At 59.8% G+C, this 57,153-nt stretch carries 51 protein-coding genes, 1 tRNA gene and 1 riboswitch (1 of these 53 only partly in view); of the genes, 41 read left to right on the top strand and 11 right to left on the bottom strand.

Annotation, left to right across the window (positions count from 1 at the left end; genetic code table 11):
• The 3 genes from JMJ54_RS16380 to JMJ54_RS16370 all read left to right on the top strand — a co-directional run.
• On the top strand, positions 1-1,865 hold the 3' portion of the coding sequence (locus JMJ54_RS16380; protein WP_203539635.1) for a hypothetical protein. It extends 376 nt beyond the left edge of the window; only the last 1,865 of its 2,241 coding nucleotides appear in the window; its start codon lies off the left edge, out of view; its stop codon occupies positions 1,863-1,865.
• 97 nt (positions 1,866-1,962) lie between these two features.
• Positions 1,963-2,976 (top strand): nucleoid-associated protein, encoded by a 1,014-nt coding sequence (locus JMJ54_RS16375; RefSeq protein ID WP_203539634.1) that lies wholly within the window; start codon positions 1,963-1,965, stop codon positions 2,974-2,976.
• The gene (locus tag JMJ54_RS16370; RefSeq protein ID WP_203539633.1) at positions 2,969-3,559 is read left to right on the top strand and encodes a nucleotidyltransferase family protein; all 591 of its coding nucleotides are present in this window, start codon (positions 2,969-2,971) and stop codon (positions 3,557-3,559) included. Before JMJ54_RS16375 ends, JMJ54_RS16370 begins: the two co-directional genes overlap by 8 nt.
• Here the strand turns inward: JMJ54_RS16370 and JMJ54_RS16365 are convergent.
• Positions 3,556-5,535, bottom strand: a complete 1,980-nt coding sequence (locus JMJ54_RS16365) for a peptidase U32 family protein (protein WP_203539632.1) — start codon at positions 5,533-5,535, stop codon at positions 3,556-3,558. The genes JMJ54_RS16370 and JMJ54_RS16365 overlap by 4 nt on opposite strands.
• A gap of 153 nt (positions 5,536-5,688) precedes the next feature.
• Between JMJ54_RS16365 and rfbB the strand changes: the two genes are divergently transcribed.
• From rfbB to rfbC, 4 genes are read left to right on the top strand one after another with little or no spacing between them, the layout of a single operon-like run.
• Positions 5,689-6,753, top strand: a complete 1,065-nt coding sequence (gene rfbB / locus JMJ54_RS16360; protein ID WP_203539631.1) for a dTDP-glucose 4,6-dehydratase — start codon at positions 5,689-5,691, stop codon at positions 6,751-6,753.
• On the top strand, positions 6,753-7,637 hold the full coding sequence (gene rfbD / locus JMJ54_RS16355) for a dTDP-4-dehydrorhamnose reductase (protein ID WP_239000149.1): 885 nt from the start codon (positions 6,753-6,755) through the stop codon (positions 7,635-7,637). Before rfbB ends, rfbD begins: the two co-directional genes overlap by 1 nt.
• Positions 7,634-8,515, top strand: a complete 882-nt coding sequence (gene rfbA / locus JMJ54_RS16350) for a glucose-1-phosphate thymidylyltransferase RfbA (RefSeq protein ID WP_203539629.1) — start codon at positions 7,634-7,636, stop codon at positions 8,513-8,515. Before rfbD ends, rfbA begins: the two co-directional genes overlap by 4 nt.
• Positions 8,515-9,063 carry a dTDP-4-dehydrorhamnose 3,5-epimerase gene (gene rfbC, locus JMJ54_RS16345; RefSeq protein WP_203539628.1) on the top strand — a complete coding sequence of 183 codons (549 nt, stop codon included), beginning with the start codon at positions 8,515-8,517 and terminating at the stop codon, positions 9,061-9,063. The genes rfbA and rfbC overlap by 1 nt, the downstream gene beginning before the upstream one ends.
• On the opposite strand, the gene fdhD is transcribed toward rfbC, so the two are convergent.
• From fdhD to thiC, 3 genes are all read right to left on the bottom strand, one after another.
• On the bottom strand, positions 9,060-9,863 hold the full coding sequence (gene fdhD / locus JMJ54_RS16340; protein ID WP_203539627.1) for a formate dehydrogenase accessory sulfurtransferase FdhD: 804 nt from the start codon (positions 9,861-9,863) through the stop codon (positions 9,060-9,062). The genes rfbC and fdhD overlap by 4 nt on opposite strands.
• The gene (locus JMJ54_RS16335) at positions 9,860-12,097 is read right to left on the bottom strand and encodes an FdhF/YdeP family oxidoreductase (protein ID WP_203539626.1); all 2,238 of its coding nucleotides are present in this window, start codon (positions 12,095-12,097) and stop codon (positions 9,860-9,862) included. The genes fdhD and JMJ54_RS16335 overlap by 4 nt, the downstream gene beginning before the upstream one ends.
• Before the next feature lie 144 nt (positions 12,098-12,241).
• Positions 12,242-14,155, bottom strand: coding sequence for a phosphomethylpyrimidine synthase ThiC (thiC, locus tag JMJ54_RS16330; protein ID WP_203539625.1), 1,914 nt, complete (start codon positions 14,153-14,155; stop codon positions 12,242-12,244).
• Between the two features lie 59 nt (positions 14,156-14,214).
• A riboswitch (TPP riboswitch) is annotated at positions 14,215-14,316 on the bottom strand.
• 90 nt (positions 14,317-14,406) lie between these two features.
• Here thiC and JMJ54_RS16325 point away from each other — a divergent pair.
• From JMJ54_RS16325 to JMJ54_RS16210, 24 genes are all read left to right on the top strand, one after another.
• A complete protein-coding gene (locus JMJ54_RS16325; RefSeq protein ID WP_203539624.1) occupies positions 14,407-15,063 on the top strand; it encodes a protein-L-isoaspartate O-methyltransferase family protein in 657 nt (218 codons plus the stop codon).
• A 166-nt stretch (positions 15,064-15,229) separates the two neighbouring features.
• Positions 15,230-16,180, top strand: a complete 951-nt coding sequence (locus tag JMJ54_RS16320) for a GumC domain-containing protein (RefSeq protein ID WP_203539623.1) — start codon at positions 15,230-15,232, stop codon at positions 16,178-16,180.
• A gap of 180 nt (positions 16,181-16,360) precedes the next feature.
• Positions 16,361-17,341 (top strand): NAD-dependent 4,6-dehydratase LegB, encoded by a 981-nt coding sequence (locus JMJ54_RS16315; RefSeq protein ID WP_203539622.1) that lies wholly within the window; start codon positions 16,361-16,363, stop codon positions 17,339-17,341.
• Positions 17,341-18,501 carry a LegC family aminotransferase gene (locus tag JMJ54_RS16310; protein WP_203539621.1) on the top strand — a complete coding sequence of 387 codons (1,161 nt, stop codon included), beginning with the start codon at positions 17,341-17,343 and terminating at the stop codon, positions 18,499-18,501. Before JMJ54_RS16315 ends, JMJ54_RS16310 begins: the two co-directional genes overlap by 1 nt.
• The gene (locus JMJ54_RS16305; RefSeq protein ID WP_203539620.1) at positions 18,498-19,118 is read left to right on the top strand and encodes an acetyltransferase; all 621 of its coding nucleotides are present in this window, start codon (positions 18,498-18,500) and stop codon (positions 19,116-19,118) included. The genes JMJ54_RS16310 and JMJ54_RS16305 overlap by 4 nt, the downstream gene beginning before the upstream one ends.
• Positions 19,115-20,131, top strand: coding sequence for an N-acetylneuraminate synthase (gene neuB / locus JMJ54_RS16300; protein ID WP_275411137.1), 1,017 nt, complete (start codon positions 19,115-19,117; stop codon positions 20,129-20,131). Before JMJ54_RS16305 ends, neuB begins: the two co-directional genes overlap by 4 nt.
• On the top strand, positions 20,125-21,291 hold the full coding sequence (gene neuC / locus JMJ54_RS16295) for a UDP-N-acetylglucosamine 2-epimerase (RefSeq protein ID WP_203539619.1): 1,167 nt from the start codon (positions 20,125-20,127) through the stop codon (positions 21,289-21,291). The genes neuB and neuC overlap by 7 nt, the downstream gene beginning before the upstream one ends.
• 13 nt (positions 21,292-21,304) lie before the next feature.
• Entirely contained in the window at positions 21,305-22,354 is a 1,050-nt protein-coding gene (locus tag JMJ54_RS16290; RefSeq protein ID WP_203539618.1) for a nucleotidyltransferase family protein, read from the top strand.
• On the top strand, positions 22,351-23,355 hold the full coding sequence (locus tag JMJ54_RS19575; protein ID WP_203539617.1) for a Gfo/Idh/MocA family protein: 1,005 nt from the start codon (positions 22,351-22,353) through the stop codon (positions 23,353-23,355). Before JMJ54_RS16290 ends, JMJ54_RS19575 begins: the two co-directional genes overlap by 4 nt.
• Complete coding sequence (locus JMJ54_RS16280; protein WP_203539616.1) at positions 23,352-24,041, top strand: acylneuraminate cytidylyltransferase family protein; 690 nt, start codon at positions 23,352-23,354, stop codon at positions 24,039-24,041. Before JMJ54_RS19575 ends, JMJ54_RS16280 begins: the two co-directional genes overlap by 4 nt.
• A complete protein-coding gene (locus JMJ54_RS16275; RefSeq protein ID WP_203539615.1) occupies positions 24,038-24,820 on the top strand; it encodes an oxidoreductase in 783 nt (260 codons plus the stop codon). The genes JMJ54_RS16280 and JMJ54_RS16275 overlap by 4 nt, the downstream gene beginning before the upstream one ends.
• A gap of 7 nt (positions 24,821-24,827) precedes the next feature.
• On the top strand, positions 24,828-26,117 hold the full coding sequence (locus JMJ54_RS16270; RefSeq protein ID WP_203539614.1) for a polysaccharide biosynthesis protein: 1,290 nt from the start codon (positions 24,828-24,830) through the stop codon (positions 26,115-26,117).
• 2 nt (positions 26,118-26,119) lie between these two features.
• A complete protein-coding gene (locus JMJ54_RS16265; RefSeq protein WP_203539613.1) occupies positions 26,120-27,358 on the top strand; it encodes a glycosyltransferase family 4 protein in 1,239 nt (412 codons plus the stop codon).
• Positions 27,348-28,766 (top strand): O-antigen polysaccharide polymerase Wzy, encoded by a 1,419-nt coding sequence (wzy, locus tag JMJ54_RS16260; protein ID WP_203539612.1) that lies wholly within the window; start codon positions 27,348-27,350, stop codon positions 28,764-28,766. Before JMJ54_RS16265 ends, wzy begins: the two co-directional genes overlap by 11 nt.
• Positions 28,767-28,791: 25 nt before the next feature.
• A complete protein-coding gene (locus JMJ54_RS16255; protein WP_203539611.1) occupies positions 28,792-30,057 on the top strand; it encodes a hypothetical protein in 1,266 nt (421 codons plus the stop codon).
• A gap of 44 nt (positions 30,058-30,101) precedes the next feature.
• Positions 30,102-31,259: an N-acetyl sugar amidotransferase gene (locus JMJ54_RS16250; protein ID WP_275411136.1), complete on the top strand. Its 1,158-nt coding sequence runs from the start codon at positions 30,102-30,104 to the stop codon at positions 31,257-31,259.
• Positions 31,256-31,873, top strand: coding sequence for an imidazole glycerol phosphate synthase subunit HisH (gene hisH, locus JMJ54_RS16245; protein WP_203539609.1), 618 nt, complete (start codon positions 31,256-31,258; stop codon positions 31,871-31,873). Before JMJ54_RS16250 ends, hisH begins: the two co-directional genes overlap by 4 nt.
• A 3-nt stretch (positions 31,874-31,876) precedes the next feature.
• Positions 31,877-32,671 (top strand): AglZ/HisF2 family acetamidino modification protein, encoded by a 795-nt coding sequence (locus JMJ54_RS16240; protein ID WP_203539608.1) that lies wholly within the window; start codon positions 31,877-31,879, stop codon positions 32,669-32,671.
• A gap of 16 nt (positions 32,672-32,687) precedes the next feature.
• Complete coding sequence (locus JMJ54_RS16235; RefSeq protein ID WP_203539607.1) at positions 32,688-33,716, top strand: polysaccharide biosynthesis protein; 1,029 nt, start codon at positions 32,688-32,690, stop codon at positions 33,714-33,716.
• Positions 33,717-33,719: 3 nt separating this feature from the next.
• On the top strand, positions 33,720-34,826 hold the full coding sequence (wbjC, locus tag JMJ54_RS16230; RefSeq protein WP_203539606.1) for a UDP-2-acetamido-2,6-beta-L-arabino-hexul-4-ose reductase: 1,107 nt from the start codon (positions 33,720-33,722) through the stop codon (positions 34,824-34,826).
• A gap of 2 nt (positions 34,827-34,828) precedes the next feature.
• Entirely contained in the window at positions 34,829-35,959 is a 1,131-nt protein-coding gene (wecB, locus tag JMJ54_RS16225; RefSeq protein ID WP_203539605.1) for a non-hydrolyzing UDP-N-acetylglucosamine 2-epimerase, read from the top strand.
• A gap of 11 nt (positions 35,960-35,970) precedes the next feature.
• Entirely contained in the window at positions 35,971-37,161 is a 1,191-nt protein-coding gene (locus JMJ54_RS16220) for a glycosyltransferase family 4 protein (RefSeq protein ID WP_203539604.1), read from the top strand.
• Entirely contained in the window at positions 37,158-37,664 is a 507-nt protein-coding gene (locus JMJ54_RS16215) for a WbuC family cupin fold metalloprotein (protein ID WP_203539603.1), read from the top strand. Before JMJ54_RS16220 ends, JMJ54_RS16215 begins: the two co-directional genes overlap by 4 nt.
• 139 nt (positions 37,665-37,803) lie before the next feature.
• Entirely contained in the window at positions 37,804-38,910 is a 1,107-nt protein-coding gene (locus JMJ54_RS16210) for an MraY family glycosyltransferase (RefSeq protein ID WP_203539602.1), read from the top strand.
• Positions 38,911-38,946: 36 nt separating this feature from the next.
• On the opposite strand, the gene rng is transcribed toward JMJ54_RS16210, so the two are convergent.
• The 4 genes from rng to leuS form a co-directional block, all read right to left on the bottom strand.
• Entirely contained in the window at positions 38,947-40,398 is a 1,452-nt protein-coding gene (gene rng, locus JMJ54_RS16205; RefSeq protein ID WP_203539601.1) for a ribonuclease G, read from the bottom strand.
• A 62-nt stretch (positions 40,399-40,460) separates the two neighbouring features.
• Positions 40,461-41,465 (bottom strand): DNA polymerase III subunit delta, encoded by a 1,005-nt coding sequence (holA, locus tag JMJ54_RS16200; RefSeq protein WP_203539600.1) that lies wholly within the window; start codon positions 41,463-41,465, stop codon positions 40,461-40,463.
• Positions 41,465-42,016 (bottom strand): LPS-assembly lipoprotein LptE, encoded by a 552-nt coding sequence (locus JMJ54_RS16195; RefSeq protein ID WP_203539599.1) that lies wholly within the window; start codon positions 42,014-42,016, stop codon positions 41,465-41,467. Before JMJ54_RS16195 ends, holA begins: the two co-directional genes overlap by 1 nt.
• Positions 42,017-42,059: 43 nt before the next feature.
• Positions 42,060-44,687, bottom strand: coding sequence for a leucine--tRNA ligase (leuS, locus tag JMJ54_RS16190; protein WP_203539598.1), 2,628 nt, complete (start codon positions 44,685-44,687; stop codon positions 42,060-42,062).
• 169 nt (positions 44,688-44,856) lie between these two features.
• On the opposite strand from leuS, the gene dinB reads away from it, so the two are divergent.
• Positions 44,857-45,915 carry a DNA polymerase IV gene (gene dinB, locus JMJ54_RS16185; RefSeq protein WP_203539597.1) on the top strand — a complete coding sequence of 353 codons (1,059 nt, stop codon included), beginning with the start codon at positions 44,857-44,859 and terminating at the stop codon, positions 45,913-45,915.
• Between the two features lie 16 nt (positions 45,916-45,931).
• Here the strand turns inward: dinB and JMJ54_RS16180 are convergent, their stop codons facing one another.
• The 3 genes from JMJ54_RS16180 to JMJ54_RS16170 all read right to left on the bottom strand — a co-directional run bounded on the left by JMJ54_RS16180 (position 45,932) and on the right by JMJ54_RS16170 (position 47,535).
• Positions 45,932-46,258 carry a DUF3135 domain-containing protein gene (locus tag JMJ54_RS16180; protein ID WP_203539596.1) on the bottom strand — a complete coding sequence of 109 codons (327 nt, stop codon included), beginning with the start codon at positions 46,256-46,258 and terminating at the stop codon, positions 45,932-45,934.
• Between the two features lie 205 nt (positions 46,259-46,463).
• A tRNA-Pro gene (locus JMJ54_RS16175) sits at positions 46,464-46,540 on the bottom strand.
• A 65-nt stretch (positions 46,541-46,605) separates the two neighbouring features.
• Entirely contained in the window at positions 46,606-47,535 is a 930-nt protein-coding gene (locus JMJ54_RS16170) for a polyprenyl synthetase family protein (RefSeq protein ID WP_203539748.1), read from the bottom strand.
• A 236-nt stretch (positions 47,536-47,771) separates the two neighbouring features.
• On the opposite strand from JMJ54_RS16170, the gene rplU reads away from it, so the two are divergent.
• The 9 genes from rplU (at position 47,772) to JMJ54_RS16125 (ending at position 56,932) form a co-directional block, all read left to right on the top strand.
• Positions 47,772-48,083: a 50S ribosomal protein L21 gene (gene rplU / locus JMJ54_RS16165; RefSeq protein ID WP_189461821.1), complete on the top strand. Its 312-nt coding sequence runs from the start codon at positions 47,772-47,774 to the stop codon at positions 48,081-48,083.
• A gap of 17 nt (positions 48,084-48,100) precedes the next feature.
• Positions 48,101-48,373: a 50S ribosomal protein L27 gene (gene rpmA, locus JMJ54_RS16160; RefSeq protein WP_070529294.1), complete on the top strand. Its 273-nt coding sequence runs from the start codon at positions 48,101-48,103 to the stop codon at positions 48,371-48,373.
• Between the two features lie 70 nt (positions 48,374-48,443).
• A complete protein-coding gene (obgE, locus tag JMJ54_RS16155; protein ID WP_203539595.1) occupies positions 48,444-49,583 on the top strand; it encodes a GTPase ObgE in 1,140 nt (379 codons plus the stop codon).
• Positions 49,584-49,593: 10 nt separating this feature from the next.
• Positions 49,594-50,454, top strand: a complete 861-nt coding sequence (locus JMJ54_RS16150) for a beta-1,6-N-acetylglucosaminyltransferase (RefSeq protein ID WP_203539594.1) — start codon at positions 49,594-49,596, stop codon at positions 50,452-50,454.
• A 5-nt stretch (positions 50,455-50,459) separates the two neighbouring features.
• Positions 50,460-51,725 (top strand): hypothetical protein, encoded by a 1,266-nt coding sequence (locus tag JMJ54_RS16145; RefSeq protein WP_203539593.1) that lies wholly within the window; start codon positions 50,460-50,462, stop codon positions 51,723-51,725.
• A 2-nt stretch (positions 51,726-51,727) separates the two neighbouring features.
• A complete protein-coding gene (locus JMJ54_RS16140) occupies positions 51,728-52,414 on the top strand; it encodes a hypothetical protein (protein WP_203539592.1) in 687 nt (228 codons plus the stop codon).
• Positions 52,411-52,956, top strand: coding sequence for a GNAT family N-acetyltransferase (locus JMJ54_RS16135; protein WP_203539591.1), 546 nt, complete (start codon positions 52,411-52,413; stop codon positions 52,954-52,956). Before JMJ54_RS16140 ends, JMJ54_RS16135 begins: the two co-directional genes overlap by 4 nt.
• Complete coding sequence (locus JMJ54_RS16130; RefSeq protein ID WP_203539590.1) at positions 52,956-55,778, top strand: ATP-binding protein; 2,823 nt, start codon at positions 52,956-52,958, stop codon at positions 55,776-55,778. Before JMJ54_RS16135 ends, JMJ54_RS16130 begins: the two co-directional genes overlap by 1 nt.
• Before the next feature lie 2 nt (positions 55,779-55,780).
• The gene (locus tag JMJ54_RS16125) at positions 55,781-56,932 is read left to right on the top strand and encodes a THUMP domain-containing class I SAM-dependent RNA methyltransferase (protein ID WP_203539589.1); all 1,152 of its coding nucleotides are present in this window, start codon (positions 55,781-55,783) and stop codon (positions 56,930-56,932) included.
• Positions 56,933-57,153: the final 221 nt, after the last annotated feature.

Here is a 57,153-nt window from a genome sequence, read left to right as displayed (position 1 = left end):
ACGGAACAAGAGCCAAATCGACTTCGACAGTGAAGGTTGTGTATTCGGTTACCGCAGGAAGCGCTGGTGGCTCGCAAACCTGTGGGCAGCTGCCGAAAGATGCACTCGTCTTCAACGGAGACGTGAGCTACACAGGCGGCAACATGGATATTGTTACTTCGGAAAGTCTGCTCGACAGCGTGGCGGTGAGTGGTTTTCTTTCCATTAGTCACGGTACGAAAGCCAATGCTTCCGTATGTGCCAAGGGCGATATCTCCATTTCGGGCGGCGGAATTGGTGATGGCGCGCAAATCTATTCGGAAGGAAAAATTACCACTCAAAGCATGACCGCACCTGTGAATGTCGATATTTGGGGTAAGGAAGTTGATTTGCAGCAGGGGGGCGGCAAGTACAAGTCGATCCGTGCTGGGGCGTTCAAAGCCAATGTGGTCACTGTGGGAGGGGCGGTGGGAACGACCATCGTCGGTGGCATGAAACAGGTGGATGGAAAAATCATACCGCCTAGCGCCGGCGTGATTGTCATAAAAATGGCAGATGCGTCGAAGTCCGAATTTGCGGTGGACCTGGCGAAAAACGTGAGCGTCAGCAATGGCGTGATTACCGTAACCAGCGCAACCAGATTGGCAGGTACAGGGGAGCTGCCGGCCAGTTTTACGCTCGTTTTCGACTCGGTATACGGCGGACGTATTGATGTTGTCGTGCCCAGTACGGCAGATTTGCTGTGGGGTAACGATATTTATATGAAAACTAATAACATTGGTATGTTTGCTACCTTGAAGGCATTTGGCAATGTGGAAATGTACGGCTCCAAAATCGATCTTTTGCAGGGAGGCGGTAACGTATCGGTTCTTGGTAATCAATCGGATTTGACGGTTAAAAACAGCAGCTCGATTGTTGGTGAAAGTTATCTGGTGACGAAGCAGGGCAAGAACTTTGTCAGCACACCAACTGCGTTTGCAAATCTGCGCACCAATGTGAGCAATGCTTCGCCGGGGTTACCGGGTGTTCCCTATTGCGATACCCGAGTCGAGCCGATCAATGTTGCCGGATTGAAGAGTCAAGCGAACTACGTTTTCTATTTTGATGCCAGTTCGGGCGATCCGATGCTGCTCATTCAAAATGTAAAGAAATCCTCTGGCAATGAACTGATCCCGACGGGACCGTACAATCTCAAAACCACGGATATGAGAACTATTGGGGGTAGCGCATTTCTACAATGTGAGTGGCAAAATGCGCATTGTGCCAGAAATGCAGGGACTAACAAAAATACCGGTTGGGATTTTACCGGGATCAACGCAATGCCCGTTGGTATTCTATGGTTTGACGGGCCTGTGATGATCAATGGTGTCGTCAATAGCCGTACGCTGTTCAACGGGATCTGGGCTGTCGGTCAGGTGACATTGACGAGCAGTGGCCACGGTCCCCTATATGCTCCTAATTTTTCAACGTCATCCGCCATTTGCGATGGAGCACTTTATCCGGATAATTTGTGCGATAAAAGTACGATACCGTCCAAGTTCAAGAAATGGACTGATTCAGGCGGCAAGGAGCGCACTGGTATGCCGAGTGGCAATATGGCGATTCTTACCGATGACGGTTTGAAGTCCAGTGGTTGGGAGGTTCATGGCAACATCGTCCTTGGCAAGGCGGTGAACTTCGACGGCGCATTGACGACGGTGTATGGCTCGATGACTGTTGGTGCAAATCAGTCCAGTACGACAACCATTGGTAATGGCGGTGTAAAAATCATCAGGACTGGGGTGAGTGAGGATCAGGACTATGCACCGGGTACCGGTTGCACTTCTACATCGGGTAGCGGTAGCGGTGGTACGAAGGCGAGCGTGATGTGGAGCAGGTACCTGTAACTCGCATCGCACCTAACCTGGCCAGCCCTTGTCGGCTGGCCATTTTTTTGATGCTTGTCCGTGGGAGAATGGCGGTTTGGCCTGATCCGATACCCGCATGTCTACCGCTGACCACGTCCTCCGCAACTTCGTCGTCCACCACCTGATCAAGGCTCCGCAAGGGCCGGCGTCGATGCAGCTGCGCGATGCCGAAATCCCGGTTTCGCCTGCCGCGCTGCAACTGGTCGACCAGCTGGTCGACCGCTACAGCGAGCGCAGCGGCAAGGGCTTTGGCCGTTTCGAGGATGACGAGGACAGCTTTCCGATGCCGCGCCTGCTGCGCCAGCACGTGGTCGACGGCGCGATCGACTTCCTCATGCTCTCCAGACTGATGATGCAGCAGCTGCTGGCCAGCATCGAAGCCGAGCCGCTCGCCGCCGGCGGCTATGTGCTGATCGCCCGCGTCGAGCACGCCGACAACGACTACCTGTTCGTCGCGCTCGCCAGCGAAGCGCTGGGTACCGCGATCGGCGACGGACTCTCGATCGTCGACAGCCCCTATCTCGATCTGGCCAACCTGCGCGTCGCCGGCCGCATCGATCTGTCGGCATGGCAGCGTGGCGTAGAGCGCTGCATCAGCTTCCTCAAGGGCCGCGGCGATGTCGCCAACTACTTCAAGCGCTTTCTCGGCTGCAACGACGTCGTCATCGCGCTTAAGGAAACCCAGAAACTGGTCCAGGGGCTGGCGGAGTTTGCCGAGCGCCAGGCGATGCCGACCGAAACCCGCGATGCGCTGTTCGAGCGCGCGCACGGTTATCTGGACGAGCGGGGCGACGCCGGCGAGCCGGTCAGCCTCGACACCCTGGTCGAACAGGCGTGGCCCGACGCGCCAGGCCTGTTGCGCGAGGCGTTGAACGATGACGAGAGCAGGATTGCCAGGGACTTCGTCCCCGACCGCCGCGCGATTCGGCCGCTGACGCACTTCAAGGCCGCCGCCGATCACTGGAAGATCGAATTCGACCGCAACAGCTTGCGCAGCGGGCAGGTGATCTACGACCGCGACAACGGCACGCTGATCCTGACCGAGATTCCCGAAGGGTTGCGACGGGCGCTGCTCGGCGATCGTGAATGAGTCGGCGTTCGCGGCGCAGCTGGTCGCCTGGTTGCGCGCCGATGCGCAACGCATTGCGGCGCTGCAGGCCGCAGCCAGCCTGAACCTGCCGGACTGGTGTCTGGCCGCCGGCTTCGAGCGCAATCTGGTCTGGGACCGGCTGCACGATCATCCGGTGGCGACACCGCTGGCCGATATCGACCTGATCTACTGGAATCCGGACTGCCTCGATCCCGGCACCGACGCGGCGCTGGAGCAACGGCTTCAGCGGATGCTGCCGCTGCCGTGGTCGGTGAAGAACCAGGCGCGCATGCACGTCCGCAACGGCGATGCGCCTTACCGAAGCTGTGCGGATGCGATGTCGTACTGGGTCGAGCGCGAGACCGCCGTCGGCGTACGGCTGCAGCCGGATGGCGAACTGCGGTTGCTGGCACCGTTCGGGCTGGCGCCATTGCAGCAGCTGCACATCACCTTGAACGCCAAGCGCCCGAAGCCGGAGGTGTTTGCGGCGCGGATCGCGACCAAACGCTGGCTGGCCATCTGGCCGCGCCTGCGCGTCGTCGGCCTGGATGACGTTGCGCAGGCAATCGTGCCGAAGGCTTAAGCCGGTCGGGCCTTGTGGAAGGTGATCGGCGACACCGGCACGCTCGTCGGCGGGGCCGACTTGAAGATGTGCGGCTTCATCTTGCCGATCACGTGCATCTCGCACGGTTTGCAGTCGAACTTCAGCGTGTAGGTCTCGCTGCCGGACTTCAGCGTCATCGGTTCGGCGCGGATCTGGCCCTTCACGCCGATCACGCCCTTGGCCTGCTTCGGACACAGGTTGTACGAAAAGCGCAGGCAGTGCTTGGTGATCATCACGCTGACTTCGCCCGGTTCCTCGTGCGCCTCGTACGCGGCGGCGATCAGCTGCACGCCGTGCTTGGTGTAGAAGGTCCGCGCCGCGTCGTTGTAGACGTTGGCCAGATAACTGAGCGACGTTTCTGGATAGGCGACCGGCGGTTCGACCGGCGCCTTGCGCTCGGGGCGGGCCCACGCAGCGATGCGGGCGGCTTCGAGCTGTTCGATCGCGTCACGGCGCAGCGCGTTGATCACCGAGTTCGGTACGAACCATGGCTGCGCCAGCCGCAGCGATACGTCGTGTGCGCTGAACATCGTATTGCCGAGCTTGGCGAGGCTGTCCTTCAGGCCCGCTTCGGCCCGGGCGGCATCCTTGGCCGGTTCGAGCGCCAGCGAGGTACAGGCGGTGGCGCTGATGCCGTCCTCGTCGGTCACCGTCAGCGCGAGGCCGTCGGCGGTGTCGGCCAGATCGAGCCATGCACCGATACGGCGGTCGGACGACTTCTGCGCCAGCGCCTTTTCCCAGCCGTGGTCGCGGTTGCGGTGGATGCGGCTGCCGGCTTTCAGTCCCTTGAGGGTGGCCATCGCTTCGTTCGGGAACACGCGCCAGATCGTGCCGCCGTCTTCACCGGCACCGATCTTTTCGACGGTATTTGCCTGCACGCCGAACACCTCGCGCTTCTGCATGTAGTTGAGGCCGTCGCCGTTGGACAGCGGCGCATTGGCTTCGATCTCGAAAGACTTTGGCCCGATCTTGGTCACCGTGCCGAGTTCGACGCCGACGTACTTCGGCGAATCGAAGGCTCCGATATCGCCTTCCTCGCGGCCGTTGACGAAGTAGTCGGTATGGCCACGGTGGAAGTTCTTGTCGACGTCGGGCGCGAAGTACAGCTCGGTGCTGCCGCTGGACGCCCTGATAAGCTCGGGCCGGCGCTCGAGGATCTCGTCGAGCAGCACGCGGTAGTGGCCGGTGATGTTCTTCACATAGCCCATGTCCTTGTAGCGGCCCTCGATCTTGAAGCTGCGCACACCGGCGTCGATCAAGGCTTCGAGGTTGGCGCTCTGGTCGTTGTCCTTCATCGACAGCAGGTGCTTGTCGAACGCGACGACTCGGCCCTGCTGGTCGGACAGCGTGTACGGCAGCCGGCAGGCCTGCGAGCAGTCGCCACGGTTGGCGCTGCGGCCGGTATCGGCGTGGCTGATGTTGCACTGGCCCGAATAGGCGACGCACAGCGCGCCGTGGATGAAGAACTCGATCGTTGTATCCAGCGGCAGCTTGTCGCGGACCCTGGCGATCTGCTGCAGCGTCAGCTCGCGCGCCAGTACCACCTGCGAGAAACCGGCGTCGGCCAGAAAGCGCGCCTTCTCCGGCGTGCGGATGTCGCACTGCGTGCTGGCGTGGATCTGGATCGGCGGCAGGTCGAGTTCGAGTAGGCCCATGTCCTGAACGATAAGCGCATCGACGCCGGCATCGTACAGCTGGTGCACCAGCTTGCGCGCCGGTTCCAGCTCGGCGTCGTGCAGGATGGTGTTGAGCGTGACGAAGATCCGGCTGTGATAGCGGTGTGCGAACTTCACCAGCCCGGCAATTTCGCTGACGTCGTTGCAGGCATTGTGCCGCGCGCCGAAGCCCGGCCCGCCGATATACACCGCATCTGCCCCGTGCAGGATCGCCTCGCGACCGATTTCGGCAGTCTTGGCGGGGGCAAGGAGTTCGAGGTGGTTCAGCGGCAGGCTCATGATCGGCAGTTCGGTAAAGCGGGAAAGGGCGGAAGTATAGCGGAATCAATGCCTTAGCGCTCCGGTGTTGCGATGCCCGGCCGTTGGCGGACATGGGCGAGACGGGCGCTGGCCCGTATACTTCGGGGATTAACGGATGAATGAGTTTCAAAGGTGATTCTGGTTACGGGCGGCGCCGGCTTTATCGGCGCGAATTTCGTGCTCGACTGGCTGGCGCAAAGCGATGAAGGCATCGTCAATGTCGACAAGCTCGGCTATGCCGCCAACCGGCAGAGCCTGGCTGCGCTCGACGGTGATTCGCGCCATGTCTTCGTGCATGGCGATATCGCCGATCGCGCACTGGTCACCGCGCTGCTGCACGAACACCGGCCAAGGGCGATGATCCATTTCGCTGCGGAATCACACGTCGACCGCTCGATCCACGACCCGTCTCCGTTCATGGAAAGCAATATTGCCGGAACGTTCGCATTGCTTGAGAGCGTACGTGACTACTGGCAGAACCTGTCGGTAGAGCAGCAAGCCGCGTTTCGCTGGATGCAGGTTTCGACCGACGAAGTCTATGGTGCACTCGAACCGGACGCCGCAGCATTTACCGAGATGCATCCCTGTCTGCCCAACAGTCCCTATGCGGCCAGCAAGGCGGCGGCCGATCATCTGGTGCGGGCCTGGCATCACACCTATGGCCTGCCGGTGCTGACGACGCGCTGCTCGAACAACTTCGGGCCTCGCCAGTTTCCGGAAAAATTCATTCCCTTGCTGATCCTGAATGCGTTGTCGGGCCGCTCGTTGCCGGTTTACGGCGACGGCTTGCAGGTGCGCGACTGGCTGTACGTCGGCGACCATTGCGGGGCGATTCGCGCGGTGCTTGCCTCCGGCGAGGTGGGCGCGACCTACAACATCGGCGCAGGGCAGGAGAAAACCAATCTCGAGGTTGTCGACACCGTGTGCAGCTTGCTGGACGAGCTGCAGCCACGGGCCGACGGACGCAGCTATCGCGCGCAGATCGAACACGTCGCCGACCGGCCCGGCCATGATCGCCGCTACGCAATCGATGCAACGTTGCTGCGCACTGAGCTGGGCTGGGCACCTGCCGTGCCGTTCGAGGGCGGCTTGCGCAACACGGTGTCGTGGTATCTGACAAACGCTACATGGCTGCAGAGCGCGACGCGCGACGGCTATGCGGCGTGGATGGCGCAGCAGTATGCTGGGGTGCGTTGATGCGGTTGCTGCTGCTCGGTGCAGCTGGCCAGCTCGGCCTGAGCCTGCGAATCCCTCTCGCTGCTTTGGGTGAAGTCATACCTGTCGACCGGCGTACTTGTGATCTGACCGACCTCGCTGCGTTGCGCACCTTCCTCGACCGGATTCGCCCCGACGTGATCGTCAATGCTGCCGCGTACACCGCGGTCGATCGGGCCGAAACCGATGCCGGTACGGCTTTTGCGGTCAACGCGACTGCACCGGCGGCAATGGCGGCGTGGGCCGCGAGTCACGACGCCTTGTTGCTGCACTATTCGACCGACTATGTGTTCGACGGACAAAGCGAAATACCTTATGTCGAAACGGATATGCCATCGCCGTTGTCGGTCTACGGCCGCAGCAAGCTCGATGGTGATCTGGCGATTGGCGCCAGTGGCTGCCGGCACCTGATCCTGCGCACCGGCTGGGTGTATTCGGCATTGGGCGACAACTTCCTCACGACCATTCTGCGGCTGGGGCGCGAGCGCGCAGTATTGCGTGTCGTGGACGACCAGTTCGGCGCGCCGACACATGCCGGCCTGATCGCCGACACGAGTGCGGACCTGCTGCGGCGCCATGCTTCGTCGCCGTCGTCCGTTGTGTCAGGCACCTACCACCTGAGTGCCGGTGGCGTGACCAGCTGGTTCGGGTTTGCGCAGATGTTGCTTGAGCATGCTGCAAGCCTGCAGCCCGGTGTCGGCTGGGCGCAGGTGCGTCCGATTACTTCCGCCGATTATCCTCAGGCAGCCACCAGGCCGCCACGCGCACGACTTGATCCCGGCAAGCTGTGCCGTGTGCTGGGGACGAGCTTGCCGGCGTGGCAAGCGGCGGTCGGGTCCGGCGTCGCCGAGGTTTTGCAACGATGAGGCGCAAGGGCATCATTCTTGCCGGCGGTGCGGGCACAAGGTTGTATCCGGCGACGCTGGCGGTGTCCAAGCAGCTGCTGCCGATCTACGACAAGCCGATGATCTACTACCCGCTGAGCACGCTGATGCTTGCCGGTATCCGCGACATTCTGGTGATCTCGACCCCACAGGACACGCCGCGTTTTGCACAACTGCTCGGCGACGGACGGCGTTGGGGGCTTAGTCTGGATTACGCGATTCAGGAAAGACCCGAAGGGCTGGCCCAGGCCTTGCTGATTGCCGAGCCCTTTTTGGCGGGGCACCCCTGCGCACTGGCGCTGGGCGACAACCTGTTCTACGGCCATGACCTTGCGCAGGTGCTGCTGCAAGCGTCCCAGCAAGTGCGTGGCGCGACGGTCTTCGCGTACCGGGTCAACGATCCGCAACGCTATGGCGTGGTCGAGTTCGATGCGCTCGGGAATGCCTTGCACATCGAGGAAAAACCCGCGAAACCGAGGTCTTCATACGCCGTGAGTGGCCTGTATTTCTACGACGCGCAGGCCGTGGCCATCGCCGGCAGCCTGAAGCCATCGCAACGGGGCGAGCTGGAAATCACCGACCTCAACAATGCCTATCTCGAGCGCGGCGAGCTGGCGGTGACGGTGCTCGGCCGCGGCTTTGCATGGCTCGATACCGGGACACCGGCCGCAATGCTCGAGGCCAGCCAGTTCATCCAGACGATCGAATCTAGGCAGGGGCTCAAGGTGTGCTGCCCGGAGGAAGTCGCTTTCCGGCAGGGCTGGATCGACGCGGCGCAGCTGAAGGTACTGGCGGCGGCATTGGGACCGAACGACTACGGCCGCTATCTGCATGCGGTACTCGATGAAATGGAGCCGTGATGGGCCTGCCTGAATTGCCGATCGCCGGCCTGCAGTGGATCGAACCGACGGTTTATCGTGATGAGCGCGGCTGTTTTTTCGAAAGTTTCAACGAGCGGGTCTTCGCGGAGCTGGTCGGAATGCCGGTACGCTTCGTCCAGGACAACCAGTCCTTGTCCCGCCGGGGTGTCCTGCGTGGCCTGCACTTTCAGCAGATGCGTCCGCAGGGCAAGTTGGTGCGGGTACTGCGCGGCGAGGTGTTCGATGTGGTTGTCGACCTGCGCGCGGGCTCTCCGAGCTACGGACAGCATGTTAGTGTGACGATGAGCGCTGCCGAGCCCCGGCAGTTGTGGATTCCACCGGGCTTCGCACACGGCTTCCTCGTCCTGAGCGACGAAGCCGAGCTGCTCTACAAGACAACGGATTACTGGGATCCCGCGGACGAGCGCGCCATACGCTGGAATGACCCGGATCTGGCGATTGCCTGGCCGACCGGTACCGAACCGTTGCTGTCGGCCAAGGACCGCTCCGCGCCGTCGTTTGCACAGGCGCGCCCCGTCACCGTTTAGCCAGCCACAGTGTTCGGGCCGTCGAGTCGCCAGGTGTGGCTGTAAACCGTCAGGCGTTCGTCACGGGTGAAGCCGATCAGCGCGATGCCGGCGGATTCGGCCATCTCGATCGCCAGCCGCGTCGGCCCGGAGATGGCGGCGATGACCGGAATGCCGGCGGCGGCGGCCTTGTGGACGATTTCGTACGACGCGCGCGAGGTGACCAGCAACGCGCCGTCGTCGCTGCGCCGCTGCATGCGCAGCGCGCCGACGAGCTTGTCGACGGCATTGTGGCGGCCGATGTCCTCGCGCACCAGCAAGGGGCCGGCGCCGAGCCAGCCGGCGGCGTGGGCCGAACCGGTTGCCCGGTTCAGCGGCTGCTCGGCCGCCATCGCGGTTAGTCCAGCGAGCAGCGTACCGGCGTCCGTCGTGTAGTTGCTGTCGATCCGGGCAACCGGCCTCAACGCGCTTTGCAGGTGCTCGGCGCCGCACAGGCCGCAGCCGCTGCGGCCGGCCAGTTGGCGGCGCTGCGCCTTCAGCCTCTGCCACGGATGTTGCGCCAGCGTGATCCGTGCCTCGATGCCGCCGTCGACCCCGGCGAGTTCGACGTCGACGATGTCGGCGTAGCGGTCGGCGATGCCCTCGGTCAGTGTGAAGCCGATCGCCAGCTCTTCCAGATCGCCCGGGCTGGCCATCATCACCGCGTGCGAGACGCCGTTGTAGACCATGGCGACCGGTACTTCGTCGGCAACGGTTTCGTCGCTGGCGCCGAACCGGCCATCGGCCCAGCGGACGGCGGTGTGGCTTGCTGTACCGTTCATCGCGGTACCAGATACACCGGAATCGCCTTGCTCGCCGGCGTGCGGGCGCCATCGGCGTGGTGTTCGAGCGGGACCAGCGGATTGGTTTCGGGGAAGTAGGCAGCGAGGCTGCCTGGCGGGATGTCGTAGGCTTGCACGCGAAAATCCTCGATGCGACGTTCGCCGTCGAACCAGACCGACACGATGTCGACGCGTGATCCGTCGGCGAGTCCACGCGCGGCCAGATCATCCGGGTGGGCGAACAGCACCCGGCGCTCGTCATGGATGCCGCGATAGCGGTCGTTGCGGGCGTAGATCGTCGTGTTGTACTGGTCGTGGCTGCGCATGGTCATCAGTGTCAGCAGCGGCGCCGGGGTGAGCGCCTGCAGCTGTGCCAGCAGGTCGGTGCCGGCTGCGTGAGCGACGAAGCGCGCCTTGCCGCTCACCGTGCGCCATTCGCGTCGGCGCGCGCTGTTGCCGAAGTAGAAACCGCCGGGCTGGCGCACGCGGGTGTTGAAGTCGTCGAAGCCGGTAACGACTCGGGCGATCAGCTCGCGGATTTGGTCGTAATCGCCGGCGAGCGCGGCGAAATCGACCGGGCTGTGTTTGAGCGTGGCCAGTGCGATGCCGGCAACGATCTGCGGTTCGGACCGCAGTTGTGGTGATGCGGGCTCCTTCACGCCGCGCGTCAGGTGCACCATGCTCATCGAATCCTCGACCGAAATCTGCTGGGCGACACCGTGCTGGATGTCGATTTCGGTGCGGCCCAGACAGGGCAGGATCAGCGCGTCGCGACCGGTGATCAGGTGCGAGCGGTTCAGCGTGGTGCTGATGTGCACGGTCAGTGCCTGCGTGCGCAAGGCCGCGTGCGTGCGTTCGGTATCCGGTGTCGCGGCGGCGAAGTTGCCGCCGAGCGCGATGAACACCTTCGCGCGACCAGCTTCCATTGCGGCGATGCTCTCGACCACGCTGTTGCCGTGCTTCGTTGGCGGGGCGAAGCCGCAGGCGTCGCCGAGTCGCTGCAAAAAGGTCGCGGTCGGGCGCTCGTTGATGCCCATGGTCCGGTCGCCCTGCACGTTCGAGTGGCCGCGCACCGGGCAGGCGCCGGCGCCGGGCTTGCCGACGTTGCCGCGTACCAGCAGCGCGTTGCACAGCGTCTGGATCGTCGCGACCGCGTGCTTGTGCTGGGTGATGCCCATGCCCCAGGTAAACATCGTCGCCTTGCTGGCGGTGTAGAGCGCGCCGATCTCGTCGAGCTCGGCGCGGCTCAGCCCGCTGGCGTCGACCAGTTCGTCCCAGCCGGTCGCGGCGATGTCGGCTTCGACGGCGGCAAAGCCGTCGGTATGTGCGGCGATGAAGTCGTGGTCTTCGGCACCGTGTTCGAGCGTGTACTTGATCAGTGCCCTGGCGATCGCCATGTCGCCGCCGATGCGCGGCTGGTAGTAATGGCTCGCCAGATCGCTGGCGCGGTTGGTCAGCATCTCGGCCGGGCTTTGCGGGTCCTGGAAGCGCAGCAACCCGCGCTCGCGCAGCGGGTTGAACACGACGATCTTGCAGCCGCGATGCGCCGCCTCGCGCAGTTCGCCCAGCATGCGCGGGTGATTGGTCCCCGGGTTCTGGCCGAAGATGAAGATCGCCTCGGCCTTGGAGAAATCCTCGAGCGTCACCGTGCCTTTGCCGGTGCCGAGGCTCTCGAGCAGCGCCTGACCGCTCGGCTCGTGACACATGTTCGAGCAGTCGGGCAGGTTGTTGGTGCCGTAGAGCCGCACGAACAGCTGATAGAGGAAAGCCGTCTCGTTGCCGGTGCGGCCCGAGGTATAGAAGTGGGCCTCGTCCGGGGCGATGGCGTTCAGGTGCGAGGCGATCAGCGCAAAGGCATCGTCCCAGGCGATCGGGACGTAGCGGTCGCTGCTGCTGTCGTAGCGCATCGGCTCGGTCAGCCGGCCCTGCTGCTCGAGCGTGTAGTCGTCCCAAGTTTCGAGCTCGCTCACGGTATGCGCGGCAAAGAACCCGGGCGTCACGCGTTTGCCGGTGATTTCGTGGGTGATCGCCTTGGCGCCGTTCTCGCAGAACTGCACCGCCGCGCTCGGTTTGTCCGGCCATGCGCAGCCGGGGCAGTCGAAGCCCTGCGGCTGGTTGGCGCGGATCAAGGCCTTGAGCGTCGTGCCGGCATTGCCCGGCTCGATCCGCTGCAAGGTCGCCTTGAGTGCCCCCCAGCCGCCGGCGGGGGGAGGATTGTCTTTTGAAGTAGTCACGACCGTGGCCCAATGACGCGTTGATTGAGTTTCGCGGCGCGGCTATCGCTTGGCAAGTCGTGATCGATGCCGGGGCGTGACCGACCTCTGCCGGACGAACAAAACGGGCCCGCAGGCCCGTTTCGTATGGTCGATCACGATCGCCTACGCCTTGTGGTAAACCTCGGCGCCGGTCTTCACGAACTCGATCGATTTCACTTCCATGCCCTTGGCCAGCGCTTCGGCTTCGGCGATGCCCTGTTTTTCGGCGAAGTCGCGCACGTCCTGGGTGATCTTCATCGAGCAGAAGTGCGGGCCGCACATCGAGCAGAAGTGCGCAACCTTGGCGCCCTGCTGCGGCAGCGTTTCGTCGTGGAATTCGCGCGCGCGGTCCGGGTCGAGGCCGAGGTTGAACTGGTCTTCCCAGCGGAATTCGAACCGGGCCTTGCTGAGCGCGTTGTCGCGGATCTGCGCGCCCGGGTGGCCCTTGGCGAGGTCGGCGGCGTGCGCGGCGAGCTTGTAGGTGATGATGCCTTCCTTGACGTCATCCTTGTTCGGCAGGCCGAGGTGCTCTTTCGGCGTGACGTAGCAGAGCATCGCGGTACCGTACCAGCCGATCTGCGCGGCGCCGATCGCGCTGGTGATATGGTCGTAGCCGGGGGCGATGTCGGTGGTCAGCGGGCCGAGGGTGTAGAACGGCGCTTCGTCGCACCATTCCAGCTGCAGGTCCATGTTTTCCTTGATCAGCTGCATCGGCACGTGGCCCGGGCCTTCGATCATTACCTGCACGTCGTGCTTCCAGGCGATCTGGGTCAGTTCGCCCAGTGTTTTCAGTTCGCCGAGCTGCGCGTCGTCATTAGCGTCCCAGACCGAGCCGGGACGCAGGCCGTCGCCAAGGCTGAACGACACGTCGTAGGCCTTCATGATTTCGCAGATGTCCTCGAAATGCGTATAGAGGAAGTTCTCCTTGTGGTGCGCCAGACACCACTTGGCCATGATCGAGCCGCCGCGCGAAACGATGCCGGTCATCCGGTTGGCAGTCATCGGCACGTAGCGCAGCAGCACGCCGGCGTGGATGGTGAAGTAGTCGACGCCCTGTTCGGCCTGTTCGATCAGCGTGTCACGGAACAGCTCCCACGTCAGGTCTTCGGCCTTGCCGTTGACCTTCTCCAGCGCTTGGTAGATCGGTACCGTGCCGATCGGCACCGGCGAATTGCGCAGGATCCACTCGCGCGTCTCGTGGATGTTCTTGCCGGTCGACAGATCCATGATGGTGTCCGCGCCCCAGCGGATGCCCCAGGTCATCTTGTCGACTTCCTCGTTGATCGACGAGGTGACGGCGCTGTTGCCGATGTTGCCGTTGATCTTCACCAGGAAGTTGCGGCCGATGATCATCGGCTCGACTTCCGGGTGGTTGATGTTGGCCGGGATGATCGCCCGGCCGCGGGCGATCTCGTCGCGGATGAACTCGGGGGTGATCGTCGCCGGAATGCTGGCACCGAAGCTCTGGCCCGGATGCTGGCGCAGCATCATCGCCGCCATCTTCTCGCCCTTGGCGCCTTGCGCCTTCAGGCTGGCGATATATTCCTCGCGCTTGAGGTTCTCGCGGATCGCCACGTACTCCATTTCCGGCGTGACGATGCCGCGGCGTGCGTAGTGCATCTGGCTGACGTTGGCGCCGGCGAGCGCCTTGCGCGGCTTGCGGGTCAGCTCGAAACGCAGCGGGTCAAGGCTGTGATCGGCTTCACGCTGGCGGCCATATTCACTGGTCAGACCGTCCAGCAGCTCGGTATCGTCGCGCTCTGCAATCCAAGCCGCACGCAACGGTGCCAGGCCTTTACGTACATCGATCGTCGCATCCGGGTCGGTATACGGCCCCGAACAGTCATAAACGTAGATCGGCGGGTTCTGCTCGCCGCCGAAACTGGTCGGCGTATCGGTCTGGGTGATCTCGCGCATCGGTACGCGGATGTCGGGGCGCGAGCCTTCGACGTAGACCTTGCGCGAATTCGGCAAAGGCTGGATCGCCGCGCTGTCGACGTGGGCATCGCTGGCGAGGAATTCGACGGATTTGTTCATGGGTTGCCTCCTGCAAAGACGTAGAGGCGCAGGAGAACGGACAGACGGACGGCACGATTGCGCCGACCGATTCGCTTCCCTACGCCGGTGTGAACCGGATCAGGTGCTGAGGGACTCTCTCATTCGCCCATGTTGGATGGGCGAAACCCCTAGCGAACTACGGCTGTGACCGTACCGAGATTGTGGGATAATTACAAGTTATTCAGAAAACTTGGACGCCCGTACCGGGCCCGACTTGAGGTGAAGCAAACATGGATTGGGAACGCGCCCGCTACTTTCTCGTAGAACAACAGATCCGCCCGTGGCACGTGCTCGACCAGAAGGTGCTCGACCGCGTACTGGCGGTCAAGCGCGAAGATTTCGTCCCGCAGGACAAGCGCGCGCTGGCTTTCGTCGACACCGAACTGCCACTGCCCTGTGGTGGCCAGATGCTTGCCCCGAAGATTGAAGCGCGCTTCGCCCAGGAAGCCCTGCTGAAGCCGACCGACAAGGTGCTGGTGATCGGTGCCGCAAGCGGCGCCTATCTGATTGGCCTTATCGCCGGGCTGTGCGAGCAGGTGTACGGTATCGACGATACGGCGGAGAAGGTCGCGTTTGCGCAGGCGGGTGTGCAGCGTGCAGGAATCAAGAACGTCCGAGTCGAACAAGTTGACGAGCTACTCAGCTACATCGGGCAGGCCCCATTTGATGGGGTGATCATTACTGCTTCGCTTGACGACGTCCCTGTCAAAATTAGGGATGTGCTGAGTCCAGGAGGGCGATTGGTCGCCGTAATCGGCAAGCCGCCGGTCATGAACGCAGAGCGCATTTCCCGTGGCGAACAGGGGGCTTACCATGAAGTCGCGCTTTTCGAATACAGTTTGCCGCGTCTAATGCAGAAAAAAGAAAAGGCGACATTTGACTTTTGATTTTTGGCAAAAATTTTGAAAAATACCTTCCGTCGCATGGCAGGTCTTTTATTCTAACTACCTTGCATTGACGGTAAAATTTTTGCCGTCCCGCTTTGATGTACAAGGCCTTATGAACGAGCCCGCAGAACATATCCAGCCTAGCGTCGCGACGCAGGAAGTTTCCTTGCACGACCTGCTGGCAATCCTAATCCGCCACAAGCGCAAGCTGATCGCCGCTCCGATTGTGGCTGGGGTCGTTGCGCTCGGGGCGGTGATGCAGATGCCAAATGAGTATGCTGCGACGTTGCGAATCGCTCCGTCGAAAAACGCGCCGACGTATAATTGGTTGTTGACCAATGACCAGATTGTCGACAAGGTCGCTATTGATCTGGAATTGGCAAATCACTACCAAACCCGTGGTCGCCAGGCAACGCAGCGTGCGATCAATAAGAATGTGAAGGTCACGCTGAATGCCAAGGACGGCTTTCTGAATGTGACGGCCACCGATGCTAGTCCGGAGTTCGCCGCTAAACTTGCCAATGCATTCGGCAAGACGCTTTCGGGGAGTCTCTATGAGATGAGACTTCTGGATATTTCGAAGACTCGCTATGACCTTGAGCTACGTCGTGATGTGGCGATCAAGAACCGGTTGCGCGCACAAGAATTGCTGGCGTCCTCGCAAATTAAATTAGTGACCAATAATATTTCGCCTTCTGAACAATTTGGTATCGTCAGTCTTGCAGGTATCCAAGCCGAAGCTACATTGCAGGGTGGTATTTCTGATTTAGCACAGAGTCAAGTTGTGAAAATGCAGGATCAACTTGCAAGTTTGCAGCGCCTCGTTGTTGATGGAATGAAGCAGAGACCAGGCGACGTGGGGGTCTGGATCGCTGCAGTTGCCGCGTTGCAGGAGCAAGCTTATTGGGGTGCGATGGCCGATCGACTCGATCGTCGGATAGAACTGGCTCGAGCGCAGGAGCGTGACGAGCTGAAGATTACTTGGGCCGTCGCACCGGATGAGAAGTCGGGACCTAGACGTGGATTTATTGTGCTAATGAGCATATTGAGTGCTGGAACTATGGCGGTTGTATTCGTGCTTGCATTGCAATTGCTTATTAAGCCCAAAAATGCCTGATTTGAATGCCTCTGTTGTGCGTGCTTTATTGTTTCTGATGTTGGCTTGCGTGATATTGTGATGGCTGTAAAGGCTATCTGAGCTAGGTGATGTTTTAAATGAAATTCTTGCTTTTGTGATGAATGCATTTTGTTTGTGCTTTTTTAGAAAAGCAAGTTTGACATGGTCGATGGAAATCATATGAAAAATGCGCTGGTAACTGGCGCCGATGGCTTTATCGGTTCCCACCTCGTTGAAATGTTGGTTGCTCGTGGGTACAAAGTCACGGCGCTGGCACAATACAATTCGTTCAATTATTGGGGCTGGCTGGAGGATGTGGCCTGCCGTGATGTGATTAATGTGGTGAGCGGTGATGTGCGCGATCCGCACTTCTGCAAGACCATCACCAAAGGCCAGGACGTGGTGTTTCACTTGGCGGCGCTGATCGCGATCCCGTATTCCTACGTGGCGCCCGACAGCTATGTCGACGTGAACGTGCGCGGCACGCTGAACATCTGCCAGGCCGCCAAGGAAAATGGCGTGGCGCGGGTGATCCACACCTCGACGTCCGAGGTTTACGGGACGGCGCGGTATGTACCAATCGACGAGAAGCACCCGTTGCAGCCGCAGTCGCCGTACTCGGCGAGCAAGATCGGTGCGGATGCGATGGCGATGAGCTTCTACAACGCCTTCGGCCTGCCGCTGACCGTTGCCCGTCCGTTCAATACCTACGGCCCACGCCAGAGCGCGCGCGCGGTGATCCCAACCATCATCAGTCAGATCGCCGCCGGCAAGAAACAGATCAAGCTTGGCGATGTTAGCCCGACTCGCGATTTCAACTATGTCACTGACACCTGCCGTGGTTTTGTCGCGTTGGCTGAGTGCGACGCGGCTGTCGGTCAGACAGTGAACATCGGTTCCAACTTCGAAATCTCGGTCGGTGATACGCTTAACCTGATCAAGAGCATCATGGGTTCGGATGTCGAGTTTATCGTTGACGAAGCGCGCATCCGGCCGGAGAAATCCGAAGTGTTCCGTCTGTGGTGCGACAACGGCCTGATCCACTCGCTGACTGGGTTTGAGCCGCAGTACAGCATCGAGGCGGGCCTGAAGGAAACGGTGAGCTGGTTCCTCGAGCCTGCCAACCTCGCCAAATACAAACCTGATATCTACAACGTCTGATGAGCGCGCCTGTTTCCCCCCGGCTCGAAGCGCTGGTCGACTTTGCCCGCGAGCTCTACGGTTCGGCCGACTTCATCCCGCTGCATGCGCCCCGTTTCGCTGGTAATGAAAAGCAGTATCTGCTCGACTGCATCGACTCTACCTTTGTCTCGTCGGTCGGTGCGTATGTCGATTGCTTCGAGGCGATGATGCGCGAAATCACCGGAGCGCAGTATGCGGTGGCGACGATGAATGGCACCGCCGCGCTGCATATGGCGCTGATTCTGGCGGGCGTGACCGATGGCGACGAGGTGATCACTCAGCCGCTGACCTTTGTCGCGACCTGCAACGCCATCAGCTACCAGCGCGCGCATCCGGTGTTTGTCGATGTCGACCGGCTCACCCTGGGCTTGTCGCCTGCCGCGCTCTCGGATTTCCTCTCCGAGCACGCCGAGCGGCGCGACGCCGGCTGCTACAACCGTACTTCCGGCCGGCGCATCGCGGCCTGCGTGCCGATGCATACTTTCGGTCTGCCGTGTGATGTTGACGCACTGAATACGATCTGTGCCGAGTGGGGCATCGCCCTGATCGAGGATGCTGCTGAGTCGCTGGGTTCCTACGTTGGCGAGCGACATACTGGTGCCATCGGTCGGCTGGGCGCGTTCAGCTTCAACGGCAACAAGACGGTCACTTGCGGTGGCGGCGGCTGCATCGTCACCAACGACGAGCGCCTCGGTAAGCTGGGCAAGCACCTCACCACCACTGCCAAGCAAGCGCATCCGTGGGCGTTCTCGCACGACCAGGTCGGCTACAACTACCGGCTCCCCAACCTGAATGCCGCGCTCGCGTGCGCACAGCTGGAACAGCTGCCGGACATTCTCGCTAACAAGCGCGAGACTGCGGCGCGCTATGCCACGTTCTGCGCGGCGAATGATGTCAAATTTGTCGCTGAGCCATCCGGTACGCGCAGCAATTATTGGCTCAACGCCGTACTGCTTGAGGATGAGGCCGAGCGTGATGCCTTTCTCGCCTACAGTAATGGTCTGGGCGTAATGACCCGGCCGGTGTGGCAGCTGATGCAGACGATGCCTGCATTTGCCTTGGCCCAGTGCGGGCCGCTGCCCAATGCCGAGTGGCTGGCGGAGCGCCTTGTCAACCTACCGAGCAGCGTGCGGCTATGAGTGCGCTGGTGTTCATCGGCGGCGGCGGCCATGGCCGCGCCTGCTTAGAGGCCGCGCGTAGCACGGGGCTGATTGTGGCCGGTTTCATTGATCGTGATTCGCAGGCCGATATGCAGGGCACGCCTTGGCTGGGGGATGATGATTGGTTGAGCCAAGCCACCGAAGGGCCACGTTTCCTGATCACCGTCGGGCAAGTCAAGTCCGCTGCGGTCCGTATGCGGCTGTACGGTCAACTTCAAGCGTTGCAACTACCGCTTGCGACGCTGATCGCTAGTTCGGCCGTGGTGGCCTCACTGTCGAGGTTGGGCAAAGGCTGCGCAGTTCTGCATCATGCGCTTATCAATGCTGGCGCCGACGTCGGTGTCAACTGCATTATCAATAGCGGCGCGCTCATCGAGCACGATGCGGTGATCGGCGCGCACAGTCATGTGGCGACCGGCGCCATCGTCAATGGCGGCACGCGCATTGGCAGCCGTTGTCTGGTTGGAAGTCGTGCAGTGGTGCTGCAGGGCGTGACGGTTGCAGATGACGTGGTGATTGGTGCTGGGGCGGTAGTCACTGCCGATGTCAACGAGGCCGGCACTTGGGTCGGCGTACCCGCAAGGAGAGTTTCATGATGCCCTGGCAGGAGTGTGTCTTTGTCATCGCCGAGGCTGGCGTCAATCACAATGGCGATGTGGCGCTTGCGCTGCGGCTGGTTGATGCTGCTGCCGATGCAGGTGCCGACGCGGTGAAATTCCAGACCTTCCAGGCTGCCGCGCTAGTGTCGCGTGATGCCGTGATGGCCGACTACCAGAAGGTCAACACTGGCGTAGAGGAATCGCAATACGCGATGCTCAAGCGTCTAGAACTGTCGCCCCTGGCGCACGATGCAGTGCGCCAGCGTGCGCAGGAGCGGGGAATCCTATTTTTCTCCACTGCCTTCGACCCGGCCAGCATCGACTATCTGATCGCGCTCGATATCCCGCTGTGGAAAATACCGTCCGGTGAGATCACCAACTACCCATATCTGTGCCGGATTGCCGCCTTGCAGCGGCCGACCATTCTCTCTACCGGCATGGCGACAGTGGCTGAAATTGACGATGCGGTACGGGTGCTGCTTGCCAACGGCCTTTCCCGCGAGCAGCTCGCCATCCTGCATTGCAATACCGAATACCCGACGCCGCTGCCGGATGTGAACCTGCGCGCGATGCCCAATCTAGGCGCGCTGTTCGGCACCACCTACGGCTATTCCGACCATACTGCCGGCGAGGCGATCTCAGTTGCCGCTGTGGCGCTCGGTGCGCGGGTGATCGAAAAGCACTTCACGCTCGATCGCAACCTGCCGGGGCCCGATCACAAGGCCTCGCTGGAACCGAGCGAGCTTGCGAGCATGGTCGCCGCGATCCGTGCGGTGGAAACCGCGCTCGGCAATGGTATCAAACAGCCGACGTCTTCCGAGGCCAAGAACCGACCAATCGCCAGAAAGAGCATCGTTGCAGCCCGCGCCATTCGCGCCGGTGAGGTATTCAGTGCAGATAACCTGGCGATCAAGCGGCCGGGCTCCGGCATCAGCCCGATGCGCTGGCCCGAGCTCATCGGCCGCACGGCGGGCCGAGACTATGCCGAGGACGAGGTGATTGCGTGGTAAGACGGATCTGCGTCGTCACTGCCACGCGGGCTGAATACGGTCTGTTGCGACCGCTGATTGCCGCATTGCAGGCGGATGGCACTGTATCGCTGCAGCTGGTGGTGACCGGCGCTCATCTTGCGCCTGAATTTGGGCAGACCTGGAAACAAATCGAGGCTGACGGCTTTGTGATCGACGCCAAGGTCGAGATGCTGCTCGCTGGCGATACGGCGACCGCCACAGCCAAGAGCATGGGCCTCGCGCTGTCCGGTTTCGCCGACGTATTCGCGCGCCTGCAGCCCGAGCTGTTGGTGATGCTGGGCGACCGCTATGAGATGCTGGCCGTGGCGGCGGCCGCGACGCTGTTTCGCATACCTATCGCTCATCTGCACGGCGGCGAGACCACCGAGGGTGCTTATGACGAAGCGTTCCGCCACGCCATCACCAAGTTTGCACATCTGCACTTCACCGCCACTGAGGACTACCGTTGCCGTGTGATCCAACTCGGCGAGGATCCGGAGCGGGTGTTTAATGTGGGTGCCATCGGCATCGACAGCATCAAGACGCTGCCGCTGTTTTCCAGAGAGCAGTTGCTGCCGCAGCTGGGACTAATCGAGGACCTACCGTACTGGCTGGTCACCTACCATCCGGTCACCCTGGCCGAGGGCGATGCCGTCGCCGAGGTCGACGCGTTGGTAGAGGCACTGCTGGCGCAAGCTGGCACCCGCATTGTTGTGACAGGGGCCAATGCCGATGCCGGAGGCCGGGCGGTGAACGCCCGCTGGCAATACTGGCAGGCGCAGTATCCGCACCGACTGGTACTGTTCGCCTCGCTTGGTTCGTTGCGTTACCTTTCCGCAGCGAAACACGCGATTGCCGTGGTCGGCAACTCGTCGTCCGGCATCATCGAAGCGCCGTCGCTTGGTGTGCCTACGCTAGACATCGGTTCGCGCCAGCAGGGGCGGGTGCGTGCCGGCTCGGTCCATCACGTGGCGCCGACGGCCAATGGCATTGCCGCAGGCTTGGTCCACGTGGCAAGAGAAAGTGCGCGGCACGCTGCAGCCAGTCACGCCAATCCTTATGGCGACGGCGGTACCACCGACAGCATCATGGCTGTGTTAAGCGAGACCGATTTCGCGAGCCTCCTCGTGAAACACTTCCACGACCTGCCGCGGGTCTGAGACTAGGAATCCCATGCAGAAGAATTGGAAAGACATGCTGGTCGGGCCGACCAGCTCCATTCGCGATACCGTCGCACTGATCGACCGGCTAGGCTCGCGCGCAGCCTTAATCGTCGATGGGGATATGCACTTGCTGGGCATCCTCACTGATGGCGATATCCGTCGCGGCCTGCTGCGGGGTATTGGGCTGGACGAACAGGTTACTAAGATCATGAATCCTGCTCCGCAGGTCTGCTCAATAGCATTGATGCATAGCGCTCAGGTCCGCGGCCAGCTGGAATCGCAAAGCTTGCTCCTGATGCCGGTGATCGATGAAGGAGTGCTAGTCGATGTAATCTTTGCCGAAAAACTGCAGGCGGCTCCTCGGCGAGACAACGCGGTTTTTCTGATGGCAGGGGGCTTTGGTAAGCGCCTGTATCCGCTCACGCAGGACTGCCCGAAGCCCATGCTCAAGGTGGGCGACAAACCTATCCTTGAGTTGATCCTGCAGGGATTCGTAGACGCAGGCTTTCACCGCTTCTTTATCTCCACCCACTATTTGCCCGAGGTCATTCGTGAACACTTTGGCGACGGTAGTCGCTGGGGCGTTAGCATCCGCTATATACATGAAAATGAGCCATTGGGTACTGGTGGCGCCTTGGGGTTGCTGCCGCACGAGGAGATTGACCAGCCAATCTTCTTGATGAATGGCGACCTGCTGACTCGTGTTGATTACTGCAGCTTGCTGGACTTTCAACTGCGAAATGGCGGCGCGGCTACCCTGTGCGTACGCGAATATGAGAGCCAGGTTCCGTATGGAGTAATCCAAAGCGAGGGTCATCGCATCACGAGAATCGTCGAGAAGCCGGTGCAGCGTTTTTTCATTAGCGCCGGGATCTACGTGCTTTCACCAGAGTTAGTACGTCGTGTCGTTCCGGGCGAGAGTGTCGATATGCCCGTGTTGTTAGAGCGCGAGATTGCAGCAGGGCGTGGCGTCAATATGTTCCCAGTACATGAATATTGGCTCGATATCGGTCGCATGGATGATTTTAATCGTGCACAGGTTGAGGTACGCGGATCGTGAGTTCCTCAGTACAACGCGCTCTAGTGATCGGTAGTGGTAGCATCGCGCGCCGTCACATTGCCAACCTTCGTGCTTTGTTGTCGGCAGTAGAGGTGGCCTGCGTATCGGCTTCCGGGCGCGAGCTAGCCGCCGATGAAACCGCGGCCACTGTGCGATTTGGCTCGCTGACTGAGGCATTGGCTTGGGGGCCAGAACTGGCTGTTGTGGCCTCGCCTGCGCCATGGCACTTGGAGCATGCTGCGGCCTTAGCTGAGGCTGGTGTACCGGTTTTGATTGAGAAACCACTCAGCGACGCCCTCGTGCGCTTCGACGCCGGTGTTTTCGAGCATCACCGAGCGCGCATTGAAGTTGCCTACAATCTACGCTACCTTTCGTCCTCCCAAGCTATGAAGGGTCTCGTAGAGGGGAGGCGCATTGGCCGGCTGCATGCAGTGCAGATCGACATCGGCCAGTATCTGCCCGATTGGCGCCCGCAAAGCGACTACCGCCGTAATGTTTCCGCTAACAAGGGGCTTGGTGGCGGTGTGTTGCTGGAGTTGAGCCACGAGTTCGACTACTTGCGTTGGCTGCTTGGTGACTTTGACAAGGCCTATTGCATCATGCGCAACAGCGGGCAATTGGAGATTGATGTTGAAGACTGTGTCGACATCATGCTTTCTCGGGCTGATGGCTTGGTGGCGCAGCTTCATATGGATTTTCTGCAACGCAAAGCCACTCGCAAGTGCAAGCTGATCGGTGAACATGGCTCACTGCTCTGGAATCTTAATTCCAACACGATCGTGTTGGAGACGGCGGCAGGCGACGAGACTTTATTTTCGGAGCCTGACCTTGACCGCAATGCAATGTACCTAGCCCAGCTGGATGGCTTCATCGCCTTGGTCAAGGGGCGTTCTACCCCGCGTATTACCTTGGATGATGGCTTGGCTGTGCTGGCCATGATTGAGGCAATGAGACAATCGGCGGCGACCGGCCTGCCCCAGCCAATCACTTCTCTGACATGACGAATTCACGCACTTTCGCCTTTATCTTCGCGCGCGGAGGCTCCAAGGGGCTGCCTGGTAAGAACATTCGAGAACTCGGTGGTATTCCGCTGCTCGCCTACGGCATCCGCTTAGCCCAGAGAATGGATAGAGTAGAGCGTGTGTTCGTCTCTACCGACGATGCGGAGATCGCTGCGGTGGCTCGTCGCTTCGGTGCCGAGGTAATCGATCGCCCGGCCGAGCTAGCCTCCGACACAGCCTCCGAATGGCATGCTTGGCAGCATGCAATCAAGCAACTTCGCGACGAGCGAGGCTTGGATTTCGATGTTTTTCTGAGCTTGCCGGCTACTAGCCCACTGCGTAACGAAGGCGATGTGCTGTGCTGCCTCGATGCGCTCGACGAGTCTGCGGATGTGGTCATCACTGTCTCCCCTTCCGCACGCAGTCCGTATTTCAACATGGTCAGTACCGACGAAAGTGGCTACGCCAAGATCGTACTTGGCGACGCCCATTTCAAGCGTCGCCAGGACGTCCCTGAGGTCTATGACATCACGACTGTGGCCTATGTGTCGCGACCCGATTTCATCCTGAACAGCGAACGCATCTTCGCTGGACGGGTGCGCACTGTAGTTGTACCCAAGGAGCGTGCAGTGGATATTGATGATGAATTTGACTTCAAGATTGCCGAGGCCCTTTTGCAATCATGACCCTTATCTCACAACTTCAAGGCAAGACTATTCTCGTGGTCGGTGCCGCAGGGCGCATTGGCAGGCGGATTGTTGACGCCACCCTGCAGGCTGGCGCGTGTGTGATGGGGCTGGATACTGATGTAGAGGGGTTGGCGGCCCTCGAGGCAGACTTGGGTAGTGAGTGCTTTGCCTACGCTCAAGTGGACATGGCTGAGCGCGCAAGCATCGAGGCTGCATTAGTTGCTGCCCAAGTCCGATTCGGTGGTGTAGATGGCGCGGTCAACACAGCCTACCCGCGTAATGCGCGCTACGGAAGGCATTTTTTTGAGGTGGAGTACGCTGATTTCTGTGAAAACACCGGCCTGCACATGGGGGGGTATTTTCTGTTCATGCAGTGCTGCGCCCGCTACGGGTTGGCGACAGGCCACACGTTTTCACTCGTTAACTTGTCGTCAATCTACGGTTCAATGGCTCCGCGGTTTGAGGTATACACAGATACGACGATGACAATGCCCGTTGAGTATGCCGCGATCAAGGCGGGAATCGAACACATGACCCGCTATGTGAATGCCTACATGAAGGGCCGTGGTGCTAGTTTTCGCGCCAACTGTGTGAGTCCAGGTGGCATCTTGGCTGGCCAAGATGGAAGTTTTTTGGCGCGCTATGCGGAGCATTGCCTCGGTAAGGGGATGCTCGATAGCGACGACGTGACTGGGACTATCGTTTACCTGCTGTCCGATGCGTCTCGCTATGTGGCGGGACAGAACCTGATCGTCGATGATGGCTTTTCGATCTGAACGCTCCATGTCACTCGCCCGGTCTACCTTTGTCGTTCTAGTAAGTCGAATCCTTACGTTATTCGCGGGGCTGGTGATCTCTATAGTCGCTACGCGCAGTCTCTCGGCGGTCGAGCAGGGCTTTTTCTTCACGTTCCTTAGCCTGGCTGCGGCCCAAACGTTATTCGAGCTCGGGATTACCAATCTGATCCTGCATCATTTGTCGCACGCCCGTGCCGGCATTTTGGCCGCGGTCGGCATGGAGCAGCGACTGGTCGCCATCGACCTAGGTGTGGCGACCCGCGAATATGCTACGCGCTACTATCGTGGAGCCGCTTGTCTGTTTTTTGTGATCGTAGGCATCGCGGGTGCCGCATTCTTCACCACCTCGGCGCACGCCGCAGAACTGAACTGGCAGTTTCCATGGCTGCTGATGCTGGCAGCGACAGCGCTGAGCCTAGTCAATCTGAGCTCTTACTCCCATCTCGAAGGATTCGGGCGGCTATCAGTGTCCTACCGGACCCGGATAGCATCTACAGTATTGCTCATTTTTTCGTTTTGCTTATTTGCCGGCGTATTCGGAGGTCTCACGTCCTATCCCGCCGCTCTCCTCATTGGCAACGGCTACGCAGCATGGAGCCTCCGGCTGGCCTGCGCAGAAGTTGATCGAGACCTCGGCCTGATGGGAAGGGTGTCGTCATCGAGGATCAACATTGGTCCGGAGCAGCGGAAGATGGCGGTATCTGCTGTTGCTGGTTACATTTCCGCAAACTCGCTGACGCCCTACGCCTTCCATTACTTTGGCGCAGAGGTGGCCGGACAGGTCGGCCTGACCATGTCGATCTTCGGCGCAATCGCTACGGTTGCCATTGCGCGCACCACTGCAGAAGCGCCCACCTACGGCCTGCTGATCGCTGAAAAATCGAAGGCGGCGTTCCAGACCCGCGTCCGCCGGACCTTGTTACACTCGGGCAGTCTAGCGCTCCTTCTATGCGTCGCTGCGGTGGCGGCAAGACAAGTCGGGTTGGTCTTGTTCCCACAATACGCCCCGCGGGTGCTTGATGTTGAGGGTTTCATTGTGTTTGGGCTACTGATTGTTGCGAACGTGATTGTGTCTGCAACTGGCACAGCGTTGCGGGCGTTTAGGACGGAGCTGCTCATGTGGCCCTCTCTTGGGGCGGCGTTAACTGTGCTGGCGAGTCAATTGGTGCTTCACCTGAGCCCGGTTCACTGTATGGCGGCACTTGCTGCGTTCAATGCCTTAGTTTTTTTTCCTTATGCGCAACATCTGTTGTCCATTAAGACTTTAAAGATTTAACCATGACTGAATTGCGTCAGATCATTGTTTCCTCCGTCAGCAACTGCATAGAGAAGAACGGCATAGTTAGCTTCATGGCTATTCTGCGCTGCAATGACCAAGCTTTCCACGAGCGCGGTGTTCGGCTCGGCTTCGCCAATTACGTCGATTTCCCGGTATCCGCAGTGGCGCCTGTTGAACTGGCGACGACAAGCACGGTGCGACGTTGGATGCAGGCGGCCAAGCGTAGTATCAAAGGCTCTCTCATCAAGAGCCCTCTGGGCGCATTCCTGCTGATGGTAGGTGTCTTGTCGCCTAGGGCGTTGATCGCGGTGATTAAGGCGCGTCGACTAGAGGAGCCGGGCTGCCTGCACTTCCATCAGGATGTCTTCTGCGCCTTCTACGGGTTGCGTTTACTCCGCCGCGATACGCCCAAGGTTCTGCTTCTTCATTCGAGTGATGATCCTCTAAATCACCTTTTTGTCCTCTTTCACGGCATGCGAGGCACCCGCTATGAGAAGAGCATCCGCGCGCATTTCCGACGAGTGCTGGAGACCATGGACTGCATCGTCACTTTGAACGAGCGCTATGCGCAAACGCTTCGCAGCGAGTTCCCAAGTCATGACATCCGCTGTATTTACAATACCTCGTCATTTGCCAGTGCGGCGTGCGGCATGTATGACAGCGGTCGGAGCCTGGCCGATGACGGGCTGCGGCGGCTCGAGATCGTGGCGGTAGGTTCGCTGCAGTACATCAAGGGTTTCGATCTGCTTGTTCAAGCTGTTGCGGCGCTGTCGGAGGTGGATCGACAACGTCTACACATCACGATTGTCGGCGGCGGCACGGAGCGCGAGCCCTTGCAGGCGGCCATTGATGCGCAGAGCCTCCAGAACGAGATCACGCTCAATGGAGAATCTAACGACGTCGCATCTTTCCTCGCTCGCGCGGACGCTTATATCCTCACTAGCCGGGATGAAGGATTTCCGATTGCACTAATCGAGGCCAGTAGCTTTGGGCTGCCCATCGTATCCACGAGGGTCGGATCTATCCCTGAAGTGTTCGACAAGGGCTCCTGCTTGTTCATGGATGCGAAGATCGATAGCATTCGGGATGCACTGACCGCACTGGGGCGTGGTACTGTCGATCTACGTGAGTTGGCCTTGCGGTCACAGGAAGTGTTCGATAGGAAGTTATCGTTGGACTCCTTCTTGGATGCTTACGCAGATATTTTTAATTGTGTTGAGCGACGTCATGCGCGCTAACCGCATGACCCTGTTGTGTATTGTTATTCTGCTCGTGTGGGTATTTCTGTACCTGTTCAATACTTTCACTGGCGCAGCAGAGGGCGCGTCGACGATATTTTTGCCGACCTCGTTAGTTGTATTTCTCATTTTCGAACAGAGGGCCAAGCGCCCACCCTTTGATCTATCAATAGTTTTTCTTTCTAGCTGCCTTTTCTTTTTCTGTGTTTCGTTGATTCTCTGGCCTCTTTCGACCTTATCGCCAACCGAATTTTCCGGTTTGGTAATTACGACCTTTTCTTGGCAGCAGTTGGATAGTGCCGCTATTTGGGTTGGCCTCTCTGTCGCTATCTCCATGCTGACTCTTTCGGTAGTTCGGCGTCGATGCGTGCAAGAGGAAGTGAGGAAGTTAAATTTTTCTGAGTTGGACGATGTCCATTATCGGAGTCTCTATAAAGTTAGTGTTTTTTGTATTGCCGTATCGCTACCTGCCGTCATTATGGAGTCGGTCCAGCAGCTCCGCTTTATCCAGGATGCAGGTTATCTGGCCCTTTACTCCGATGGGATTTTGGTTTCAACCACGTCAAAGGTGTTCTCCTATCTGTTCAATCTTGGATTTGGACTGACGCTTGCTTTTGCACGGACGCGAGTTCAGTTTCTTGCGCCTGCAGTCCTGTTCTTGATCGTCGCTACCATCGATTCTTTAAAGGGCGCACGTGGTGCGCTGCTGGTTCCGCTTTTCTTTGTTGCGTGGTTTTATGTAGCACGTTTCAATATCAAGCTCAAACTACGCACAATTCTGAGGAACCTTGTCCTCATTGTCGCCGTCTTCGCTGCGATGACGTTCTGGCGGGGAGACGGTCTCATCGCCGGCGGTGTTCTTCAATTTGCGGTCGATGCGTTAGCGGCACAGGGAAGATCCCTGCAAATCACCGCCTTGTACCAAACTATAGCGGATGAGGTGGCGCAATATGGTAATTACATGGTTTTTTCAAATCTAATGATACCTTTTACTAGCGTCATTCATCCTGAAATTCGAGACGCTGCGCAATCGATGGACCAAGTGCTGTACTCAAATAATTTGAAGCACATCCTGACGTATGTATTGAATAGCAATTATTATTTCGCAGGCGGAGGGACCGGGGGCGTTTACATAATCGAGCTTCTCGAAGCTGGCCCCGTTTTCTATATTCTGTTATCCATCGGCTTGGGCTGGTTTCTCGCGTGGATGCCGCGCGCAATGCGTAAGCCTTGGGTGCGTTACCTTTCGGTTTATCTTTTTTCTACGGTTTTCTATCTTCCTCGGGGCGAGTTTTTCTTCAATACGCTAATAGTGGGTAAGGCCATGTTCTTGTATTTAATGATCGTTTGCCTCTACTACATGTACAAACGTCTTGCTCATGGTAGCCGTACCATGCACGGTGCATAAGCCGAACGGGTATTCGAGTTTGATTATGCGTCATCTATCTTTTACAGAGCGCCGAATTGTCTGCGACTATCTCCGCGCCTTGCGTAATGAGATCGCAGTTGATGAAAAGGCATTGGCGCTTTCTGGGTTGCCTCCGCGTGCGCAAGTTCGGTTGCCTCGGCCGGCATTGTGGCTTTCGATGGGAAGAAAAGCTGCATGGATCTTGCCCTTTTTTAAAGAAGCCGCCGGAGTGCTGTGGCGAGTTTTTGGGGCTGTCTACTTTGGCTTTCAGCGGAACTCTCTACATGGGTTGGACTCTGCACGATTGCAGCCACAATTGGGGGGGCAAATTCTTGCATTGTCTTCTCGTTGTGGCGATATAGTCCATGCAGGGCATATTAAGCCATTGCCTTCCCAGTGGTTGACTCTTCCATGGGCCCCATTAGGGCCGTTGCCGGAGGGAGCTCAGCAGACTCCAATGCTATCTCTGTTATCTGACGAGGATATGGACCGTGCCTTGCGGCTTGCGCGTTGCGCACACCGTGTGGTTCACCGTCGACGTAAGCTTCGGGTCTGGGGCTTGCAGACCTACACGGCTTTGCGCTGGTTTGCTGTTCGCTTTGTGATCGATAAGCTCCCTGGTCCGCTACTCATGGTCGAGCATTTTGATCGTTGGGCCGTGCTGGTAGATTCGTCGGTGGCGGCTTCACGGCGGAATGATCGTTCCCGGTATTTGACCCTAATGCAACATGGCTCCGTTGGCGCCGAAGAAAACTACAGTGCGCTGAACGTCAACTTGCCATCTCGCTTGAGAGCCGTGGCGCACCTACATGTCTACTCGGACGCAGACGCAGCAGTGTTTAGGCGCTCGATTTTGTCAACGAGCTGTGAGCATCGTGGTGTTGAAGTAAGTTATTTCCGGCCGCGCATCGAACTGATCAAATTTACGGCGGAGACAACCAAACCGCGCGTTCTCTTTGTCGGGCATCCGCTTTGCGAGGCCTTGCACCTCCGCGTGCTTGAGACTTTGCTTCTGCAGCAAGATGTCTTGGCATACTACAAGCCACATCCTGTTGCCGCGAAAAATAGTGCAGCTGTTTTTCAACAGGTTTGGACCGTGATCGAAGGAAGGGGAGAGTTTCCCGAGGTTGACCTTCTTGTGTCTTACCCTTCGACAATGGTTCAAGAATACAAGACTCATGGCGTCGCGGCGGTGGTGCATCCTATTGATCTGGGAGCTGACAATGCTGCAGATCTCGTTGTGGAGATCGCAAAACAATTGAATCAACGCCACATTCACGCGAAAAGCTAGGCAGCTCCGAGTAATTATGAAAATCAACTATTTGAAGAGCGAATATGGTAATCAATAGCTCCAGTCGATCCTATCAGATTTGTACTCACTGCATTATGGATACCACCGACCCCCACATCGTTTTTGATGATCGGGGTTGGTGCGAATATTGCAATAATTTTGAGGCGACGATCAAGCCGAATTGGCATACGGACGAACGTGGCACTGTTGCACTGCAGCAAATGGCAGATGCTATTCGCTCTAGTGCGAAGGACCAGGATTTCGACTGCATTATTGGCCTGAGTGGTGGTCTGGATAGCTCCTATGCCGCCTATGTGGCAGTGAAGAAGATGGGGTTGCGGCCACTGCTCTTTCACGTTGATGCGGGTTGGAACACAGATCAGGCCGTTGGCAATATTGAAAAACTGGTCGATGGTTTGGGGCTGGATCTGTACACGGATGTAATAAACTGGCAGGCCGTCAAGCGCATGCAAGTTGCGTTTCTGCGCGCAGGTATTTCGGACCAAGATTTGGTACAAGATGCGGCTTTCTTTTCTGGCCTATATCGGTTCGCTCGACAATACAAGATCAAACACATCATTACGGGGTCGAATTATTCCACTGAGTGCTGCCGTGAGCCAGAGGAGTGGGGCGGCTATTTGGGAATAGATAAAACTCTGTTTGGCGATATCTGGGCGAAGTGGGGTGATGATCGTCCCAATGATGAGTTTCCGTTGGTAGATATTTTTGTTTACAAGCTGTGGTACCAAAAAGTTCTAGGTATGAAGGTGTATCATCCTCTCAATTTGGTGCCTTATTCCAAAAAAGATGCAGAAGATGAGTTAGAACGCAATTTTGGTTGGCAACGGTTTCAACACAAACATCATGAATCACGTTTTACCCGGTTTTACGAAGATTATTGGCTGCCACGTCGCTTTGGCTACGAGAAGCGGCGTGCGCACTTCTCCAGCTTGATCATGACTGGGCAGATGAGCCGCGATGTCGCCATGAAACGCATCGCCGAACCAGAGATGGATGAACATTTCTTACGGCAAGAGTTTGAGTACATAGCCAATAAGCTGGATTTGTCAGTTGATGAGCTACAACATTTGTTTGATTTGCCAAAAAAAACCTATCGCGATTACAAGAATAAACGAAGGTTAATTAGCCTCGGAGGTAAAGCCATGCGCTGGCTAGGCTTGGAAAAGAGGTATTTTCGGTGATTCGAGTTGTTGACTATGGCGTGGGCAACATCCAAGCCTTCATGACTATGTTCAAACGTTTGGGACTGCCTGCCGAACGAGCACAAACACCTGCGGACCTTTCAGGCGCCACTCGGCTGATATTGCCTGGTGTGGGGGCTTTCGACCACGCCATGCAGTTGCTCAATGACTCCGGGATGCGCTTTGAGCTGGAGAGGCTGGTTTTGCAGCAGCAGGTGCCGGTGCTGGGGGTGTGCGTTGGGATGCAAATGCTCGCCTCTGGGTCAGACGAGGGTGAGCTGCCTGGGTTGAACTGGGTACCGGGACGGGTGCGTGCTTTTTCAACTGCAGCCGCTTCAGCGTCTTTGCCTATGCCGCACATGGGCTGGAACGATTTAAAACCGAACGGTAAATCTAGGTTGTTTCAACAAGGGTTTGAAGAAACGCCCCGATTCTATTTTTTGCACTCATTTTATTTTGACGCAGCAGACAAAACGCATGTGGCTGCAACTGCCAATTACGGCCTTGAATTTGATGCCGTGGTGTCGCACGGCCATATTCACGGCGTTCAATGCCATCCCGAAAAAAGTCATCACTGGGGCGCACAGCTCCTTAAAAATTTTGCGGAGCTTTGATTCATGCTGCGTCCACGCATTATTCCCTGCTTACTGGTTCACCAGGGTGGATTGGTAAAAACGCAGGGTTTCAAATCGCCCAAATACGTTGGTGATCCGATCAACGCGGTGAAGATTTTCAACGAAAAGGAGTCTGACGAACTCATCGTGTTGGACATTGATGCGACTGTGCACGGAGTGGGGCCGAACTACAGCCTCATCGCAAAGCTGGCCGAAGAGTGCCGAATGCCACTTTGTTACGGTGGTGGGGTCACGAGCGCAGAGCAGGCTGTCCGGATCATCGATTTGGGTGTCGAGAAAGTGGCGATTAGTTCGGCGGCAATCGCGAATCCCGCACTTTTGGGGGGGATCGCCACCGCGATTGGAAGACAGTCCGTTGTGGCAGTGGTAGATGTCCGCAAGCGTAGCGGACTCTTCGCCAAGGGTTATGAAGTCTGTACTCACAATGCACGCCAGGCACATAAGGTGGACCCCGTTGAACTCGCGGTGCGCCTACAAGAGGCTGGTGCCGGTGAAATCGTTATCAACGTGGTGGACCGAGATGGCGAAATGAAGGGATATGATCTGGAACTTGCACGAAAAATGCGCGAGGCATTAAGGGTGCCGATGACTTTTTTAGGCGGCGCAGGTTCGCTGGAAGATATCGGTGAACTTGTTGGTACCTGCGGGATAGTAGGTGCAGCGGCAGGTAGCCTGTTTGTGTTCAAAGGCAAATATCGTGCGGTACTAATCAACTATCCGTCGTCTGCACAAAAAGACGAAATTTGTCGCCGTGCACTTCAATTTACGAAGAATTGATTTGGAAAGGACTGTGATGTTTTCCGACAAGGTATTGTTGATCACTGGTGGGACTGGCTCGTTTGGAAATGCGGTTCTTCGACGGTTTCTAAATTCTGATCTGCGTGAAATTCGCATTCTGAGTCGTGATGAAAAAAAGCAAGACGACATGCGGAAGAAGTACAACGATCCGAAGCTGAAATTCTATATCGGAGACGTGCGCGATTATCAATCGGTATTGAACGCTGTGCGCGGTGCCGATTTTATCTACCATGCCGCAGCCTTGAAGCAGGTGCCGTCGTGTGAATTTCACCCACTCGAAGCCGTGAAAACCAATGTTTTCGGTACTGAGAACGTACTCGAAGCGGCCATCACATGCGGCGTAAAACGCGTTGTATGTCTGAGCACCGACAAGGCGGTCTATCCAATCAACGCGATGGGCATATCCAAAGCAATGATGGAGAAGGTCGTCGTTGCCAAGTCCAGAAGCAGTAGCTCGACCGTAATCTGCGCTACCCGTTATGGCAATGTGATGGCTTCGCGTGGGTCGGTGATCCCGCTATTCGTCGATCAGATCCGCGCAGGTAAGGCACTGACTCTCACTGATCCGCATATGACGCGGTTCATGATGACGCTCGACGATGCCGTGGACCTGGTGCTGTATGCGTTCGAGCATGGCAATGCGGGCGACATTTTCGTGCAAAAGGCGCCTGCTGCGACCATCGAAACCTTGGCCCGAGCGTTGACGGGGTTGCTCGAGGTGCCAACCCATCCAATCAATGTCATCGGCACTCGGCACGGTGAAAAGCTCTATGAAGTTTTGCTGAGCCGTGAAGAAATGGTTGCGGCTCAGGATCTTGGCGGCTACTACCGCGTTCCGCCAGATTTGCGCGATTTGAACTATGGCAAGTTCGTCGAGCAGGGGGAGGTGAAAATCTCCGAAGCCGTCGATTACAACTCCCACAATACGACGCGGCTTGACGTTCTGGGCATGCAGCAGTTGCTGATGAAGTTGCGCTTCATGCAAGCGATTGCTGGTGGCGAGCACGCGCAGCCCGAGGAGTAAGCGATGAGGGTGCTGGTAACCGGTAGCCGGGGTTTCGTCGGGAAGAATCTCGTCCTGCGCTTGCAGGAGCACAGCGATATTGAAGTTCTCGAATTTGCTCGTGGGGACTCTGATGAGCAATTGTTGGAGGTCGTTCGCGCAGCGGACGCAGTCATTCATCTCGCCGGAGAAAACAGGCCGCCGTCGCCAGAGGCCTTTGAAGAGGTCAATGTTGCTCTGACCCAGCGATTGTGCGAAGCGCTTCGGGGGTCTGGAAATCGGGCGCCGCTCATTCTAGCGTCGTCGGCGCAGGCCGAACTGGACAATCCTTATGGCCGCAGCAAATTGGCTGCGGAGCGCGTGGTGGCCGAGCTCGCAGAAGCAAATGGCAACTCGGTAATGATCTACCGCTTGCCCGGGGTGTTCGGAAAGTGGTGCAAGCCCAACTACAACTCGGTCGTTGCGACGTTCTGTCACAACATCGCCAATGATTTGCCGATCCAGATCAACGATCCGGATCGGGCAATCCGGCTGGTTTATGTCGATGACGTACTCTACTCGTTCTTGTGCGCGCTTGAGTCACCGCAGCCCGGGGTTCGACATGATGAGGTCGCTCCTGAATACGGTGTTACGCTAGGTGAATTGGCGGGACAGATTGCCGCGTTCAAGAATTGTCGTTCTACGCTTATTTCGGAAAGGGTGGGTGCAGGTTTGACCCGCGCGCTTTACGCGACATATGTGAGCTACCTACCAAAAGAAAAATTTGCCTACGATGTGCCAGCTTACGGCGATGCACGGGGCGTTTTCGTCGAGATGCTCAAAACCCCTGATGCCGGGCAGTTTTCGTTCTTTACTGCCCACCCGGGTGTGACGCGAGGAGGGCACTATCACCACTCCAAGACCGAGAAATTTCTGGTGATCAAGGGTAGAGCCCGCTTTGGTTTCCGGCATATGCTGACTGACGAGGTCTATTATCTAGAAACATCCGGAAGCAAGCCGCAGATCGTCGAAACGGTGCCGGGATGGACGCACGACATAACGAACATCGGCGACGACGAGATGGTTGTTATGCTCTGGGCCAACGAGATTTTTGATCGGGAACATCCCGATACGATTGCTAGCAAGGTTTGAGAATGAAGAAATTGAAAGTAATGACCGTAGTGGGAACGCGGCCGGAGATTATCCGGTTGTCGCGCGTGCTGGCGCGCCTCGATGAGCATTGTGAACACGTGCTCGTTCACACAGGCCAGAATTACGACTACGAACTCAATGAGATTTTTTTCGATGATCTGGGGATTCGCAAGCCCGATCACTTCTTGAATGCCGCGGGGGCCAGTGGGGCGGAAACGATCGGCAAGGTGATTATCGCAGTAGATCAAGTGCTGATGGAGGAAAAACCCGACGCGATGCTGGTGTTGGGTGATACCAACAGCTGTATGTCGGTATTGCCGGCCAAGCGGCGCAAAATCCCCACCTTTCATATGGAGGCGGGCAACCGCTGCTTCGATATGCGGGTTCCTGAGGAAATCAATCGCCGGATTGTCGACCATACAGCTGATATCAATTTGACATATAGCGACATTGCCAGGGAGTACCTGCTGCGCGAAGGCCTGCCGCCCGACATGGTCATCAAGACCGGCAGTCCAATGTTCGAGGTGCTGTCCCATTTCCGGCCGGCCATCGACGCTTCGGATGTGCTCTCGAGACTGAGCCTTGAGGCCGAGCACTTTTTCGTTGTCAGCGCCCATCGCGAAGAGAATATCGATTCCGAGCAGAATTTCGGCAAGCTTGTCGAGGTACTGAATGGCGTCGCTGAGCAATACCAGCTACCGGTTATCGTATCTACGCATCCGCGTACGCAAAGGCGCATCGATGCCGCGGGCGCCAAGTTTCACCCGCTCGTTCGACTGCTCAAGCCGCTCGGCTTTACTGACTACAACAAGCTGCAGCTCTCAGCCAAAGCGGTGCTGTCGGACAGCGGCACGATCAATGAAGAGTCGTCCATCCTCAACTTCCCGGCGCTGAACCTCCGCGAAGCACATGAGCGACCAGAAGGTATGGAGGAGGCTGCGGTGATGATGACGGGATTGGAGGTTGGCCGGATTATGCAGTGCTTGTCTATTTTGGATCATCAACCCAAAAGCGGTCCGCGGCTATTGCGTCAGGTCGCTGATTACAGCATGCCAAATGTCGCGGATAAGGTGGTTCGCATCATTCATAGTTATACCGATTATGTGAATCGGGTTGTTTGGAAAAAATATTGAGGCCAGATGCGATGCGTTTGGTGTTAATTACGGACGTGTATCCGCCGCTTCGTTCTTCCGGGGCCGTCCAGCTTAGAGACCTTTCAATCGAATTTGTAAGGCAGGGTCATGATATAACCGTTTTGGTGGCATCGCCTGATTTGTCCGAGCCATGGACGATTGAGAGTTGGAATGGTGTGCGGGTGATGCGCGTCAGAACGCCAAAAACCAAAGACGTTGGCTACATTCGTCGGACGATTGGTGAATTGCTTATGCCATTTTATATGCGCCACCAATTGAAGCAGAGTCCGTTGAAAAATGAAGCGTGGGAGGGGGTGGTTTGGTATTCGCCCACGATATTCTTGGGGCCAATTGCCAAGTTTCTAAAGACTGCAAACAAATGCCGGAGTTATCTTGTTATTCGAGATATTTTTCCGGAGTGGGCCGTTGATATGGGTTTGATGGGTCGAGGACTGCCATATCTATTCTTTAAGACGGTTGCCAAGTATCAGTACGCGGCGGCGGATGTGATCGGAATTCAGACGCAAGGTAATAGTGTATATTTCTCCAGTTGGTTGAGCCGGTATAGCAGACGTCTTGAGGTTTTGCAAAATTGGCTGGCGGATTCTCTGGTTTGTGGGTGCCGTATTTCAGTCCGTGACACGAAGCTGGCTGGCAGGAAGATATTTGTCTATGCGGGAAATATGGGCGTTGCGCAGGGGATGGATGTCTTGCTGAACTTGGCTTGCCTATTGCAGAATAGGTCAGATGTTGGATTTGTTTTTGTAGGGCGTGGAAGTGATGCCAAGCGGCTTAGACTAGACGCTCAAGAACGTGGTCTGAATAATGTTCTGTTCTTTGATGAGATTGAGCCGGATGAAATACCAGGTCTGTATTCTCAATGCCATGTTGGGCTGGTCGCTTTAGATCCTCGTCATAAGACGCACAATATTCCCGGCAAGTTCTTGTCATACATGCAGTCTGGGCTGCCGGTTCTTGCGTCGGTGAATGCCGGAAATGATATTGTCGATCTTATTCGTTCTGCGAGGGTTGGTCGGGTTTGTACGAGTGATTCCATGGATATCTTGCGAAGCAATGCTGAGCAACTAATTGAAGAGCTGGATTCCGATTCAGGTTTTTCTCCTCGCTGTAAGCAATTGGCAGATAGGGTTTTTGCTCCAAGTACAGCGGTTCGGCAGATTGTGGCAGCATTGCGATCATGATCGTGCAGAGTTTTTCGCCAGAATATTTGGTGTCGCTGGTAAAAAAGGGAGAGCGAGCTCCTCGGCGGCGACAGCATCAAAATATCCACGTGGATTACGAGGATCCTTGTCAGCGGTTCTTTAACGCTGTTGGTGTTGATAGCTATATTCGCCCACATCGGCATAGTCTCGATCCTAAGGATGAAACGTTAATTGCCGTAATGGGGGTTTTTGCCTTGATCACCTTTGATGATGAAGGCCTTATTCAGGCGGTGGTCAAGTTTGGTTCGGAGAAGTTTGCGGCCTCATTGGATGTGGGGGTCGGTGTTAATATATCTCCTGATACATGGCACACTGTAGTTGCTTTGGTGGATGGATCGGTATTGCTTGAATTGAAGGCAGGCCCATTTAATCCTGATGCTGCTAAAGAAGCTGCGCCATGGGCTCCAGAGGAGCAGACGGCAGCTGGACTAGACTATCATTCCATGCTAATGGAGCAGGTTATTTCGCGTTCTTCTTGGTGAGGGCCATTGGGTAGTTTTGGCTAAATGTTTCCTTTGTATTTTTCTTAAAGCTTTGTGTTTTCGGACTCACCCTGAATTGGGAGTGATGACTGGATTTTCTAGAGCTTGACGTTGACCTATGAAGAGCTGACGCATTGATATGCAGATATTTGTCTTGGCATTTTTAGTTTCATTGGTGATAACATTGCTTATCATCCGGTACCAGCATTTACACTCTCATCTCACGGCGGATCATGATCTGATAGGGATTCAGAAGTTCCATTCAACCGTGGTTCCTCGTGTCGGCGGTGTCGGCGTTGTTTGCGCAATGCTGGCTTGTCTGCTCTGGCTTGGCTACAAGACCCCAAGCGAGTTCAAACCGTTTGGCCTGCTGCTAATAGCGGCTTCCCCTGCCTTTATCGGCGGGCTGGTGGAGGATTGCACCAAGCGGGTCGGCGTACTGGCGCGTTTGGCCTTGACGATGCTGGCTGCGGCATTGGGGTTCTGGTTGCTCAAGGCGGGCATCAACCGCCTGGATATCCCATTGCTGGATAGCGCCATGAGTTTCTGGATCGTTGCTTTGATTTTTACCATGGTCGCCGTCGGTGGTGTGGTGAACGCCGTCAATATTATTGATGGCTACAACGGCTTGGCCAGCATGGTGTCGATCATGATGCTTGCTGCGTTGGGCTACGTTGGGTTCCAACTTGGCGATCCATTGATCTGGAAGGCCGCGCTGGCGATGATGGGCGGCATTCTAGGCTTCTTTGTCTGGAACTATCCGCGCGGCTTGATTTTTCTTGGGGACGGTGGCGCTTATCTGATCGGTTTCATGATCGCTGAGCTTTCTGTATTGCTCGTCGCGCGCCATCCAGAGGTTTCTCCGTGGTTCCCTCTACTGGTCGTGATGTACCCAGTATTCGAAACGCTGTTTTCGATCTATCGGCGGATGATTTTACGTGGAACGTCAGCGGGTATGCCTGATGCTGCGCATATGCATCAATTGATTTACAAGCGACTCGTGCGCTGGGCTGTCGGCAGTAAGCATGCAGGGGAAAAAACCGCCCGCAATGCGATGACGTCACCGTACCTTTGGTTGCTTTGCTCGTTTGCCGTTTTGCCGGCGGTGTTGTTCTGGGATAACCGCTTGATGTTGCAAATTTTTGTTCTGATCTTCGCTGTCTTGTATATCGTGCTTTATCGGCGCTTGGTTAAGTTCAACGCGCCGCGCTGGTTGCTGGTGCGTAAAACGTCGGACAAGAAATAAAAAGGCGGCTAAGGCCGCTTTTTTATTTTCAAAATATCAAACGAGCACGACGTCAAACTGTTCTTGCGAGTATGCCGTCTCGACCTGTAGATAAATCGGTTTCTTAATGAAGTCGGCCAGCATCGCCAAATTTGTCGATTCTTCGTCGAGGAAGCGGTCGATCACCGTTTGAGATGCGAGAATCCTGTATTCTCGTGCTGAGAACTGACGCTCCTCACGCAAAATCTCGCGCAGAATTTCATAGCAAACTGATTCGGCGGTTTTGATTTCGCCGCGACCTTGACAGGTCGGGCAGGGCTCGCACAGCACGTGCGCCAGCGATTCACGGGTGCGTTTGCGGGTGATTTCGATCAGGCCGAGACTGGTGAAGGTCGAGACGGTGATCTTGGTGCGGTCGCGCGCCAGCGCTTTTTTCAGTTCGTCGAGCACCGCGGTCTGGTGCTCTTCGTTGTCCATGTCGATGAAGTCGACGATGATGATGCCGCCGAGGTTGCGTAGCCGCAGTTGCCGGGCGATGACATGGGTGGCTTCGAGGTTGGTCTTGAAGATGGTGTCGTCGAAATTGCGCGTGCCGACGAAACCGCCGGTGTTGACGTCGATCGTCGTCATCGCTTCGGTCTGGTCGATGATCAGGTAGCCACCGAACTTGAGGTTGACGCGCCGGCTCAGTGCTCGCTCGATTTCGGCTTCGATGCCGTAAAGTTCGAACAGCGGCCGTTCGCCGCTGTAGTGCTGGACGCGGGGGGCGACGTCGGCGACGAAGCGGCCGGCGAATTCGGCCATCTTCAGGTAGTTTTCGCGGCTGTCGACCAGCACGGCTTCGGTATCGGCATTGACCATGTCGCGTAGTGCCCGCAGTTGCAGCGACAGATCCTGGAACAGCAGCGATTTGGCCGGCAGCTTCTGCGACTTCTGCAGGATGTCGGCCCAGATCAGGTCAAGGTAGTCGATGTCCGCCTTGAGTTCGTCGTCCGTGGCGTGATCGGCGCTGGTGCGGATGATGTAGCCATGGTGTTCTTTCGGTAGCAGCTTGTTCAGCCGTTCGCGCAGTTGTTCGCGTTCGTCGCCGTTCTCGATCCGCTGACTGATGCCGATATGGTGTTCCTGTGGCAGGAAAACGAGAAAGCGGCCGGCGATGCTGATCTGCGTCGATAACCTCGCACCCTTGGTGCCGATGGGGTCCTTGATCACCTGCACCATCAGCGGCTGGCCTTCGTGGACCAGTTTTTCGATCCGGAAGGTCTCGTTCGGACTCTGTCGCTGTTCGATAACATCGGCAATGTGCAGGAACGCGGCGCGTTCGAGACCGATTTCGACGAAGGCCGATTGCATGCCCGGCAGAACCCGTTTGACCATGCCGAGATAGATGTTGCCGACCAAACCGAGGTGCGCGCTGCGCTCGATATGGATGTCCTGGACGATGCCGTCCTCGATCGTGGCGACGCGGGTTTCCTGCGGGGTGACGTTGACGAGAATTTCTTCTTTCATCGAGGGCATGCGGGTCTGAAACTGGGGCGTCGAGCTTAACAGAAACCCCGTTTACGCGGCGATCAGCGGGTCCGTCCCATGATCGCCAGACCGAGCCGTTGCAGTTCGTCCCAAGCATCGCCGTCGCCGATGCCCTTGATCAGCCTGTCGATCCGCGCGGCCTGTGCAAGACCGTCGCGCAGGCGGTGGCCGCCGACGCGTGCCAGCGCGTCGTCGATCAGTCGCTGCTTGTTGCCCCAGATCCGGTTTTCCTTGAACAGCTGCGGCATCGGTGTGCCGCGCGCGCGGCCTTGGCCGATCCGGTACAACGCGCGGATCTCCTCGCCCATGGCCCAGAGTATCAGGTGCGGTGCTTCGCCCTCGGCCTTGAGGCCGTCGAGCATCCGGCAGAAACGGGCAGCGTCGCCGCCGAGCAGGGTTTCGCCAAGCTGGAATACGTCATAACGGGCGACATCGGTCACCGTCTGCGTCAGCATGGCCAGGGTGATTTCGCCTTGCGGGTAGAGCAGCCCCAGTTTGAGGATTTCCTGATGTGCGGCAAACAGATTGCCTTCCACGCGGTCGGCGAGGAAGTCGAGGGCATCGAGTGCCAGGGACTGACCCTGTGCACCAAAGCGTTCGCGCATCCAGCCAGGCAGTGCGCTTCGGTCGATGGCCTTGGCTTCGACGATATCGCCATGGGTGGCCAGCGCCTGGAACCATTTGGCGTTTTGTCCGGCGCGATCCAGCTTTGGCAGCTGGACCAGGGTGACCGTGTCGGGCGGCAAGTCCTTGCAGTACGCCTCGATCGCCTTTGCGCCCTCGACGCCGGGCTTCCCGGTGGGGATGCGCAGCTCGATCAGCTTTTTGTCGGCAAACAGCGAAAACGAATTCCCGAGCAAGGCCAGCCGGCTCCAGCTGAAGCCGGCTTCGACCGTCAGTACCTCGCGCTCCGAGTGGCCGGCGGTACGCGCGGCATCGCGCACCGCTTGCGCCGCCTCCTGGGCGAGAAAGGCCTCGTCGCCGTGGATGGTGTACAGCGGCGCCAGTCTGCTGGCCAGCTGCCGCGTGAGCTGTTCGCTACGCATTACTGCAGCGACTTGATCATCTGCTCTGTGGGCGACAGCTTCGGCGGCGGCGGATTGGCCTTGATCTTCTCCGCATTGCGTGCGGCGGCGGTGATTCGGCGCAGGATGTTCTGGCTGGCGTCGCGCTGCATTCCTTCGACCAGTTGCGCTTTCTCGGCATCTTCGCCAAGCGGGTTGTTCTCGTCGTAGGTGTAATCGCGGAACAGCTGGACCTTGCCGTCGTCGATCAGATAGTTGTCACCCTGGCGGACGCGGAAGCGCACGGTGTAGTAGACACGGTATTCGCTGACGCGGCCGGAACTGTTGACGGTCAGGACCTTCTGATTGTCGCCCTCGCTGACAACATCGATTTGTGGCGTGTCCGGGCCCGGTTTGTCGAGCAGTTTCACATCGGGCAGGACCGACAGGTACTCGCGCAATGCGTTGGCCGTGCCGCCGCCGCCGCTGACGGTCGCCGTGGTGAACGGGAAGGCTGCCCCGGTGCCCTGGCCGCGTAGGTGGAAACCGCAGGCGGTGAGCAACAGGGTGGCGACGATCAGCAGGTAACGCATTGCATACTCCGTTGGAGTACGCCGGGCCGGGCCCGGCGTACGGTCAGGCGACGATGTTGACGAGCCGGCCCGGGACGATGATGATTTTCTTCGGCGCGCCTTCGAGGAATTTTTGCACGCCTTCCAGTGCCAGTGCCGCAGCTTCGATCGTGTCCTTCGGCGCATCCTTGGCGACAAGGACCTCGCCGCGCAGCTTGCCGTTGACCTGGACCATCAGCTTGATTTCGTCCTGGGTCAGCGCATCGGCCGCCGGGGTCGGCCAGCTGGCGTCGGCAATCTCGTCGCCGTAACCGAGTTCGCGCCACAGCTGGTGGGCGATGTGCGGTGCGGCCGGGTAGATTGCCCGCAGCAGGATGCCGAACGATTCGCGCAGTACGGCGGCGTTGTCGCCCTTGTAGGCCTCGAGCGCGTTCAGCAGCTTCATTACGCCGGAAACGACGGTGTTGTACTGCAGCCGTTCGAAGTCGGCATCGATCTGCTTGAGCGTACTGTGGATCTCGAAGCGCAGTGCCGCATCGGTCTTGGCCAGCTCGGTCGGCAACGGGCCGGCGGTGCGGATCGTTTCGGCATGCTTGAAGCCGAACGCCCACAGCCTGCGCAGGTAGCGGTAAGCGCCTTCGACGCCGCTGTCGGACCATGCCGCGCTCTGGTCGGGCGGGCCGGCGAACATCGTGAACAGCCGCGCGGTGTCGGCGCCATACTGCTCGATGATGTCTTTCGGTTCGACGACGTTGTTCTTCGATTTCGACATCTTCTCGATGCCGCCCATCACCACCGGCTGGCCGTCTTCCTTCGCAATCGCCGAGACCGGACGGCCCTTGTCGTCATGCTGGACGTCGACTTCGGACGGATAGAACCAGCGCTTCTTGCCGCCTTCAACCTCGCGGTAATAGCAGTCGCGCAGCAGCATGCCCTGGGTGAACAGATTCTTGAACGGTTCGCCGAACTTGATCAGGCCGGCGTCGCGCATTGCCTTGGTCCAGAAGCGCGCGTACAGCAGGTGCAGCACGGCGTGTTCGATCCCGCCGATGTACTGGTCCATGCCGGAGGCCCCGTCGGAACCGGCGCCCATCCAGTACTTGGTGCCTTCGCCGACCATCGCTTCGCCGTTCTTCGGATCGCAATAGCGCATGAAGTACCAGCTCGAATCGACGAAGGTGTCCATCGTGTCGGTTTCGCGCTGCGCCGCTTCGCCGCACTTCGGGCAGGCAACGTTGAGGAAGTCCTCGCGGTGCTTGAGCGGATTGCCCGAACCGTCCGGAATGCAGTCGGTCGGCAACACCACCGGCAGATCCTCGTACGGCACCGGCACATCGCCGCAGCACGGGCAGTGGATGATCGGGATCGGCGTGCCCCAGTAACGCTGGCGCGAAATGCCCCAGTCGCGCAGACGCCAGGTGGTTTTCTTCTCGCCGGCGTCCTTGCTGGCCAGATCGGCGGCGACGGCGTCGACCGCCGCCTTGTAGCCAAGGCTGTCGTACTTGCCGGAGTTGATCATCACGCCGCGTACCTTGTCGCCGTACCACTCGGCCCAGTTGTCGGCCGAGTAGGTTTCGCCGTCGACGGCGACGACCTGCTTGATCGGCAGGCCGTACTTGTGGGCGAAGGCGAAGTCGCGCTCGTCGTGCCCCGGTACGGCCATCACCGCGCCGTCGCCGTAGCCCATCAGCACGTAGTTGCCGATCCAGACTTCGAGTTGCGCCCCGGTCAGCGGATGCGTGACGAACAGGCCGGTCGACACGCCCTTCTTGTCCTGCGTCGCCAGCTCGGCTTCTGTGGTGCCGCCGTGCTTGCATTCGTCGATGAAGGGCAGCAGCGCCGGATTCAGTTCGGCTGCGCGTGTCGCCAGCGGGTGTTCGGCGGCGATGGCGCAGAAGGTCACGCCCATGATGGTGTCGGCACGGGTGGTGAACACCCACAGCTTGCCGTCGTTGATCGGCGCGCCGTCGGCGTCCTTGACGTCATGGTCGAAGGCGAATCGCACGCCCTCGGACTTGCCGATCCAGTTGCGCTGCATGGCGCGCACCATGTCGGGCCAGCCTTCCAGCTGGTCGATGTCGTCGAGCAGTTCATCGGCGTACTGGGTGATGCCGAAGTAGTAACCCGGAATCTCGCGCTTTTCGACCACCGCGCCCGAGCGCCAGCCGCGGCCGTCGACCACCTGTTCGTTGGCCAGCACGGTCTGGTCGACCGGGTCCCAGTTGACGATCTGGGTCTTCTTGTACGCGACGCCGGTTTCCAGCATCTTCAGGAAGAACCACTGGTTCCACTTGTAGTAGTCCGGATCGCAGGTGGCGATCTCGCGCGACCAGTCGAATGCCAGACCCAGCGGCTGCATCTGCGACTTCATGTCGGCGATGTTGGCGTAGGTCCATTCGGCCGGCGATTTCTTGTAGGCGATCGCCGCGTTCTCGGCCGGCAGGCCGAAGGCGTCCCAGCCCATCGGCATCAGCACGTTGAAGCCGCGCATCCGCAGCTGGCGCGCCAGCATGTCGTTGATCGTGTAGTTGCGCACATGGCCCATGTGCAGCTTGCCCGACGGATAGGGCAGCATCGAGCACGCGTAGTACTTGGGCTTCGACGCGTCTTCCACTGCCTGGAAAACCTGGTTCTTTTCCCACTGTTGCTGGGCTGCGGCCTCGATCTGGGCCGGGGAGTAGTGCTCGTGCATGCCGGATACTCGGAAGGACGAATGAGATAAACCGCAGATTATAAGCCATGCGGGTCTGGCTGCGGACGCGGCCTCGGGCGTCAATGTGCCACATGGCGCCGTACTGCCCATTTTTATAGAACGATCGTACAATGCTGGTTGGGATCATTTTCGTGGGCGAGCGAAGCGGGTGGCTGCCGAGCGCAAGATCATTCATATCGATTGCGACTGCTTTTATGCTGCCGTGGAGATGCGCGACAACCCGTCGCTGCGCGACGTGCCACTGGCCATTGGCGGTGCCGCGGAGCGTCGGGGCGTGATTGCGACGTGCAATTATCCGGCACGCCGTTTCGGGGTTCGTTCGGCCATGTCGACACGTACCGCGCTGCAGCGCTGTCCCGGGCTGGTGCTGATGCCGGCCGATTTCCTGCGCTATCGCGATGCGTCCAGGGCGATTCACGCGATTTTTCGCGACTACACCGAGCGGATCGAGCCACTCTCGCTCGACGAGGCTTATCTGGACGTCACCGGCCTGCCGCATTGCCGTGGCAGCGCAACCCTGATGGCGCGGGAGATTCGTGCGCGCATCGCATCCGAGGTCGGCATCACCGCCAGTGCCGGCATCGCGCCGAACAAGCTGCTCGCCAAGATCGCCAGTGACTGGCACAAGCCCGATGGCCAGTTCGTGATCACGCCCGGCGAGATCGAGGCCTTCATGCCGTCGTTGCCGGTCGGCAAGCTCTGGGGGGTGGGTAAGGCAACGGCCGCGCGCCTGGCGCGAATGGGGGTGGAAACGTGTGCCGATCTGCAGGGCTGGCCGCTTGCACGGCTGGTCCGCGACTTCGGCAAGATGGGCGTATCACTGCATCAGCAATGCCGCGGTATCGATGCGCGATCGGTGGTGAGTGCGCGAACGCGCAAATCGTTGTCGGTCGAGCAGACCTATGCGCACGACCTCGCCGACCTTGATGCCTGTCTGGCAGCGCTGCCGGAACTGGTCGACGATTTTGCCGCGCGCCTCTCGCGAAGCGACGTTGCTGCCGAGCGTGCCAAGCCGGTGGTCAAGATCAAGTTCCACGACTTCAGTCAGACCACGGTCGAAGGCCCGGGGGCGCCCACTCTGGCCACCTTTGCCGCTTTGCTGCAGCAGGGATGGTTGCGTGGTGCGAAGCCGGTGCGGCTGCTCGGTGTCGGCGTGCGTCTGGGTGATGCGCCGCCGGCATCCGGGCAGCCGGACCTGTGGGGCTGAGTGTCGTCGGGCTGGATCAGTGCAGCTGTGCGCGGGGGCGGAACTGCAGCAGGGTCGCGCCGGGCTGGTGCGGCCGCTCGCCGTGGTGCAGCACGTAGTTCATCGTCAGGAAGGAGGTCCACATCATCTCGTGGGCGATGACGGTGGCGTGAAGCGGGTTTTTTGCGCGCCGGCGGTGCAGCTCGATCCGGTTCAGCAGGGCTTCGATTCGCTGCCGGCGTGGCGCTTCGACGTCGTCGAGTGCTTGATGCAGCAGATTGCTGCGCAGCGCTTCGAATGCGCCGGGGTCCTGGCGGTACAGCGCGGCCAGGGTATCGAAATCGGGTAGGTCGACGTGCGCCATGATGCACCTCCGGGCCGGATGGGGCCGGTTATGTGGCGGTGCGAGGCGACTCTGCAAGGTCGGCTTGGCTGTCCGGTTCTGTTCGCCGGCCACTGACGATTCCAGTGTAAGCAGCAAAAGCACGCCGTGCGTCGGCTCCGGTATGCGAGGGGAGGGCCGGAAAACAAAAAACCGCACAGCGAACTGTGCGGTTTTTCTGAGATTCTGGTCGGGGTGAGAGGATTCGAACCTCCGGCCTCTACGTCCCGAACGTAGCGCTCTACCAGGCTAAGCTACACCCCGATCTCGAAAGAGAGCGCCATTATGGTAAGCCCCTATTGGGCTGTCAAGCGCTTTCGAAAAAAACGTCAGCTATTCCGTGCAACGGCCAGTTCGGCCAGTACTTCGAGCGCGCGGCGGTCATCGCTGTCGGGCAGGTCGGCGATCAGTTCCTGGGCCAGGCCGGCTTCACGCTGGGCGATGTCGCGGGCATAGTCGAGCGCGCCGGTGGCGTGGACGGCGGCAAGCACCTGCGGCAGTCGCGAGCGGTCGGCCTGGGTCAGTGCCTGGCGAACCGCGTCGGCCTGCTCGGGCGAGCCGTTGCGCATCGCGTAGATCAGCGGCAGTGTTGCCTTGCCTTCGGCCAGGTCGTCGCCGAGGCTCTTGCCGATCTCGTCCTGCTTGCCCGAATAGTCGAGCACATCGTCGATGATCTGGAAGGCGGTACCCAGATGCATGCCGTAGCGGGCAAGCCGGTCTTCGGTGGTTGCGTCGGCGTCGGTGAGGATGGCGCCGAGGCGGGCGGCGGCTTCGAACAGCTTGGCGGTCTTGTACTGGATGACGCGAACGTAGCCGGCTTCGTCGAGGTCGACGTTGCCGATGTTCATCAGTTGCAGGACCTCGCCCTCGGCGATGACGTTGGTGGCGTCGGCCAGTGTTTCCATCACCCGCATCGAGCCGCAGCCGACCATCATCTGGAATGCGCGGCTGTAGAGGAAGTCGCCCACCAGTACCGATGCGGCGTTGCCGAACAGGGCGTTGGCGGTGTCACGGCCGCGGCGGAGTGCCGATTCGTCGACGACATCGTCGTGAAGCAGCGTGGCGGTGTGGATGAATTCGATGACCGCGGCGAGTTCGCGGTGGTGTTCGCCGGTATAGCCGAGTGCCCGTGCCGACAGCAGCACGATCATCGGCCGCAGGCGCTTGCCGCCGGAGGCGACGATGTATTCGGCGACCTGGCTGACCAGGGCGACATCGGAGTGGAGCCGTTGCCGGATAAGGTGGTCGACCGCCTGCATTTCTGCACCGATGACCGATTGTACGAACGCGAGCGACACGCTGGTCTCGTCCTGCCGTCTATTCCATGAAGCCCGCGATCTTAGCACGAAAGGCGGGCCATGCCGTCCGGTTCGCGCTAAGTTGTTGACTCTCCAGCAAGTTGTCGCTATGATCCCGGGTTCCCCGTAATGGATGGGGAGCGTTTTGTCTTCGGGCAGGGCGTTTTTTTGAGCGCAAACTCTTTGGAGCTTGTTAAATGTATGCAGTCGTAAAAACCGGTGGTAAGCAGTACAAAGTTACCGTCGGCGAAAAACTTAAAGTAGAACAGATTGCTGCAGACATCGACAGCCAGATCGTACTGAATGAAGTATTGATGGTGGCAAACGGTGATGCAGTGACGATCGGTACCCCTGTGGTTGCCGGCGCTGCCATCAAGGCAACGGTCATTTCGCAAGGTCGTCACGACAAGGTCCGCATCTTCAAGATGCGCCGTCGTAAGCACTACCAGAAGCGTCAGGGCCATCGCCAGAACTACACCGAAATCCGCATCGATTCGATCGACGCGTAATCAGGAGCTGATTAACCATGGCACACAAAAAAGCTGGCGGTAGTTCACGTAACGGCCGCGACTCCCAGGCGAAACGCCTTGGCATCAAAGTGTATGGCGGCGAGCTGATTCCGGCAGGTTCGATCATCGTGCGTCAGCGCGGTACCGAATTCCACCCGGGCGAAAACGTCGGCATCGGCAAGGATCACACCTTGTTCGCCCTCGTTGACGGCTACGTCAAGTACGCGATCAAGGGCGCCGCAAAGCGTCGCACCGTGACCGTGCTGCCGTACACCGGCGAAGAAGCGTAAGCTTCGCTACTCGCGGTCATAAAGCCCTATCCTGCGGGATAGGGCTTTTTTCGCTTCTGGACAGGGCATTATGAAATTCATTGACGAAGCAAGAATCGAAGTCATCGCCGGCAAGGGCGGCAAGGGCTCGGCGAGCATGCGCCGGGAGAAATTCATTCCGCGCGGCGGTCCCGACGGCGGTGACGGCGGCAAGGGCGGCACGATCTGGGCGGTCGCCGACCAGAACATCAACACCCTCGTCGATTACCGCTTCGTCAAGAAATACAAGGCGCGCGACGGTGAGTCCGGCCGCGGCGCCGATTGCTACGGCGCGGCCGGCGACGACGTGGTGTTGCGCTTCCCGGTCGGCACGCTGATCGTCGATTCGGAAACCGGCGAAACCGTCGCCGACCTGACGCACGATGGCGAGCGCATCTGTCTCGCCAAGGGCGGCAAGGGCGGCTGGGGCAACATCCATTTCAAGTCGTCGATCAACCGTGCGCCGCGCCAGACCACCTCGGGCGAAGAAGGCGAGCGTCGCGAGCTGAAGCTTGAGCTGAAGGTGCTCGCCGATGTCGGCCTGCTGGGCATGCCCAATGCCGGCAAGTCGACCTTCATCGCCAGTGTTTCTGCTGCGCGGCCGAAGATCGCCGACTATCCGTTCACCACGCTGCATCCGAACCTCGGCGTCGTGCGCATCGACGAAAACCGCAGCTTCGTGATCGCCGACATTCCGGGGCTGATCGAGGGCGCGGCCGAAGGCGCAGGCCTCGGTCACCGCTTCCTCAAGCATCTGGCGCGCACCCGCGTGCTGCTGCATCTGGTCGATCTGGCACCGTTCGACGAGAACGTCGACCCGGTCGCCGAGGCCAAGGCCATCGTCGAGGAACTGCGCAAGTACGACGAAGACCTGTACAACAAGCCGCGCTGGCTGGTGCTGAACAAGCTCGACATGGTTCCGGAAGACGAGCGCGAACAGCGCGTCGCCGACTTCCTCGCCGCCTATGGCTGGAAGGCGCCGGAGAACGAGTACGTGTTCGATCCGCAGGCGCTGCGCGTGTTCACGATCTCCGGCCTGACCGGCGAGAACACCCGCGAACTGACCTACGCGATCATGGATTACCTCGACGCGGTGCGCCCGAGCGAAGTGCCGCTCGAGCCGACGCCCGAACCGGCGCTGACCCAGTCCGAAGCCGGTGCGCTCGACGCCTTCGACGGCGACGAGGACTGACCCGCCCGCCATGCGGTTGGCGTACCTGATCCTTGCCCATACCGCGCCGGCGCAGCTGGCGCGGCTGGTCGGCCGGCTGATGGCGCCGGGCGTGCGCGTCTACGTCCACGTCGACGCCAATACGCCGGCCGACGTGTTCGCCGCAATGCAGGCCTCGGTACCCGCCGACACGGTCTTCATCATCCGCCATCGCTGCCGCTGGGGGGGGTTTTCTCTGGTCGCCGCGACACTGGGCCTGATGCGCGCCGCGCGCGCGGACGGTTGCGACTGGCTGGTGTTGCTGTCGGGCGCCGACTACCCGATCAAGTCGCACGCCGGGATCGTCGCGCGACTCTCGCAGGGCGGCGCAGCCGGTCATCTCGACCTGCGTTCCGAAGCCGAATTCGACGTCCGCTACCGCTGGCAGGCCTGGCATCCCGAAGCACTGAACGGCCGCCCGGCCGGTCGCCTGCTGCAGAAGCTGCAGCGCGGGCTGAACCGCACCGGCCTGCGCCGCCGGCTGCCGGCGCCGCTGACGGCGGTCTGGGCCGGGTCGCAATGGTGGTGTCTGCGTCACGACGCTGCCGATGCGGTGCTGCGCTTCTGTGACGATTACCCTAAGGCGATCGACTTCTTTCGCAGTACGCTGGTGCCCGACGAAATGTTCATCCAGACCGTGCTGATGCACTCCGGCTATGCGTCGCAGCTGGGCCGTGATCCGCTGCGGCATCTGGTCTGGACGCCCGGTGCTTGGTCGCCGGCGACACTGACCGGCGCCGACCTGCCGGCGCTGCTGGCCAGCGATGCGCTGTTCGCGCGCAAGTTCGCCAGCGATGGCGTGCTGACCACCCAACTCGACGCCGCGCTGAATGCGCGCGCCACGATGATCTAGATCCGATGGAATCGACGCTCGACGACTTCTTTGCCCCCGGCTTCGTGCCCGCCGACCTCGGCCCGCTGGCCGGGTTGATGCGTGCCCGGCCGGTGCTCAATGCCTTTATCACGCTGTTTCGCGGCGGCGAGGACGAAGTGCTGGTGCGCTTGCTGGTACTGCGCGAAATCGGCGCCCGCGCCAACGCACCGCGCTGGACGCCGCAGGAACTGCAATCGCACTTCGCCTACCTGAACCCGATCAAGCTGGAGACCGTGCTTGCGCGCCTGCGCCAGAACGACCTGCTGGTGTGGGACAGCGACGCGCAGCTGTATGCCTTGTCCGAGCCGGGCCGGATCGCGCTGGCGGCAGTGACGACGCTGACGCAATTCGCCGGCGAGGACGCCGAACTCGGCTACCTGACCGGTCAGGTAGCCGCCGGCCAAGCTGTCGGCGATGTGTCGGCCGAAGCCTTGCAGCACCTGCTGGCGCGTCTGAACGAGCTGTACGCCGATTTCGAGGCTGCGCTCGAGTCGCAATCCGAATTCCGCATCCGCAGCGCGCGCGACAAGCTCGAAAGCGTCTGGCGCTGGGTCGAGAAGGGCACCGAGGTGATGCGCGATCTGCTGGCTGACGACACGCTCGACCTGCCGACGCTCAATCTGGCCCAGTCGATTGCCTACGCACAGAGCCGGATGCTGCGGCTGACCGGCGTGTTCCAGCGCCGGCTGTCCGAGCTCGCGGCGCAGCGTGTCCATCTCGGCGAATCCGGGCTGACGTCGACCAACGTCGCCGACTGGCTGCGCAGCCAGAGTCAGACCGCGCTGGCGGAACTCGCAGACGGGCTGCTGGCCTTCCATCCCGAACCCTTGTTCGCGACCAGCGACGAGCTGCTCGACGTCGCCGAGTTCGAAATCACCGGCCGGGTGCGTACCGAGCACGTGGTCAGCGAACTGCCGTCATCGAGTGCCGCGCCGATTGTCGGCGAACTCGAAGCAGAGCGGCTGCTCGCGGCCGAGGCGCTGTACGAAGAACTGTCGGCACTTGCCGGTCAGGCGCTGCCGGCGTCGCTGACCGAGTCGGTGGTCGCCGACAGCTATCAGGAAACCGCCTACCGGCTTTCGCTGCTTGCGCTGCTCGGCGACGCCGACGCCGCGCTCGAGCAGAGCGTCGTCGCCGATCTGGTCAAGCTGCCGCTGCGGCTTGAAACCGACGCCAGCGTCGACGAACTCGACCACCCCGAAGTGGCCACCATTTCCCGCGGCCGGCTCACGCCGCTGCGTAGCGAGTAGTCATGGATCAAGCACTCAATATTCTGACCGCGCGCCTGCTGGCGCACCGTTTCATCCCGCGCCGCGATCCGCTGGCACGCCGCGCCCTGGTCGACGAAACCTTCCGCGAAAGCCTCGAGCACCGGCTCGGCGAGGTCGGCCTGCGGCTGCTGGAGAACCCGTACGCCGAACACATCGCCGTCGCACTGCGGCCCGAGATGGAAGACTGGGTGTTCGGCGAAGGCGAGAACTGGCTGTCGAACAATATGGGCCTGCCGCGTGACGCGATCGCGCTGCTGGTTGTCGTCTGGGCGCTGATCATCCTGCCCAAGCGCGAGCGGCAGATCTCGCGCGCCGAGGAAATCGGTGACACCCAGACCGACATGTTCGGCGCCGAGAAGCCGATCGCGCACGGCGACGACGTCTCGGTCGGCGTGCCCGAGGATGCGGTCTATGCCGACTTCGGTCGCCAGCTTGGCGGCAAGATGCGCTTTGCGACCAACCTCGGCCAGCTCGCCAAGCTCGGCTTCGTCGTCCGCCGTAACCGGATGATCCAGGAAGGCCCGCTGCTCGACCTGATGATCGACTACGGCAAGCTCGCGCCGCGCATCATCAACGGCGCGCTGGCCGAGGTGCTCAAGCTGTCGGGCACGCGCATTGCCGTCGACGAGCCGGCGGATGACGCCGGTGACGAGACCGGCGACGAATGAACGTCTCGCTGCGCGAACCTGTCGCCGCCGATGCGTCGTTCTGGGCGGGCCTGCGTGCCGAAGCGTCGGCACGAGCGGTGATGCCGTTTGCTGCCCTGACCGGGTCGCAGCTGGCGGAACGTCTGGCCACGGCGGCCGGACCGGTCGCACTGAATGACGAGGGCGAGCTGTTGCGCATCATCCGCGTAGACGGCGATGTCGTCGGGCTGGTAGGCGCGCATCGGCGCTCGTCGATGATGCAAAGCACCGAGCTGTCGGTCCACGTCGCGGAGCCGTGGCGCGGGCGCGGTATCGCCGCTGCTGCGTTGCACGTCTGGACGGGCCAATTGTTCGACGCGGGCTACCGGCGTCTCTGGGCGACGGTGTCGGCCGGCAATGCCGCGTCGTGTGCTCTGTGGTCGCGGCTGGGCTTCACGCAGGAAGGCGTGTTGCGGGAACACTATCTGATCGACGGCCGGGCGGTCGATCAGCTGATCTATGGCCTGCTGCGCAGCGAGCGGAAGACGCCGCCGCAGCCGGCCGTTGTGCGCAAGGAAAACTGATGTTTCAGATTCGCGAACTCGAAATGGTCCACTGGGACTTCTGGCAGGCAATCAAGGTGCCGCTGGATGCACAGATCGTCACCGTCGTCGGGCCGAACGGCTCGGGCAAGACCACCCTGCTCGACGCGCTGCGGACGATGCTGGCGCTCAAGTGCTCGGGCCGGCGCGACTACAAGCGCTATGTGCGCAACAACAAGGAAAACGTCGCTTGGCTGCGTGGCGTGGTCAGCAATCCGCGCCGCGAGTCGGGGCTGTTCCCGACGCTGTTCTTCCCGGCCACCAGTGACGAGATCACGCTCTTTTGCCGGATCAAGAAGCAGGGCGGCGACTGGGTGCGCCAGTATGCGATCGCCGAAGGCCGGATCGAACTGCAGCCGGGCACTGAATCGTTGCTGAACTGGATCGGCGTCAACGAATACCGTCGCCGGCTCGAAGCTGCCGGGCTGACGCCGGCGATCGCCGAGGTGCTGGCGCTCGAACAGGGCGATACCGACAAGCTGTGCGAATACAGCCCGAAGTCGCTGCTCGATCTGGTGTTCCAGGTGTTCGGCGACAAGCAGGTGCTCGACCACTACCACGAGGCCAAACTGCGGCTGTCCGAAGCCGAGGACGAGCTTGGCAAGATGGAGCAGCAGTCGAGCCAGCTGGGGCTCGATGTCGAGCGGCTGAAGCTGCGCGCCAACAACCACCTCGAATGGCGAACGATGCAGGACAACGCCATCCGGCTCGAGAGCCGGGTGATGCCGGCGCTGCGTTATGTCGAACAATGGGGCGCGCTGCGCGGCAACGTCGACGACTGGCGCGGTGCCCGGCGGGTATTGCGCGAGCGTCAGCAGGCGCTGGCCGCACTCGATGTCGGCTATCGCGAGCTGGAGACGAGTCTGGCCGGCTCCCGCGACGGCGAAAAGGCCGCGCAGGCCGAGAACGATGCCGCCTACGCCGAGTTCCAGGCCGCTCGCGACGCCGCCCGCGATACCGAAAAGCTGCTGCAGGAAGCCGACCGGCTGCGCCGCCTGGCCGAGGCCGAGGATGGTGCCGATGCGGTCAAGCTCAACGACCGGCTCGCCGTGCTCAAGGACGACGAAGCCGCGCTGCGCCAGTCGCTGCGCCAGGCACGCGCCGAGCGCGACGAGCTCAACGATACCCAGTCGGCGCTGCAGTCGGGCCGTGCGCCGATGCTGCCCGACTTCGTCCGCAACATGCGCGCGGCGCTCGACGAGGCCGGTGTCGGTCACCAGTTGCTGACCGAGATCGTCGAAGTGCGTGATCCGGCATGGCAGGAGGCGGTCGAGGCAATGCTGGCGCCGTCGCGCCACATCATTCTGCTCAACAAGGCCGGTGACCGGCAGCGTGCGTGGGAGCTGGGCCAGAAGCTGCGCTACCGCCACTTCATCGTGCCCGACCGCGAGCCGGTGCCGCGCGCACGCACGGGCAGCATGCTCGAGGTCGTCGACTTCAACGCCGATGTGCCCGACTGGCTGGCCAATCTGCTCAACCGGACCCAGCGTGCCAATTCGGTCGCCCACGGCCAGACACTCGACGGCGACTGGATCACCCGTGACGCTTTCCACAAGGAACGCCGTGGTGCGCGCGACATCAGCGTTCGCAGCGGCGACTATGCCTTCGGCGAAGGCGCGCGCCAGTCGCGGCGCAACGAAACGGGTCGCCGGCTGCGCGAACTGAACGAGCAGATGCTTGCCGACGAAGGCAAGCTGGTTGCGCTGACCCGGCAGATCACCGAGATCCAGCAGGCATTGATGGGCATGCAGGCCGTGGTCCAGCTGGCGGCGCGTCAGGACGAGTTCGCCGCTGCTGCTGCGCGCTTCCATGACGAACAGACACGGCTGCAGGAAGCCGGTGCTCGGCTCGCAGCGGCACAGTCGGCGTGGCAGGGGCTGCGCGATGGCCGCGAGGAATCGCGCATCAGCTTCGAGACGCAGCGTCGCCAGCGCGAAGCGCTCGAGGCGCAGATCGCCGAGTTGTCGGCACAACTGGCGCGGCAGCGCGACGACATCAAACGGCAGATCCGCAGCTTGCGTGCCGCGCGGACGCAACTGCCGGCCGAATACGTCGCCGCCGAGCATCTGCGCCGTCTGGCGGCACAGTACGACTCGGTGCGCGACGTGCAGCGCGAGATCGACCGCATCCGTTTCGCGCTCGACAACCAGGATTGGGAAACCGACGACACCGTGCTGGCGCGCCGCGACAAGCTCGCCGCCGACTACGCCGGCATCGAGCGCGATACCGACCAGCACCGGCGCGATGTCGCCCGCACCCGCGAGCTGACCGACGACGCGCGTGCTGCCTACATCAACAAGCTGCGCGCGACGGTGCGCGCCTACGGCCGCAACGTCAAACGCCTGGGCGAGCTGGCCGGCATCGATGTCGAACTCGATACGCCGCATCTGGAAAACGACGACACCGTACTGGCGCAAGCCGGCCTGACCGCGCGCTTCAACTTCGACCAGAAGGGCATGATGGGGCTGAACGACGGCGAAGCGTCGGGCGGCCAGCAGGTGATGAAGTCGCTGATCCTGCTGATCGGGCTGATGATGGACGACGCCAATACCTCGGGCTTCGTCTTCATCGACGAACCGTTCGCGCATCTGGACATCTTCAACATCGACCGCGTCGGCGGCTTCCTCAAGGCGACGCAGGCACAGTACCTGATCACCACGCCGCTGACGCACAATACCAATGTCTACGGCCCGTCCGAACTGACGCTGACCACGCGCAAGAAGCAGCCGGGCCAGACGTGGGCGCCGCTGATCATGCAAACGCGCCGCCGTGTCGGCGAGCGCGCCACCGAAACCGGAGTCTGACCGTGCAACTGTTCCAATTCTTTGCCTCCTGCCCGCGCGGTCTCGAAGCCGTACTGGCGACCGAACTCGGTGAACTGGGCGCAAGCACGATCGCGGCGGTCGACGGTGGCGTGTCGTTCAGCGGCAGCTGGCTGCTGATGATGAAGGCCAACCTGCATTCGCGCATCGCCAGCCGCTTCCTGTGGAAGCTCGACGAACGCGCCTATGTGCGCGAGGACGATCTCTATCGTCTGGCGCTGAAGATCGACTGGCCGGCGCTGTTCGCCGTCGACAATACGATCAAGGTCGGCGTCACGGCGGTGAAGAGCCCGCTGCGCAGCACCAACCTCGCCGCGCTCAAGGTCAAGGACGCGATCTGCGACCGTTTCCGTCAGGTCGGCGGTACGCGGCCGTCGGTCGACACGCAGGAACCGGACATGCGCATCCAGCTGTTCCTGACCGACAAGACGGCAACGATCTATCTGGATACCTCGGGCGAAGCGCTGTTCAAGCGTGGCTATCGCGTTGAAGCGGTCGAAGCGCCGCTGCGCGAAAACCTCGCCGCCGGCATCCTCGCGCTGTCGGGCTGGCAGATCGACGAGCCCTTGTATGATCCGATGTGCGGCTCGGGCACGTTCCTGATCGAGGCCGCACTGAAAGCACGCAATATTGCGCCGGGCAGTCGCCGCACCTTTGCATTCCAGTACCTGCGCCAGCACGACGAAAAAGCGTGGCAGGCACTGCGCAATGCGGCCAAGGATGCCGAGCGGAATGAGCAGCCGCTGCAGATCAGTGGCAGCGACGTGTCGTCGACGGCGCTGACGCATGCACAGGCCAATCTGGTCGCCGCCAAGCTCGACGGCGCGATCAGCCTCAAGCAGCTGAACATGCTCGACGCCAGGGCGCCGGCTGCCGAGGGCGTGCTGCTGACCAATCCGCCGTACGGCATCCGTCTGGACGAGCAGGACAAGCTGCTCGCCGCCTATCCGGAGTGGGGCAATGTGTTGAAGCAGCGTTTCACCGGCTGGCGCGCCTACTTCTTCACTGCCGACCCGGCGCTGGCCAGGGCGATCCGGCTCAAGCCGTCGAAGAAGACGCCGCTCTTCAACGGTGCGCTCGAATGCCGGTTGCTCGAGTTCAAGATGATCGCCGGTGGGAACCGCGGTCACGACTGACGCCTATATATGTAAAGCGACAACGCCACCTTCGGGTGGCGTTGTCGCATCCGGAAGCGTGAGAATGTTTTGCATATATATAGGTGTTGAACCAAGGGCGGCCGTCAGGCCGCCCTGGGTGTTTTGGGGGCGGTGAAGCGGGATCTGCCGGTGTTTGACGGACCGGCAGCGGCGTTCGGGCCGGTTTGGCCTGTCTGGTTGGGGCAAAACTGACGGATTTC

It is taken from the genome of Jeongeupia naejangsanensis (assembly GCF_016865585.1).
GTDB classification, from domain to species: domain Bacteria; phylum Pseudomonadota; class Gammaproteobacteria; order Burkholderiales; family Chitinibacteraceae; genus Jeongeupia; species Jeongeupia naejangsanensis.
This window is presented reverse-complemented; position numbering and strand designations above follow the sequence as displayed.

What these genes read in the sequence shown, in the direction of transcription:
- JMJ54_RS16375 (WP_203539634.1), top strand. Translation starts at nt 1,963, where the DNA reads ATGTCTACCGCTGACCACGTCCTCCGCAACTTCGTCGTCCACCACCTG.
- JMJ54_RS16325 (WP_203539624.1), top strand. Translation starts at nt 14,407, where the DNA reads ATGGATTGGGAACGCGCCCGCTACTTTCTCGTAGAACAACAGATCCGC.
- JMJ54_RS16315 (WP_203539622.1), top strand. Translation starts at nt 16,361, where the DNA reads ATGAAAAATGCGCTGGTAACTGGCGCCGATGGCTTTATCGGTTCCCAC.
- rplU (WP_189461821.1), top strand. Translation starts at nt 47,772, where the DNA reads ATGTATGCAGTCGTAAAAACCGGTGGTAAGCAGTACAAAGTTACCGTC.
- thiC (WP_203539625.1), bottom strand. Translation starts at nt 14,155, where the DNA reads ATGAACAAATCCGTCGAATTCCTCGCCAGCGATGCCCACGTCGACAGC.
- JMJ54_RS16280 (WP_203539616.1), top strand. Translation starts at nt 23,352, where the DNA reads ATGACGAATTCACGCACTTTCGCCTTTATCTTCGCGCGCGGAGGCTCC.
- JMJ54_RS16270 (WP_203539614.1), top strand. Translation starts at nt 24,828, where the DNA reads ATGTCACTCGCCCGGTCTACCTTTGTCGTTCTAGTAAGTCGAATCCTT.
- JMJ54_RS16275 (WP_203539615.1), top strand. Translation starts at nt 24,038, where the DNA reads ATGACCCTTATCTCACAACTTCAAGGCAAGACTATTCTCGTGGTCGGT.
- wecB (WP_203539605.1), top strand. Translation starts at nt 34,829, where the DNA reads ATGAAGAAATTGAAAGTAATGACCGTAGTGGGAACGCGGCCGGAGATT.
- JMJ54_RS16365 (WP_203539632.1), bottom strand. Translation starts at nt 5,535, where the DNA reads ATGAGCCTGCCGCTGAACCACCTCGAACTCCTTGCCCCCGCCAAGACT.
- JMJ54_RS16135 (WP_203539591.1), top strand. Translation starts at nt 52,411, where the DNA reads ATGAACGTCTCGCTGCGCGAACCTGTCGCCGCCGATGCGTCGTTCTGG.
- neuB (WP_275411137.1), top strand. Translation starts at nt 19,115, where the DNA reads ATGATGCCCTGGCAGGAGTGTGTCTTTGTCATCGCCGAGGCTGGCGTC.
- JMJ54_RS16310 (WP_203539621.1), top strand. Translation starts at nt 17,341, where the DNA reads ATGAGCGCGCCTGTTTCCCCCCGGCTCGAAGCGCTGGTCGACTTTGCC.
- obgE (WP_203539595.1), top strand. Translation starts at nt 48,444, where the DNA reads ATGAAATTCATTGACGAAGCAAGAATCGAAGTCATCGCCGGCAAGGGC.
- leuS (WP_203539598.1), bottom strand. Translation starts at nt 44,687, where the DNA reads ATGCACGAGCACTACTCCCCGGCCCAGATCGAGGCCGCAGCCCAGCAA.
- JMJ54_RS16250 (WP_275411136.1), top strand. Translation starts at nt 30,102, where the DNA reads ATGGTAATCAATAGCTCCAGTCGATCCTATCAGATTTGTACTCACTGC.
- JMJ54_RS16265 (WP_203539613.1), top strand. Translation starts at nt 26,120, where the DNA reads ATGACTGAATTGCGTCAGATCATTGTTTCCTCCGTCAGCAACTGCATA.
- JMJ54_RS16150 (WP_203539594.1), top strand. Translation starts at nt 49,594, where the DNA reads ATGCGGTTGGCGTACCTGATCCTTGCCCATACCGCGCCGGCGCAGCTG.
- JMJ54_RS16220 (WP_203539604.1), top strand. Translation starts at nt 35,971, where the DNA reads ATGCGTTTGGTGTTAATTACGGACGTGTATCCGCCGCTTCGTTCTTCC.
- JMJ54_RS16290 (WP_203539618.1), top strand. Translation starts at nt 21,305, where the DNA reads ATGCAGAAGAATTGGAAAGACATGCTGGTCGGGCCGACCAGCTCCATT.
- rng (WP_203539601.1), bottom strand. Translation starts at nt 40,398, where the DNA reads ATGAAAGAAGAAATTCTCGTCAACGTCACCCCGCAGGAAACCCGCGTC.
- JMJ54_RS16210 (WP_203539602.1), top strand. Translation starts at nt 37,804, where the DNA reads ATGCAGATATTTGTCTTGGCATTTTTAGTTTCATTGGTGATAACATTG.
- JMJ54_RS16130 (WP_203539590.1), top strand. Translation starts at nt 52,956, where the DNA reads ATGTTTCAGATTCGCGAACTCGAAATGGTCCACTGGGACTTCTGGCAG.
- JMJ54_RS16195 (WP_203539599.1), bottom strand. Translation starts at nt 42,016, where the DNA reads ATGCGTTACCTGCTGATCGTCGCCACCCTGTTGCTCACCGCCTGCGGT.
- JMJ54_RS16235 (WP_203539607.1), top strand. Translation starts at nt 32,688, where the DNA reads ATGTTTTCCGACAAGGTATTGTTGATCACTGGTGGGACTGGCTCGTTT.
- rfbA (WP_203539629.1), top strand. Translation starts at nt 7,634, where the DNA reads ATGAGGCGCAAGGGCATCATTCTTGCCGGCGGTGCGGGCACAAGGTTG.
- JMJ54_RS16240 (WP_203539608.1), top strand. Translation starts at nt 31,877, where the DNA reads ATGCTGCGTCCACGCATTATTCCCTGCTTACTGGTTCACCAGGGTGGA.
- wbjC (WP_203539606.1), top strand. Translation starts at nt 33,720, where the DNA reads ATGAGGGTGCTGGTAACCGGTAGCCGGGGTTTCGTCGGGAAGAATCTC.
- JMJ54_RS16215 (WP_203539603.1), top strand. Translation starts at nt 37,158, where the DNA reads ATGATCGTGCAGAGTTTTTCGCCAGAATATTTGGTGTCGCTGGTAAAA.
- wzy (WP_203539612.1), top strand. Translation starts at nt 27,348, where the DNA reads ATGCGCGCTAACCGCATGACCCTGTTGTGTATTGTTATTCTGCTCGTG.
- holA (WP_203539600.1), bottom strand. Translation starts at nt 41,465, where the DNA reads ATGCGTAGCGAACAGCTCACGCGGCAGCTGGCCAGCAGACTGGCGCCG.
- rpmA (WP_070529294.1), top strand. Translation starts at nt 48,101, where the DNA reads ATGGCACACAAAAAAGCTGGCGGTAGTTCACGTAACGGCCGCGACTCC.
- rfbD (WP_239000149.1), top strand. Translation starts at nt 6,753, where the DNA reads ATGCGGTTGCTGCTGCTCGGTGCAGCTGGCCAGCTCGGCCTGAGCCTG.
- JMJ54_RS16145 (WP_203539593.1), top strand. Translation starts at nt 50,460, where the DNA reads ATGGAATCGACGCTCGACGACTTCTTTGCCCCCGGCTTCGTGCCCGCC.
- fdhD (WP_203539627.1), bottom strand. Translation starts at nt 9,863, where the DNA reads ATGAACGGTACAGCAAGCCACACCGCCGTCCGCTGGGCCGATGGCCGG.
- JMJ54_RS16140 (WP_203539592.1), top strand. Translation starts at nt 51,728, where the DNA reads ATGGATCAAGCACTCAATATTCTGACCGCGCGCCTGCTGGCGCACCGT.
- JMJ54_RS16180 (WP_203539596.1), bottom strand. Translation starts at nt 46,258, where the DNA reads ATGGCGCACGTCGACCTACCCGATTTCGATACCCTGGCCGCGCTGTAC.
- rfbC (WP_203539628.1), top strand. Translation starts at nt 8,515, where the DNA reads ATGGGCCTGCCTGAATTGCCGATCGCCGGCCTGCAGTGGATCGAACCG.
- JMJ54_RS16305 (WP_203539620.1), top strand. Translation starts at nt 18,498, where the DNA reads ATGAGTGCGCTGGTGTTCATCGGCGGCGGCGGCCATGGCCGCGCCTGC.
- JMJ54_RS16255 (WP_203539611.1), top strand. Translation starts at nt 28,792, where the DNA reads ATGCGTCATCTATCTTTTACAGAGCGCCGAATTGTCTGCGACTATCTC.
- JMJ54_RS16170 (WP_203539748.1), bottom strand. Translation starts at nt 47,535, where the DNA reads ATGCAGGCGGTCGACCACCTTATCCGGCAACGGCTCCACTCCGATGTC.